General features: G+C 51.0%; 57 protein-coding genes (2 of these 57 cut by a window edge). 35 read left to right on the top strand and 22 right to left on the bottom strand.

Annotated features, from left to right (window positions below; genetic code table 11):
- Positions 1-670, bottom strand: the 5' portion of a protein-coding gene (gene rne, locus D6029_RS03285; protein WP_120063399.1) for a ribonuclease E. Its footprint begins 2684 nt before the window's first position; only the first 670 of its 3354 coding nucleotides appear in the window; it begins with the start codon at positions 668-670; its stop codon lies beyond the left edge, outside the window.
- Between the two features lie 571 nt (positions 671-1241).
- Between rne and rluC the strand changes: the two genes are divergently transcribed.
- On the top strand, positions 1242-2195 hold the full coding sequence (gene rluC / locus D6029_RS03295) for a 23S rRNA pseudouridine(955/2504/2580) synthase RluC (protein WP_167455971.1): 954 nt from the start codon (positions 1242-1244) through the stop codon (positions 2193-2195).
- A 36-nt stretch (positions 2196-2231) separates the two neighbouring features.
- On the opposite strand, the gene D6029_RS03300 is transcribed toward rluC, so the two are convergent.
- The gene (locus D6029_RS03300) at positions 2232-2816 is read right to left on the bottom strand and encodes a Maf family protein (RefSeq protein ID WP_120063401.1); all 585 of its coding nucleotides are present in this window, start codon (positions 2814-2816) and stop codon (positions 2232-2234) included.
- A gap of 141 nt (positions 2817-2957) precedes the next feature.
- On the opposite strand from D6029_RS03300, the gene yceD reads away from it, so the two are divergent.
- The 14 genes from yceD to ptsG all read left to right on the top strand — a co-directional run bounded on the left by yceD (position 2958) and on the right by ptsG (position 15208).
- A complete protein-coding gene (gene yceD / locus D6029_RS03305) occupies positions 2958-3479 on the top strand; it encodes a 23S rRNA accumulation protein YceD (protein ID WP_120063402.1) in 522 nt (173 codons plus the stop codon).
- A 16-nt stretch (positions 3480-3495) separates the two neighbouring features.
- Positions 3496-3666, top strand: coding sequence for a 50S ribosomal protein L32 (rpmF, locus tag D6029_RS03310; RefSeq protein ID WP_034456167.1), 171 nt, complete (start codon positions 3496-3498; stop codon positions 3664-3666).
- A gap of 11 nt (positions 3667-3677) precedes the next feature.
- Entirely contained in the window at positions 3678-4712 is a 1035-nt protein-coding gene (gene plsX, locus D6029_RS03315; RefSeq protein ID WP_120063403.1) for a phosphate acyltransferase PlsX, read from the top strand.
- Positions 4713-4717: 5 nt separating this feature from the next.
- Positions 4718-5671, top strand: coding sequence for a beta-ketoacyl-ACP synthase III (locus tag D6029_RS03320; RefSeq protein WP_120063404.1), 954 nt, complete (start codon positions 4718-4720; stop codon positions 5669-5671).
- Between the two features lie 17 nt (positions 5672-5688).
- Positions 5689-6618, top strand: a complete 930-nt coding sequence (gene fabD / locus D6029_RS03325) for an ACP S-malonyltransferase (protein ID WP_120063405.1) — start codon at positions 5689-5691, stop codon at positions 6616-6618.
- 14 nt (positions 6619-6632) lie between these two features.
- The gene (gene fabG, locus D6029_RS03330) at positions 6633-7367 is read left to right on the top strand and encodes a 3-oxoacyl-ACP reductase FabG (protein WP_034456162.1); all 735 of its coding nucleotides are present in this window, start codon (positions 6633-6635) and stop codon (positions 7365-7367) included.
- A 154-nt stretch (positions 7368-7521) separates the two neighbouring features.
- The gene (acpP, locus tag D6029_RS03335; protein WP_034456161.1) at positions 7522-7758 is read left to right on the top strand and encodes an acyl carrier protein; all 237 of its coding nucleotides are present in this window, start codon (positions 7522-7524) and stop codon (positions 7756-7758) included.
- Positions 7759-7845: 87 nt separating this feature from the next.
- Entirely contained in the window at positions 7846-9087 is a 1242-nt protein-coding gene (gene fabF / locus D6029_RS03340; protein ID WP_120063406.1) for a beta-ketoacyl-ACP synthase II, read from the top strand.
- 112 nt (positions 9088-9199) lie between these two features.
- Positions 9200-10000: an aminodeoxychorismate lyase gene (gene pabC / locus D6029_RS03345; RefSeq protein WP_120063407.1), complete on the top strand. Its 801-nt coding sequence runs from the start codon at positions 9200-9202 to the stop codon at positions 9998-10000.
- A 10-nt stretch (positions 10001-10010) separates the two neighbouring features.
- Complete coding sequence (yceG, locus tag D6029_RS03350; RefSeq protein WP_120063408.1) at positions 10011-11033, top strand: cell division protein YceG; 1023 nt, start codon at positions 10011-10013, stop codon at positions 11031-11033.
- Positions 11023-11661, top strand: coding sequence for a dTMP kinase (gene tmk / locus D6029_RS03355; protein ID WP_120063409.1), 639 nt, complete (start codon positions 11023-11025; stop codon positions 11659-11661). Before yceG ends, tmk begins: the two co-directional genes overlap by 11 nt.
- The gene (gene holB / locus D6029_RS03360; RefSeq protein ID WP_120063410.1) at positions 11661-12668 is read left to right on the top strand and encodes a DNA polymerase III subunit delta'; all 1008 of its coding nucleotides are present in this window, start codon (positions 11661-11663) and stop codon (positions 12666-12668) included. The genes tmk and holB overlap by 1 nt, the downstream gene beginning before the upstream one ends.
- A 10-nt stretch (positions 12669-12678) precedes the next feature.
- The gene (locus D6029_RS03365; RefSeq protein WP_120063411.1) at positions 12679-13473 is read left to right on the top strand and encodes a metal-dependent hydrolase; all 795 of its coding nucleotides are present in this window, start codon (positions 12679-12681) and stop codon (positions 13471-13473) included.
- Between the two features lie 301 nt (positions 13474-13774).
- The gene (gene ptsG / locus D6029_RS03370) at positions 13775-15208 is read left to right on the top strand and encodes a PTS glucose transporter subunit IIBC (RefSeq protein WP_120063412.1); all 1434 of its coding nucleotides are present in this window, start codon (positions 13775-13777) and stop codon (positions 15206-15208) included.
- 75 nt (positions 15209-15283) lie between these two features.
- Here the strand turns inward: ptsG and fhuE are convergent, their stop codons facing one another.
- Positions 15284-17476, bottom strand: a complete 2193-nt coding sequence (gene fhuE, locus D6029_RS03375) for a ferric-rhodotorulic acid/ferric-coprogen receptor FhuE (RefSeq protein ID WP_120063413.1) — start codon at positions 17474-17476, stop codon at positions 15284-15286.
- 323 nt (positions 17477-17799) lie between these two features.
- On the opposite strand from fhuE, the gene hinT reads away from it, so the two are divergent.
- The 8 genes from hinT (at position 17800) to D6029_RS03415 (ending at position 23905) form a co-directional block, all read left to right on the top strand.
- Positions 17800-18156: a purine nucleoside phosphoramidase gene (gene hinT, locus D6029_RS03380; RefSeq protein WP_120063414.1), complete on the top strand. Its 357-nt coding sequence runs from the start codon at positions 17800-17802 to the stop codon at positions 18154-18156.
- A gap of 4 nt (positions 18157-18160) precedes the next feature.
- On the top strand, positions 18161-18535 hold the full coding sequence (locus D6029_RS03385) for a YcfL family putative periplasmic lipoprotein (protein ID WP_120063415.1): 375 nt from the start codon (positions 18161-18163) through the stop codon (positions 18533-18535).
- Between the two features lie 55 nt (positions 18536-18590).
- Entirely contained in the window at positions 18591-19187 is a 597-nt protein-coding gene (lpoB, locus tag D6029_RS03390) for a penicillin-binding protein activator LpoB (RefSeq protein ID WP_418230242.1), read from the top strand.
- Complete coding sequence (gene thiK / locus D6029_RS03395) at positions 19165-19995, top strand: thiamine kinase (protein ID WP_120063417.1); 831 nt, start codon at positions 19165-19167, stop codon at positions 19993-19995. Before lpoB ends, thiK begins: the two co-directional genes overlap by 23 nt.
- 15 nt (positions 19996-20010) lie before the next feature.
- Complete coding sequence (gene nagZ / locus D6029_RS03400; protein WP_120063418.1) at positions 20011-21036, top strand: beta-N-acetylhexosaminidase; 1026 nt, start codon at positions 20011-20013, stop codon at positions 21034-21036.
- Between the two features lie 42 nt (positions 21037-21078).
- Complete coding sequence (gene ycfP / locus D6029_RS03405) at positions 21079-21621, top strand: alpha/beta hydrolase YcfP (RefSeq protein ID WP_120063419.1); 543 nt, start codon at positions 21079-21081, stop codon at positions 21619-21621.
- 226 nt (positions 21622-21847) lie between these two features.
- A complete protein-coding gene (locus D6029_RS03410; RefSeq protein ID WP_120063420.1) occupies positions 21848-23152 on the top strand; it encodes an NAD(P)/FAD-dependent oxidoreductase in 1305 nt (434 codons plus the stop codon).
- A gap of 216 nt (positions 23153-23368) precedes the next feature.
- On the top strand, positions 23369-23905 hold the full coding sequence (locus tag D6029_RS03415; protein ID WP_120063421.1) for a glycine zipper 2TM domain-containing protein: 537 nt from the start codon (positions 23369-23371) through the stop codon (positions 23903-23905).
- Positions 23906-23947: 42 nt separating this feature from the next.
- On the opposite strand, the gene D6029_RS03420 is transcribed toward D6029_RS03415, so the two are convergent.
- Positions 23948-24976, bottom strand: coding sequence for a Gfo/Idh/MocA family oxidoreductase (locus D6029_RS03420; protein WP_120063422.1), 1029 nt, complete (start codon positions 24974-24976; stop codon positions 23948-23950).
- A gap of 139 nt (positions 24977-25115) precedes the next feature.
- Entirely contained in the window at positions 25116-27305 is a 2190-nt protein-coding gene (locus D6029_RS03425; RefSeq protein ID WP_167455972.1) for a TonB-dependent siderophore receptor, read from the bottom strand.
- Between the two features lie 193 nt (positions 27306-27498).
- On the opposite strand from D6029_RS03425, the gene D6029_RS03430 reads away from it, so the two are divergent.
- Entirely contained in the window at positions 27499-28392 is an 894-nt protein-coding gene (locus tag D6029_RS03430; protein ID WP_120063424.1) for a siderophore-interacting protein, read from the top strand.
- 29 nt (positions 28393-28421) lie between these two features.
- Here D6029_RS03430 and D6029_RS03435 read toward each other — a convergent pair whose 3' ends face one another.
- The gene (locus D6029_RS03435) at positions 28422-29054 is read right to left on the bottom strand and encodes a TetR/AcrR family transcriptional regulator (protein ID WP_120063425.1); all 633 of its coding nucleotides are present in this window, start codon (positions 29052-29054) and stop codon (positions 28422-28424) included.
- A gap of 248 nt (positions 29055-29302) precedes the next feature.
- Here D6029_RS03435 and bhsA (D6029_RS03440) point away from each other — a divergent pair, with 248 nt between their 5' ends.
- Complete coding sequence (gene bhsA / locus D6029_RS03440; protein ID WP_120063426.1) at positions 29303-29560, top strand: multiple stress resistance protein BhsA; 258 nt, start codon at positions 29303-29305, stop codon at positions 29558-29560.
- A gap of 121 nt (positions 29561-29681) precedes the next feature.
- Here the strand turns inward: bhsA (D6029_RS03440) and D6029_RS03445 are convergent, their stop codons facing one another.
- Positions 29682-30314 (bottom strand): TetR/AcrR family transcriptional regulator, encoded by a 633-nt coding sequence (locus D6029_RS03445; RefSeq protein ID WP_120063427.1) that lies wholly within the window; start codon positions 30312-30314, stop codon positions 29682-29684.
- A 252-nt stretch (positions 30315-30566) separates the two neighbouring features.
- Here D6029_RS03445 and bhsA (D6029_RS03450) point away from each other — a divergent pair, with 252 nt between their 5' ends.
- Entirely contained in the window at positions 30567-30824 is a 258-nt protein-coding gene (gene bhsA / locus D6029_RS03450; protein ID WP_120063428.1) for a multiple stress resistance protein BhsA, read from the top strand.
- A gap of 71 nt (positions 30825-30895) precedes the next feature.
- Here the strand turns inward: bhsA (D6029_RS03450) and ldtC are convergent, their stop codons facing one another.
- The 3 genes from ldtC to D6029_RS03465 all read right to left on the bottom strand — a co-directional run bounded on the left by ldtC (position 30896) and on the right by D6029_RS03465 (position 36698).
- Positions 30896-31819, bottom strand: a complete 924-nt coding sequence (ldtC, locus tag D6029_RS03455; RefSeq protein ID WP_120063429.1) for a L,D-transpeptidase LdtC — start codon at positions 31817-31819, stop codon at positions 30896-30898.
- Between the two features lie 208 nt (positions 31820-32027).
- Positions 32028-35474: a transcription-repair coupling factor gene (gene mfd, locus D6029_RS03460; protein WP_120063430.1), complete on the bottom strand. Its 3447-nt coding sequence runs from the start codon at positions 35472-35474 to the stop codon at positions 32028-32030.
- A 150-nt stretch (positions 35475-35624) separates the two neighbouring features.
- Positions 35625-36698, bottom strand: a complete 1074-nt coding sequence (locus tag D6029_RS03465; protein ID WP_120063431.1) for an acyltransferase family protein — start codon at positions 36696-36698, stop codon at positions 35625-35627.
- Between the two features lie 300 nt (positions 36699-36998).
- On the opposite strand from D6029_RS03465, the gene lolC reads away from it, so the two are divergent.
- From lolC to cobB, 5 genes are read left to right on the top strand one after another with little or no spacing between them, the layout of a single operon-like run.
- Entirely contained in the window at positions 36999-38198 is a 1200-nt protein-coding gene (lolC, locus tag D6029_RS03470; RefSeq protein WP_167455962.1) for a lipoprotein-releasing ABC transporter permease subunit LolC, read from the top strand.
- Positions 38191-38895, top strand: coding sequence for a lipoprotein-releasing ABC transporter ATP-binding protein LolD (lolD, locus tag D6029_RS03475; protein WP_120063432.1), 705 nt, complete (start codon positions 38191-38193; stop codon positions 38893-38895). The genes lolC and lolD overlap by 8 nt, the downstream gene beginning before the upstream one ends.
- Complete coding sequence (gene lolE / locus D6029_RS03480; RefSeq protein WP_120063433.1) at positions 38895-40139, top strand: lipoprotein-releasing ABC transporter permease subunit LolE; 1245 nt, start codon at positions 38895-38897, stop codon at positions 40137-40139. The genes lolD and lolE overlap by 1 nt, the downstream gene beginning before the upstream one ends.
- Positions 40140-40168: 29 nt before the next feature.
- Positions 40169-41080, top strand: coding sequence for an N-acetylglucosamine kinase (nagK, locus tag D6029_RS03485; RefSeq protein ID WP_120063434.1), 912 nt, complete (start codon positions 40169-40171; stop codon positions 41078-41080).
- A 3-nt stretch (positions 41081-41083) separates the two neighbouring features.
- On the top strand, positions 41084-41908 hold the full coding sequence (gene cobB, locus D6029_RS03490; protein ID WP_120063435.1) for a Sir2 family NAD+-dependent deacetylase: 825 nt from the start codon (positions 41084-41086) through the stop codon (positions 41906-41908).
- A 141-nt stretch (positions 41909-42049) separates the two neighbouring features.
- On the opposite strand, the gene potD is transcribed toward cobB, so the two are convergent.
- From potD to potA, 4 genes are all read right to left on the bottom strand, one after another.
- Positions 42050-43096: a spermidine/putrescine ABC transporter substrate-binding protein PotD gene (gene potD / locus D6029_RS03495; RefSeq protein WP_120063436.1), complete on the bottom strand. Its 1047-nt coding sequence runs from the start codon at positions 43094-43096 to the stop codon at positions 42050-42052.
- 148 nt (positions 43097-43244) lie between these two features.
- The gene (gene potC, locus D6029_RS03500; RefSeq protein WP_120063437.1) at positions 43245-44030 is read right to left on the bottom strand and encodes a spermidine/putrescine ABC transporter permease PotC; all 786 of its coding nucleotides are present in this window, start codon (positions 44028-44030) and stop codon (positions 43245-43247) included.
- Entirely contained in the window at positions 44027-44884 is an 858-nt protein-coding gene (gene potB / locus D6029_RS03505) for a spermidine/putrescine ABC transporter permease PotB (RefSeq protein WP_120063438.1), read from the bottom strand. Before potB ends, potC begins: the two co-directional genes overlap by 4 nt.
- The gene (potA, locus tag D6029_RS03510; protein WP_120063749.1) at positions 44868-46004 is read right to left on the bottom strand and encodes a spermidine/putrescine ABC transporter ATP-binding protein PotA; all 1137 of its coding nucleotides are present in this window, start codon (positions 46002-46004) and stop codon (positions 44868-44870) included. Before potA ends, potB begins: the two co-directional genes overlap by 17 nt.
- A 266-nt stretch (positions 46005-46270) precedes the next feature.
- On the opposite strand from potA, the gene pepT reads away from it, so the two are divergent.
- Both pepT and D6029_RS03520 read left to right on the top strand, forming a co-directional pair.
- The gene (gene pepT, locus D6029_RS03515; protein ID WP_120063439.1) at positions 46271-47497 is read left to right on the top strand and encodes a peptidase T; all 1227 of its coding nucleotides are present in this window, start codon (positions 46271-46273) and stop codon (positions 47495-47497) included.
- A gap of 548 nt (positions 47498-48045) precedes the next feature.
- On the top strand, positions 48046-48576 hold the full coding sequence (locus D6029_RS03520) for a hypothetical protein (RefSeq protein WP_120063440.1): 531 nt from the start codon (positions 48046-48048) through the stop codon (positions 48574-48576).
- 55 nt (positions 48577-48631) lie between these two features.
- Here D6029_RS03520 and D6029_RS03525 read toward each other — a convergent pair whose 3' ends face one another.
- The 7 genes from D6029_RS03525 to D6029_RS03555 form a co-directional block, all read right to left on the bottom strand.
- Positions 48632-49753 carry a ribosomal protein uL16 3-hydroxylase gene (locus D6029_RS03525; protein WP_120063441.1) on the bottom strand — a complete coding sequence of 374 codons (1122 nt, stop codon included), beginning with the start codon at positions 49751-49753 and terminating at the stop codon, positions 48632-48634.
- Positions 49754-49823: 70 nt separating this feature from the next.
- Positions 49824-51284: a two-component system sensor histidine kinase PhoQ gene (phoQ, locus tag D6029_RS03530; RefSeq protein ID WP_120063442.1), complete on the bottom strand. Its 1461-nt coding sequence runs from the start codon at positions 51282-51284 to the stop codon at positions 49824-49826.
- A gap of 2 nt (positions 51285-51286) precedes the next feature.
- Complete coding sequence (gene phoP / locus D6029_RS03535) at positions 51287-51958, bottom strand: two-component system response regulator PhoP (RefSeq protein ID WP_120063443.1); 672 nt, start codon at positions 51956-51958, stop codon at positions 51287-51289.
- A gap of 124 nt (positions 51959-52082) precedes the next feature.
- A complete protein-coding gene (purB, locus tag D6029_RS03540; protein WP_120063444.1) occupies positions 52083-53453 on the bottom strand; it encodes an adenylosuccinate lyase in 1371 nt (456 codons plus the stop codon).
- A gap of 20 nt (positions 53454-53473) precedes the next feature.
- Positions 53474-54103 (bottom strand): high frequency lysogenization protein HflD, encoded by a 630-nt coding sequence (gene hflD, locus D6029_RS03545; protein WP_120063445.1) that lies wholly within the window; start codon positions 54101-54103, stop codon positions 53474-53476.
- A gap of 21 nt (positions 54104-54124) precedes the next feature.
- Positions 54125-55237, bottom strand: coding sequence for a tRNA 2-thiouridine(34) synthase MnmA (gene mnmA, locus D6029_RS03550; RefSeq protein WP_120063446.1), 1113 nt, complete (start codon positions 55235-55237; stop codon positions 54125-54127).
- Between the two features lie 66 nt (positions 55238-55303).
- Entirely contained in the window at positions 55304-55753 is a 450-nt protein-coding gene (locus D6029_RS03555; RefSeq protein ID WP_120063447.1) for an NUDIX hydrolase, read from the bottom strand.
- 115 nt (positions 55754-55868) lie between these two features.
- Between D6029_RS03555 and D6029_RS03560 the strand changes: the two genes are divergently transcribed.
- Complete coding sequence (locus D6029_RS03560) at positions 55869-56366, top strand: methylglyoxal synthase (RefSeq protein ID WP_120063448.1); 498 nt, start codon at positions 55869-55871, stop codon at positions 56364-56366.
- Here the strand turns inward: D6029_RS03560 and rluE are convergent.
- Positions 56361-56993 (bottom strand): 23S rRNA pseudouridine(2457) synthase RluE, encoded by a 633-nt coding sequence (gene rluE / locus D6029_RS03565; protein WP_120063449.1) that lies wholly within the window; start codon positions 56991-56993, stop codon positions 56361-56363. The two genes, D6029_RS03560 and rluE, sit on opposite strands and share 6 nt — an antisense overlap.
- Positions 56994-57126: 133 nt before the next feature.
- On the opposite strand from rluE, the gene icd reads away from it, so the two are divergent.
- Positions 57127-57671: the 5' portion of an NADP-dependent isocitrate dehydrogenase gene (icd, locus tag D6029_RS03570; RefSeq protein ID WP_064547705.1), read on the top strand. Its footprint extends 706 nt past the window's final position; only the first 545 of its 1251 coding nucleotides appear in the window; the start codon lies at positions 57127-57129; its stop codon lies off the right edge, out of view.

The raw sequence follows: 57671 nt of genomic DNA on the forward strand, positions 1-57671 counted from the left end.
GACGCAGGTAATCACGGAAAGCACGAACGATAACGTTGCTTTCCTGGTGAATCAGGAATGGCGCAGGGCGGTTTTCAGCCGCTTTTTGAATCGCTTCCCAATGCTTCAGACGGAAGCTTAGATCCCATTGCAGTGCTTCGGCGGATTTACCCACGCCAGCAGTGCGTACAATCAGACCCATGCCATCTGGCAGTTCCAGCGAGGAAAGTGCTTCTTTCAGTTCGGTACGATCGTCACCTTCGATGCGGCGGGAAATACCACCAGCACGAGGGTTGTTCGGCATCAATACCAAATAACTACCGGCCAGACTAATAAAGGTGGTCAAGGCTGCGCCTTTATTACCACGTTCTTCTTTATCAATCTGAACAATCACTTCCTGGCCTTCGCGCAAAACATCTTTGATGTTCGGACGACCATGTGATGAATAATTAGACGGGAAGTATTCGCGGGCAATTTCTTTAAGAGGAAGGAAACCATGACGTTCCGCGCCGTAATCTACAAATGCCGCTTCCAGACTTGGTTCAATTCGGGTGATTTTGCCTTTATAGATGTTAGCTTTTTTCTGTTCGTGTCCAGGACTTTCAATATCCAGATCGTACAGGCGTTGCCCATCTACAAGGGCGACACGCAACTCTTCTTGCTGAGTCGCGTTTATTAGCATTCTTTTCATCGTAACTTACTCATTATTCTTACATTGGTGACAAAGCTACGGGCATGGTGACGCTGACCGGGAGTGAACCGATGGCCTCGTGACTAAACGCTAAGTCGCCAACCTCACGGTTGTCGCTTGCTGAGAGGCGCAAAGTGTCGGTAGCCTGTATTTCATACGGAAATACAGCGCAATTATCGTGGGAATAACCTTAGAATATTTCTTAAGAGTTGATTCCAATTTACCGGTCAGGCTGCAACCCGCAGCCCGCTAACTGCCTGAAAGCACAATACGTCTTACGCCATTGCTGCGTGGATGGACGTTCAGGCAAAACTGGTAATTCCGCAAAATTCCTTGTTCTAACAAGTATCAACACGGAAAACCGCAACATTATTCCATTGCTAACCTTATTATAGCAAGATGACTTTTGCCTTTGATGCCTCGTTTCTTACAGTTTTTTAACTCACTTTTTCGCTGCAGGTCGCAGAAAGCTGAAAAAGGGGAGTCAGACGACTTAAAACCAGGCAGATTCTCAGTTAAGCACATAAAAATGAGTGGCGCTATGCGCGCACGCTATTTAGAATCGCCGACCATGAAAACTCCGACACCTTCAGTACAAATCGTTGCCATTTCTTCTGACGAAGCTGGGCAGCGTATCGATAACTTTTTGCTCTCCCGCTTAAAGGGCGTGCCGAAAAGCATGATTTATCGCATTTTGCGTAAAGGCGAAGTGCGCGTGAATAAAAAGCGCATCAAACCTGAATATAAGATTCAGGATGGCGATGAAATTCGTATTCCGCCGGTTCGCGTTGCAGAACGTGAAGAAGAGGCTGTTTCTCCGCATCTGCAAAAAGTGGCGGCGCTCACTGATGCGATCATCTTTGAAGACGATCACATTCTGGTGCTGAACAAGCCGTCAGGCACGGCGGTTCACGGCGGCAGTGGTTTGAGCTTTGGTGTGATTGAAGGCTTGCGTGCGTTGCGCCCGGAAGCGCGCTTCCTTGAGCTTGTGCATCGTCTTGACCGCGACACCTCCGGCATTTTACTGGTGGCGAAAAAGCGTTCTGCACTGCGTTCGTTGCATGAGCAACTGCGTGAAAAAGGGATGCAGAAAGACTACCTGGCGCTGGTTCGTGGCCAGTGGCAGTCGCACGTTAAAGCAGTGCAGGCTCCGTTGCTGAAAAATATTTTGCAAAGCGGCGAGCGCATTGTGCGAGTGAACAGCGAAGGCAAACCTTCTGAGACGCGTTTCAAAGTTGAAGAGCGTTACGCATTCGCCACGCTGGTGCGTTGTAGCCCGATTACCGGTCGAACTCACCAGATTCGTGTGCACACCTTGCACGCGGGGCATCCGATTGCGTTTGACGATCGCTATGGCGACCGCGAGTTTGATAAGCAACTGGCTGGAACCGGCCTCAATCGCTTGTTCTTACACGCCGCTGCATTGCGTTTCACGCATCCGAATACCGGTGAGATTATGCGTGTAGAAGCGCCACTGGATGAACAGTTGAAGCGTTGCCTTACGGTGTTACGTAACGCTCGCTAAGAGTTTGGGTGGATGCGGTCATCCACCCATTATTTATTACATCAGCAGCGGGTTAACGCCTTCGTTGCGCAGCATTTCACATAAGCTAATCAGCGGTAGCCCTACCAGGGCATTGGGATCTTTTCCTGAAAGCCGGTCAAATAACGTAATACCCAAACCTTCACATTTAAAACTTCCGGCGCACTGTAACGGCTGCTCTTTGCGCACGTAATTGCGGATTTCTTGTTCACTCAGATGACGGAAATGCACATCAAAAGGTTCGCAAACTACCTGCAAATGACCTGAAGCAGAGTGATAAAGCGCCAGTCCGGTATAAAAAGTCACAATGCTGTTGCGGGCAAGCAGCAATTGTTCCACCGCTTTTTCTTCGCTATGCGGTTTACCGGTTATTTTTCCCTCTAAAACACAAACTTGATCTGAGCCGATAATCAGGTGATTGGGATATTCAGCGCTCAATGCTTGCGCTTTGGCCTGCGCCAGACGCATCACAAGATGGCGAGCATCCTCACCAGAAATAGGGGTTTCATCCACCTGTGGAGCCGCGGTAATAAAGGGGATACCCAACTTTTCAAGTATCTCCCGGCGCCATGGGGACGTTGAGGCGAGAACAATTTGCGTCATATTTTTTTCATTAATGATAGCGATTCGGGGAAAGGCATTTTAAACTATGCCACCGCAATGTGTGCGAATAAGTAGAAAAGGCGCTGTTTCCAGGCCATTTTCTTTGACTCTATGACGTTACAAAGTTAATATGCGCGCCCTATGCAAAAAGTAAAATTACCCCTGACTCTCGACCCGGTTCGTACGGCTCAAAAACGCCTTGATTACCAGGGTGTTTACACCCCTATTCAGGTAGAGCGCGTCGCCGAGTTTGTGGTCAGTGTAGACAGTGATGTGGAATGCGATATGTCATTTGCCATCGACAACCAGCGCCTCGCGGTTCTTACCGGTGATGCGAAGGTTTCGTTGACGCTTGAATGTCAGCGTTGCGGAAAGCCATTTGCCCATCAGGTCTACACACAGTATTGTTTTAGCCCGATCGTCAAAGACGAGCAGGTTGAAGCACTCCCGGAAGGATATGAACCAGTTCAGGTCAACGAATTTGGTGAAATCGATCTTCTGGCGTTGGTTGAAGATGAAATTATCCTCTCCTTGCCAGTTGTTCCGGTGCATGAATCTGAACACTGTGAAGTGTCCGAGGCGGACATGGTCTTTGGCAAACTGCCTTCCGAGGCGGAGAAACCAAACCCATTTGCCGTATTAGCCAGTTTAAAGCGTAAGTAATTGAGGAGTAAGGTCCATGGCCGTACAACAGAATAAACCAACCCGTTCCAAACGTGGCATGCGTCGTTCCCATGACGCGCTGACCACAGCTGCAGTGTCCGTAGACAAAGTTTCTGGCGAAACTCATCTGCGTCACCACATCACCGCCGACGGTTTCTACCGCGGCCGCAAGGTTATCGCTAAGTAATTGGCGATACCTTGACACGTCTAACCCTTGCGTTAGATGCCATGGGTGGGGACTTCGGTCCTTCCGTGACAGTGCCTGCAGCATTGCAGGCACTGGACTCTAACTCTCAGCTAAACCTTCTATTAGTCGGCGACCCCGACACCATCACGCCATTACTTGCCAAAGCTGATTTTGAAAAACGCTCACGTGCGCAGATTGTGCCTGCGGAGTCGGTTATTGCCAGTGATGCAAGGCCATCGCAAGCGATCCGCAATAGTCGTGGATCTTCTATGCGAGTGGCGCTTGAGTTAGTGAAAGAAGGGCGAGCGCAGGCTTGCGTCAGTGCGGGAAATACCGGTGCGCTGATGGGGCTGGCTAAATTATTGCTCAAGCCGATTGAAGGCATTGAGCGCCCGGCGTTGATGACGGTGCTACCGCATCAGCAAAAAGGCAAAACTGTCGTGCTGGATCTCGGCGCGAATGTGGTTTGTGACAGTAATATGCTGGTGCAATTTGCGATCATGGGTTCTGTTATGGCGGAGGAACTACTCGGCATTAACTCCCCACGAGTCGCGCTGCTGAACATCGGTGAGGAAGAGACGAAAGGTCTTGATAGTATCCGCGATGCGTCAGCTTTATTAAAAACAATGCCTTCTATCAACTATATTGGTTATCTTGAAGCTAACGAGTTGTTGACGGGAAAAACCGACGTGCTGGTGTGTGATGGCTTTGTCGGTAACGTCACCCTTAAGACGATGGAAGGGGTTGCCAGAATGTTCCTTTCGCTTTTGAAATCTCAGGGCGAGGGGAAAAAAAGGTCGTGGTGGCTGATTATTTTGAAACATTGGTTACAAAAAAGCCTGAGCAGGCGATTCAGTCACCTCAACCCCGACCAGTATAATGGCGCCTGTCTGTTAGGATTGCGCGGCACAGTGATTAAGAGTCACGGAGCGGCCAATCAGCGCGCGTTTGTTGTCGCGATTGAACAGGCAGTGCAGGCGGTGGCGCGGCAAGTTCCAACCCGGATTGCTGCCCGCCTGGAATCTGTATTACCCAAGAGTGACTGACGTACATGTATACGAAGATTATTGGTACGGGCAGCTATCTGCCTGAACACGTGCGTACCAACGCCGACCTGGAAAAAATGGTGGATACTTCTGACGAGTGGATTGTCACCCGTACAGGTATTCGTGAACGTCGAATTGCTGCACCGAATGAAACCGTGGCAACAATGGGTTTTGCTGCGGCAACGCGCGCCCTGGAAATGGCGGGTGTTGATAAGTCTGAAATCGGGCTGATCATCGTTGCTACAACCTCTTCGACTCATGCATTCCCAAGTGCTGCCTGCCAGGTGCAGGGCATGTTGGGCATTAAAGGCTGCCCGGCATTTGATGTCGCTGCGGCTTGCGCAGGTTTTACCTACGCATTAAGCATTGCCGATCAATATATGAAAAATGGCGCGGTAGATTACGCACTGGTCATTGGTGCGGATGTCCTGGCGCGCACATTGGATCCAAACGATCGCGGCACAATTGTTATTTTTGGTGATGGTGCAGGTGCTGTGCTTCTCGGTAAAAGCGAAGAGCCAGGCATTATTTCAACGCATCTTCACGCTGACGGTAGCTACGGCGAATTGCTGACGTTACCAAACCAGGACCGCCTGAATCCTGAGAATCCTTCTTACCTGACCATGGCGGGTAACGAAGTCTTCAAAGTGGCAGTGACGGAACTTGCACACATTGTTGATGAAACCCTGGCGGCGAATAATCTGGATCGTTCCGATCTTGATTGGTTGGTCCCACATCAGGCTAACTTGCGTATTATCAGCGCGACAGCAAAGAAACTCGGTATGTCGCTTGATAACGTCGTGGTTACCCTTGATCGCCACGGTAACACCTCTGCGGCCTCTGTTCCGGCAGCGCTGGACGAAGCGGTTCGTGATGGACGCATTCAACGTGGTCAGTTGGTATTGCTCGAAGCCTTCGGCGGCGGCTTTACCTGGGGTTCAGCACTGGTTCGTTTTTGATTATTAGGGATTTAACCATGACTCAATTTGCTTTTGTTTTCCCAGGCCAGGGCTCGCAAGCAGTCGGTATGCTGGCAGAAATCGCAGCAGCTAACCCTGTTATTGAAGCGACCTTCCGTGAAGCTTCTGATGCTCTGGGCTATGATTTGTGGGCTTTGACTCAACAAGGGCCAGCAGAAGAATTGAACAAAACCTGGCAGACACAGCCTGCTTTGCTGACAGCTTCTGTCGCATTGTGGCGTGTATGGCAGCAGCAGGGCGGCAAAACCCCTGCGCTGATGGCCGGTCACAGTCTGGGCGAATATTCTGCTCTGGTATGTGCAGGCGTGATTGATTTTGCCGACGCGGTGCGTCTGGTTGAATTACGCGGCAAATTGATGCAAGAAGCGGTTCCTGCAGGTACTGGTGCAATGTATGCCATCATCGGTCTTGATGATGCGTCTATTGCAAAAGCCTGTGAAGAAGCGGCTCAGGGCGAAGTGGTTTCTCCGGTGAACTTTAACTCACCAGGCCAGGTTGTGATTGCGGGCAACAAAGACGCTGTAGAGCGTGCGGGTGCAGCTTGTAAAGCCGCCGGTGCAAAACGTGCTCTGCCATTGCCTGTCAGTGTGCCATCACACTGTGCGCTGATGAAACCCGCAGCGGATAAACTTGCCGTCGCACTGGAAAATATTACGTTCAACGCGCCAACGGTTCCGGTTGTGAATAACGTTGACGTTAAGTGCGAGACATCACCAGAAGCTATTCGTAGCGCGCTGGTACGCCAACTGTACAGCCCAGTACAGTGGACCAAATCTGTAGAATTTATGGCAGCGCAGGGTGTGACCCAGTTGCTGGAAGTGGGGCCTGGTAAGGTATTGACTGGCCTGACAAAACGTATTGTTGACACCCTGACCGCATCGGCGATTAACGAGCCGGTCGCATTGTCAGCGGCGCTAGAGCAATAAGACGAGGGAAACCCATGAGTTTTGAAGGAAAAATTGCGCTGGTAACCGGCGCAAGCCGCGGTATCGGCCGCGCCATCGCGGAAACCTTAGTGGCCCGTGGTGCGAAAGTTATCGGTACTGCGACCAGCGAAAGCGGTGCGCAGGCTATCAGTGATTATCTGGGCGATAACGGTAAAGGTTATATGCTGAATGTGACCGATCCGGCTTCAATCGAAGCTGTGTTAGGAAATATTCGTGCAGAATTTGGCGAAGTCGATATTCTGGTTAATAATGCCGGTATCACTCGTGATAACCTGTTAATGCGCATGAAAGATGACGAGTGGAACGATATCATCGAAACCAACCTGTCATCAGTATTCCGTCTGTCAAAAGCGGTAATGCGCGCTATGATGAAAAAGCGTCATGGTCGTATTATCACTATTGGTTCTGTGGTTGGTACCATGGGAAATGCTGGTCAGGCAAACTACGCTGCGGCGAAAGCGGGTCTGATCGGTTTCAGTAAATCACTGGCGCGTGAAGTTGCGTCACGTGGTATTACTGTAAACGTTGTTGCTCCGGGCTTTATTGAAACGGACATGACGCGTGCGCTTTCTGATGAACAGCGTGCGGGTATACTGGCGGAAGTTCCAGCGGGTCGTTTAGGCGACGCAAAAGAAATCGCCAGTGCTGTTGCATTTTTAGCCTCTGACGAGGCAGGTTACATCTCTGGTGAAACCCTGCACGTCAATGGCGGAATGTATATGGTTTAACCACGATACAAAATATTTGCGTTATTTGGGCGAATGCCCGCAAAATAGCGTAAAATCGTGGTATGACCTGCCGGGATTTAGTTGCATCTTTTTCAACATTTTATACACTACGAAAACCATCGCGAAAGCGAGTTTTGATAGGAAATTTAAGAGTATGAGCACTATCGAAGAACGCGTTAAGAAAATTATCGGCGAACAATTGGGCGTTAAGCAGGAAGAAGTTATCAACTCCGCTTCCTTCGTAGAGGACCTGGGCGCTGATTCTCTTGACACCGTTGAGCTGGTAATGGCTCTGGAAGAAGAGTTTGATACTGAGATTCCGGACGAAGAAGCTGAGAAAATCACCACCGTTCAGGCTGCCATTGATTACATCAACGGTCACCAGGCGTAAGTGAACATCTCCAGGCGGTCATTCGACCGCCTGAGTTTTATCTAATTGTCCCACTAGTAATATTTTTTCCCTCCCTGGAGGACAAACGTGTCTAAGCGTCGTGTAGTTGTGACCGGACTGGGCATGTTGTCTCCTGTCGGCAATACCGTAGAGTCTACCTGGAAAGCTCTCCTTGCCGGTCAGAGTGGCATCAGCCTAATCGACCATTTCGATACTACCGCCTATGCAACGAAATTTGCTGGCTTAGTAAAGGATTTTAACTGTGATGACATCATTTCGCGCAAAGAACAGCGCAAAATGGATGCCTTCATTCAATATGGAATTGTTGCTGGCCACCAGGCCATGCTGGATTCTGGTCTGGAAGTAACGGAAGAGAATGCAACCCGTATCGGCGCCGCTATCGGTTCTGGTATTGGTGGTCTGGGTCTTATCGAAGAGAACCACTCCTCGTTGGTCAACGGTGGTCCACGTAAGATCAGCCCATTCTTTGTGCCGTCGACTATCGTGAATATGGTGGCAGGTCACCTGACCATTATGTTCGGCCTGCGTGGTCCAAGCATTTCCATTGCTACAGCGTGTACTTCTGGTGTGCATAACATCGGTCAGGCAGCGCGTATGATCGCTTATGGCGATGCAGACGCGATGCTGGCAGGTGGTGCAGAAAAAGCCAGTACTCCGTTGGGCGTGGGTGGCTTTGGTGCTGCGCGTGCGCTTTCTACCCGTAATGAAAACCCACAAGCGGCGAGCCGTCCGTGGGACAAAGACCGTGATGGCTTTGTACTGGGTGATGGTGCTGGCATGATGGTACTCGAAGAGTACGAACATGCTAAAAAACGTGGCGCGAAAATCTACGCAGAAGTCGTTGGTTTTGGTATGAGCAGCGATGCTTATCACATGACTTCTCCGCCAGAAAACGGCGCGGGTGCGGCACTGGCCATGGAAAATGCTCTGCGTGATGCAGGTCTGACTCCGGGCATGGTGGGCTATGTGAATGCGCATGGCACCTCAACACCTGCTGGCGATAAAGCTGAAACGCAAGCGGTTAAGACTATTTTTGGTGAAGATGCCTACCGTGTTCTGGTGAGCTCAACCAAGTCTATGACCGGTCACCTGTTAGGGGCTGCTGGAGCGGTAGAGTCAATCTTCTCTGTTCTTGCACTGCGCGACCAGGCTATTCCGCCAACCATTAACCTCGATAATCCTGACGAAGGCTGCGATCTGGACTTTGTTCCACATGAAGCGCGCCAGGTGAAAGGAATGGAATACACTCTGTGTAATTCATTCGGGTTTGGTGGTACAAACGGCTCGTTGATCTTTAAAAAGGTCTAAGTCGTTATATAAAGGGCTCGCTTGCGGGCCCTTTATACATCTAAAGTTTCTCCCTCTTGCTGCAAATCCTTCGCACTGGCACTCTTAACTCACAGAACATTGAGGAATTGTTATGTATTTAATCAATGGTGAGTGGACGGAGAATTTACCCGCAAACGATCGTGCCGTGCAGTTTGGTGATGGTTGTTTTACGACTGCGCGTATCAGCAATGGCGAGGTCAAATTTTTAGACCAGCATCTTATCCGTTTACAGCAAGCCTGCGAAAAACTCCTTATTCCATTCGTCGAATGGTCATTGCTGAAAAGCGAGATGCTGCAATTAGCCGCGACGGAAAAGCTGGCCGTGCTGAAAGTTATCATTACGCGCGGCAGCGGCGGGCGAGGGTACAGTGCGGCGAATTGCCAGCAACCGACACGCCTGCTCACTGTTTCTGCTTATCCTTCTTTCTACCCACAATGGCGCGAACAGGGCATCACCCTGGTATTAAGTCCCATTCAACTGGGTATTAATCCGCAGCTTGCGGGCATTAAGCACCTCAATCGCCTCGAACAAGTGCTGATTCGTACGCATCTTGAACAGACGCTTGCGCAGGAAGCGCTGGTTCTTGACAGTGATGGGTGCCTTACGGAATGCTGTGCCGCGAATTTATTCTGGCGTAAAGGCACCCGGGTATTTACGCCCTATGTAGATAAATCTGGTGTGAATGGCACCATGCGCCAGCATATTATTGCCTGTCTTGCCGACTCACCGTGGCAAGTGACGCAAGTGCGAGAAAAATTAGACACGCTGGCACAGGCTGACGAAGTGCTAATTTGCAACGCATTAATGCCAGTTGTTCCTGTTAAACAAGCGGAAAACTGGCGATTTGAATCTCGTGAGCTTTATCAATTTTTAGCACCACTTTGTGAGTAACCGATTAACGATGAAAAAGATGCTCCGTTTCTTTCTGCTGCTGTTAGTGGTGTTGGGTATTGCGGCAGGCGTTGGCTTTTATAAAGTCCGCCAGCTTGCCAACAGCCATTTGACCATCCAACAAGAAACCATATTCACCCTTAAAGCAGGCACCGGCCGGCTGGCGTTAGGGAAGCAATTATATGAAGAAAAGCTGCTCAATCGCCCACGAGTCTTCCAGTGGTTGCTGAAAATTGAGCCGGATCTTGCCAGGTTTAAAGCGGGCACTTATCGCTTCACGCCGCAAATGACCGTGCGCGATATGCTCAAACTACTCGCCAGCGGTAAAGAAGCGCAGTTCCCAATCCGTTTTGTTGAAGGCACTCGTCTGAGCGACTGGTTGAAACAACTGCGCGAAGCACCATACATTCAGCACACGCTAAAAGATGACAGCTATGCCACCGTTGCCGAAGTTTTGAAATTCGAGCATCCGGAATGGGTCGAAGGCTGGTTCTTCCCGGATACCTGGTTGTACACCGCGAATACCACTGACGTTGCGTTGCTCAAACGCGCCCATGAGCGAATGGTCAAAGCGGTACAAACGGCGTGGGATAGCAAAAAAGACGGCCTGCCATACAAAACGCCAAACGATTTGGTCACCATGGCCTCGATCATCGAGAAAGAGACGGCGGTTGCTGCAGAACGTGACCAGGTGGCATCGGTGTTCATTAACCGTCTGCGTATCGGCATGCGTTTGCAAACCGATCCGACGGTAATTTACGGCATGGGCGAAAGCTATAATGGTAAGCTGTCGCGCAAAGATCTGGAAACCCCGACGCCGTACAACACCTATGTGATTAGCGGTATGCCACCGGGGCCAATTGCTATTCCTGGTGATGCGTCGTTAAAGGCGGCGGCTAATCCTGCAAAAACGCCTTATCTCTATTTCGTTGCGGATGGAAAGGGCGGACACACATTTAATACCAACCTTGCAGCCCACAATCAGGCTGTGCAGGTCTATATCAAAGCGTTGAAGGACAAGAATGGTCAGTAAATTTATCGTCATCGAAGGGCTCGAAGGAGCAGGGAAAACTAACGCGCATAACGTGGTGGTTGCGACCTTAAAAGAGCTGGGCGTCACCGATCTGGTGTTCACGCGTGAACCTGGCGGCACTCCGCTGGCAGAAAGATTGCGCGAACTGACGCTGAACAACAAAGGTATCGGTGATGAAATCGTAACCGATAAAGCCGAAGTGCTGATGTTCTACGCAGCACGTGTGCAGTTAGTGGAAACAGTCATCAAACCGGCGCTGGAACGCGGCGCGTGGGTGATTGGCGATCGTCATGACCTCTCGACTCAGGCCTATCAGGGCGGCGGTCGTTGTATCGATCAGCAATTACTGATGGCGCTGCGTAATACCGTGCTCGGTGATTTCTACCCGGACTTGACGATTTATCTCGATGTGACGCCGGAAGTTGGCCTGAAGCGCGCCCGTGCGCGTGGTGAACTTGACCGCATTGAGCAGGAATCTATCGACTTCTTTAACCGCACTCGTGCGCGTTACCTCGAACTTGCCGCCGCTGACAGCCGTATCCGCACGATTGATGCAACACAGACGCTGGATGCCGTTTCACAAGACGTGCGTAATGCCGTTCTGGAATGGGCTAAGGGGCTGGCGTAATGAAATGGTATCCATGGTTACGCGCACCTTTTGAGCAAATCCTCAGCCAGTATCAGGCTGGGCGCGGGCACCATGCGTTACTGCTTCACTCGTTATCCGGCATGGGAGATGACGCGCTAATTTACGCACTCACGCGCTGGATAATGTGCCAGACGCCGCAAGGTAATAAAAGCTGTGGTCAATGCCGTAGTTGCCAGTTAATGCAGGCTGGCACACATCCTGACAGCTATATCGTTGCGCCGGAAAAAGGTAAATCGAGCCTCGGCATTGATGCTATCCGCGAAATTACTGAGAAGCTTTACAGCCACGCCCAGCAGGGCGGGGCGAAAGTCGTCTGGCTGGAAGATGCAGGCTTGCTCACTGAAGCGGCGGCGAATGCTTTACTAAAAACGCTCGAAGAACCGCCAGCTAACACCTGGTTTTTCCTCGGTTGCCGCGAACCGGCGCGTTTACCCGCCACTTTACGCAGCCGTTGCCTGTACTGGTATTTAACGCCGCCTGACGAAACTTTTGCCCTGGCCTGGCTGGCCCGTGAAATATCGCTCGATAGCGCACAGCTTCGTGCGGCATTGCGCTTGAGTTCTGGCGCTCCGGCTGGCGCGTTGGCATTGTTGCAACCTGAGTCGTGGAAACATCGCCAACTGTTGTGCGACAAACTTAACGAAGCCTGCGCGACAAAAAATATGCTGGCGTTCCTGCCCGCATTAAATAGCGACGATGCCGCCGTTCGTGTCCATTGGTTATGTTCGCTGTTGGTTGATGCACTCAAATGGCAGCAAGGCGCGAAATCCTGGCTGACGAATGACGATCAACACGCTCTGGTGGCAAATCTGGCTAACAGCGCGACACCTGCCATGCTGCAAGCTATCCTTCATAATTGGTTTAATTGTCGCGAATCGCTGCTGAGTGTCGTGGGCGTGAACCGCGAATTATTGCTAACTGAACAATTACTCACCTGGGAGCGCGTTATGCAACCCGGTGCAGTCCTTCCGACCTTCCATCTTTAAGAGTATCTGTATGTTCCTCGTTGACTCACATTGCCATCTCGATGGTCTCGATTATCAATCCCTGCATAAAAGCGTGGATGACGTTCTGGAAAAAGCTGCCGCGCGTGATGTGAAATTCTGCCTTGCCGTTGCGACAACGCTTGAGGGTTATCGCAACATGCGCCAGTTGGTGGGTGAGCGTAATAACGTGGCGTATTCGTGCGGCGTCCATCCGCTCAATCAAGCCGAAGATTATGACGTTGAGGAACTTCGCCGTCTGGCCGCCGATCCGGGCGTGGTCGCGATGGGTGAAACAGGGTTGGATTACTTCTACACACCGGAAACCAAGCCGCGCCAGCAGGAATCGTTCCGCCATCACATCCAGATTGGTCGCGAACTCAACAAGCCCGTGATCGTACATACCCGTGATGCCCGCGCCGATACGCTGTCGATTCTGCAAGAAGAGAAAGTGACAGACTGTGGTGGGGTACTACACTGTTTTACTGAAGACACAGAAACTGCTGGAAAATTGCTCGATATGGGCTTTTATATCTCTTTCTCCGGCATTCTGACCTTCCGTAATGCGGATCAGTTACGGGATGCAGCGCGTTATGTGCCACTGGATCGCATATTGGTAGAGACAGATTCTCCCTATCTTGCGCCAGTGCCACACCGTGGTAAGGAAAACCAACCGGCAATGACGCGCGACGTAGCCGAATATATGGCGGTACTGAAAGGGGTTTCTCTTGAGGAATTGGCTGTCGCGACGACCAAAAACTTCGCCACTTTGTTCCATATTCCTGACTCCCGCTTGCAATCTGCCTGATAATTCAGACTTATTTTAAAGCTCGTAATTAATTATCGAAGCGAGTAAAGTGCACCGCCACAAAAAGGGCGGTGCAGGCTATTTTCGTAACATTTAGACACTCATAATGTAAACTTATGAAAGTTTTTCATATAGGCTTTGGATAAATGTGATAGCCGTCAAACAAACTTTTGTCGATTTATTTTACTCTGCGTAATAAATCAAAAGGCACTTAGATGCCTGTTAATGGACTGGATCTCCCCCCAGTCCGATGCGCATAACGCGTAAAAAAAAGCACAAATACTCAGGAGCACTCTCAATTATGTTTAAGAATGCATTTGCTAACCTGCAAAAGGTGGGTAAATCGCTGATGTTGCCAGTATCCGTACTGCCTATCGCAGGTATCCTGCTGGGCGTCGGTTCTGCAAACTTCAGCTGGCTGCCAGCAGTGGTTTCTCATGTTATGGCGGAGGCGGGCGGTTCAGTATTCGCCAACATGCCGCTGATCTTTGCTATCGGTGTGGCATTAGGCTTCACAAATAACGATGGCGTTTCTGCATTAGCCTCTGTGGTTGCCTACGGCATCATGGTTAAAACCATGGCAGTCGTTGCACCGCTGGTTCTGCATTTACCTGCTGAAGAGATCGCATCAAAACACCTGGCTGATACCGGTGTTCTGGGCGGTATTATCTCGGGTGCCATTGCAGCCTACATGTTTAACCGTTTCTACCGCATCAAGCTGCCAGAATACCTGGGCTTCTTCGCTGGTAAACGTTTCGTGCCGATCATCTCTGGTCTGGCTGCGATCTTCATGGGCGTTGTGCTGTCCTTCATCTGGCCTCCAATCGGTACGGCTATCCAGACCTTCTCACAGTGGGCTGCTTACCAGAACCCGGTTGTGGCATTCGGCATCTACGGTTTCGTAGAGCGCTGCCTGGTACCGTTCGGTCTGCACCACATCTGGAACGTTCCATTCCAGATGCAAATTGGTGAATACACCAACGCTGCAGGTCAGGTATTCCACGGCGATATCCCACGTTACATGGCAGGCGACCCAACTGCGGGCAAACTGTCTGGTGGCTTCCTGTTTAAAATGTACGGTCTGCCTGCTGCTGCTATCGCAATCTGGCACTCAGCGAAACCTGAGAACCGTGCAAAAGTCGGCGGTATCATGATCTCCGCTGCACTGACCTCGTTCCTGACCGGTATTACCGAGCCAATCGAGTTCTCCTTCATGTTCGTTGCTCCAATCCTGTACATCATCCACGCGGTGTTGGCAGGCCTGGCGTTCCCAATATGTATCCTTCTGGGTATGCGTGACGGTACTTCCTTCTCTCACGGTCTGATTGACTTCATCGTGTTGAGCGGAAACAGCAGCAAACTGTGGTTGTTCCCAATCGTAGGCCTGTGCTACGCAGCGATTTACTACACCGTGTTCCGCGTGCTGATTAAAGCACTTGACCTGAAAACTCCAGGTCGTGAAGACGCGACTTCAGAGACGACAACCACTTCCACAAGCGAAATGGCTCCAGCTCTGGTAAGCGCGTTCGGCGGTAAAGAAAACATCACTAACCTGGATGCGTGTATTACCCGTCTGCGTGTTAGCGTGGCCGACATTTCTAAAGTCGACCAGGCTGGCCTGAAGAAATTGGGTGCAGCAGGTGTAGTCGTAGCTGGTTCAGGTGTTCAGGCAATCTTCGGTACTAAATCCGATAACCTGAAAACTGAAATGGATGAGTGGATCCGTAACAGCTAAAAAGTAGTTGGGGAGAACTAAAGGAGGCCATTGGCCTCCTTTTTTTATTGCCGAAATTTAGGTTTTGTAGACGAGTTAGAAAGTATAATTCGCGCTAACAGAGAAGTTACGCGGTGCGCCGTAGACAATCCCGCGGCTATCGACGTTGGTGTCGTAGGATTTATCAAACAGGTTATCGACGTTGGCTTGTACTGAGAAGGCTTTCGTCACGTTATAACGGGCGAACAAATCAACCAGGGCGAAGCTGCCTTGCTCTGAACGATAAGTGCCGCCAGGAACAGGAACATCAGACCACACATGGTCTTGCCAGTTCACGCCACCGCCCACGGCAAGTGCCTGGAGCATTGGCAGACGATAGCTGGTAAACAGCTTGACGCTGGTACGCGGCAGGTTAGGGTTGACCGCATCACCTTCACTGTCTTCTGCAACGTAGCGCGTTGCACCAAACGTCATCTGCCAGTTATCCGTCAGCGCGCCATTCACTTCAAATTCAACGCCACGGCTTACCGTGCCGTTGGCTTCGCGATAAGCCGTTTCACCGTTAGTCCCCGGAATCACTTCACCGGTAGATTGCGCCAGATGATCCTGCTCGATGCGGAAAACGGCCATCGACGTGGTCAGCCTGCTGTTCATCCAGTCTGCCTTCAAACCGGCTTCGTAGTTATTGCCGGTAATAGGCGAAAGGTATTTCTGCTCCATATCGCGCTGAGTTTGCGGCTTGAAGACCGAGGTGTAACTGGCGTAAGTCGACCAGGTATCGTTGATATCAAACACCACGCCAGCGTATGGAGAAGTATTATTTTTCTCAAGTTGTTGGTTCAGCGTGTCCAGATTGTATTTAGTATATCGAGCGCCAACGATCAGGTGCAGCGGATCGGCAAGGGTAATGCGGGTCGCCATATAGGCCGATTTTTGATGAATGGTATCTTTCTGCGCCAGGCTTAACGGGCTCCAGTTGGTTTCAGGGAAATCACCGGTGTAGTCGTTGTAATTCCCCAGCTCCGTGTCGGCGATATTGGCCCATGAACTGTAGTAAGTATTGTTCTGGTGCGTGTAACTAGTGCCGATCATCAGTTCATGCTGGCGGCCAAACAGCTCATATGAACCGTTGGCAAAAGTATCTATCGCATCAACTTTACGCTTACCGGTGTTATAGCCGGTGCCGCCAACATACGGATACGACGGGCCATACGGGCTGACCAACATGCCGCTGGTTTTATCAACCAGGCCATCCAGGTAAAGCTGCTGGCTTTCCATCGTTGTTTCCGTATGAGTGGCGTTGAACGTGAGTTGCCAGTCATAACCCAGCTTTTGTTTGATGGTGGCGAAAGTACGCTTTGATTCTTTGTCGTTGTAGGCCCAGTCAGGCGCGGCACTGTAGCTGCGGTCAGGATCTGTTTTGCTGCCATCGGTGTACCAGCGTGGAATACCGCCCCAGGTTGGGCTATTCACATTGGTTTCCTGGTAGTCATATCCCACCGACAGGGTGGTCGCATCGCCCAGGTCGGCATCCACAACGCCATAAAAGAATTTTTTCTTCTGGTTATAACGGTCAACCCAACTGTCGTTGTCCTGATAACCCGCGACCATGCGCCCACGAACATTGCCGTTGTCCGTCAGCGGGGTGGACAAATCTGCCACATAACGTTGTTTATCCCAGCTTCCGTATTCCGCTGAAACGCTGGTGGTAAATTCGCGGCTGTCAGCGTGTTTACGCACCATGTTAATCGCCGCCGAAGGGTTGCCCGATCCCGTTGTCAGGCCGTTAGCCCCACGCACCACTTCAATGCGTTCATAAATGGCCGTATCAGAAATGGCGTCGCCGAGATTCCAGTTGGACTCAAACAACGTCGGGATGCCATCCACCATAAAGTTATCAATGGCAAAACCGCGCGCGTAGTAAGTGGCGCGGTCTGAATCGGCATAAGTTTCACTGATACCTACCGTATTACTCAGCACGTCGCCGATGGATTCCAGCTTCTGATCTTTCATTCGCTGTTCGCTGATAATGCTCACAGACTGAGGAATATCGCGCGGCACTAACAACATTTTGGTGCCGCTGGTCGTCGTTTTCACGCTGTAATCTTGTGCATCTTCAGCCGCGCTGGCGTTAGTCTGCGCGGCTTCAACCACCAGAGTTTCTTCACTATTCTTTTCTGCTGAAAACGCGGTGGAAGGGATAAGTGCGAAGGCGATACAGGAAGCCAGCGTAGAGAGTGTGCAGGCAGGCGCGTGCCGTCCATCCCTGGTAGAAATGGTGAAAGACATCATAAACCCTTAATCAATGTTGGAAGTTGTGTCCCAGTGCCAGTGAAATCCGGTCACTAAGTACATTGTGTTTTGCATATCTCATTTGAATGAAAATGCAAATGAGAAATATACGCATTCGTTCATGCGGTGTAAACATTTGTTACACGCCAAATGAAATGTTGTTTTGATAACGGATAAACGAGGGGAATTACGGCATCGGCGGTAATTTCATCGCCAAAGGGGAAATAAAGAAATAATGGGTTAAGGTTGAAAGAGGGTGAGTAACTCGCTCATACTCTTACGTTATGCCCGTCACACAATGAATAAATAAAGGTAACGTCATGGCCGAAGAAACTATTTTCAGCAAAATTATCCGCCGCGAAATTCCGGCAGATATCGTTTATCAAGATGAGCTAGTCACTGCATTCCGCGACATATCGCCCCAGGCTCCAACTCACATCCTGATTATTCCTAATATCCTGATACCAACGGTTAATGATGTCACCACAGAACATGAACTGGCTTTAGGGCGCATGTTGACTGTTGCGGCTAAAATTGCAGAGCAGGAAGGGATTGCCGAAGATGGCTATCGTTTGATCATGAACTGTAATCGCCATGGCGGGCAGGAAGTTTACCATATCCATATGCACCTGCTCGGTGGCCGCATACTGGGGCCTATGCTTGCGCACAAAGGATAAGTTAATGAAAACTCACTCGCTGTTATTACTTCTCACCGCCGTATTGATGGTGGGTTGTAGCTCAAAACCGGCCATTCCTGTCAACGATGGGCAATCGCTGGTGATGGAAGCCTCGGTGCTGGCAGCGGGGATCAGTGCTGAAAAACCAGATATTTCAAATGACAATGGTGCCACCGTTTCACGTAGTGAGTTGTATAATGAGCAGTCTAAGCCGGTTGTCATTACCTATCGTTTTTATTGGTATGACGCAAAGGGGTTGGAGATCCATCCTCTCGAACAACCGCGCACGATTACGCTACCAGCAAAATCCAGCGTTTCGGTGTCATCTATCGCCAGTTATCCAGACGCACGTAAAGTCCGTCTTTATCTCTCTTTATAAGGGGTGAATTTTGATTAAGGGAATCCATCGATATCTGGTCATTCTCGCTGCGGCGATGATTTTATCAGGGTGTATTAATCGTGGCGAAGCACCAGCACCTGTGGAAGAAGTTAAACCGACTCCGCAGCAGCCTGTAGAGCCAGTGCCGACCGTTCCAACGGTGCCGACTGTGCCGACTCAACCTGGCCCAATCGAGCAGCCGCAACCGACTATTCCAGCCACGCCAAAAGTCCGCAACTACGACTGGAGCAGCGCAATGCAACCGATGGTCGGGAAAATGCTGCAGGCCGATGGAGTGACCGCGGGTGGCGTACTGCTGGTGGACAGCGTTAATAACCATACCAATGGCTCGCTGCAAACCGGCAAAGCAACAGAATCTTTGCGCGGGGCGCTGGCGAACAACACTAAATTCACCCTGGTTTCTGCGCAGCAGCTTTCAATCGCGAAACAAGAGTTGGGTTTATCGCCACAAGACAGTCTCGGTTCGCGCAGCAAAGCTATCGGTATTGCCCGTAAAGTGGGCGCGCAATACGTTCTTTACAGCAATGCCAGCGGCAACGTGAATGCGCCAACGCTTAAAATGCAGTTGATGCTGGTGCAAACCGGCGAAATTATTTGGTCAGGTAACGGTGCAGTTCAACAAACCCAATAATTCAACGCTGCAAAGTGTGATTAAACAGTATCTTCCGGCGGCTCAGGCCGCCGGTTGCGTTTCTGCGCTTGAAGGATTGAGCGGCGGCAGTCTGCATTTCAGTCTCGGCGAGGATGAATATGTCGCCAGGGAACAGCCTGATTCCCCCATGCCGGGTGTTTCCCTCAAGCGGCAATATCGCGCCTTAATGCATTTGACTCCTGGCATCGGCCCGCGCCCCGTTTGCCAGGCCAAAGGCTGGTTAATCGTCGAATGGCTCAATGGCGAAGTGAAATCGGAACTCCCCTCACTGCAATCGCTAACTTCATTGTTGTATGATTTGCACCATCATGCCTGTTTTGGCTGGCGAATCAGTCTGTTGCCGGTGCTTGAACATTATTGGCTCAGTGCCGCGCCGGAAAGAAGAACGTTGCTCTGGCTACGGTTACTTAAAAAGATGAAGCGGCGGGGCGAGCCTAAACCGCTGCGTCTGGCTCCGTTGCATATGGATGTCCATCCGGGCAACCTGGTGCGCAGTCCAGCCGGTCTGAAATTGATCGACTGGGAATATGCCGGAGACGGTGATATCGCGCTGGAACTTGCCGCCATTATGGCTGCCAACAATATGGGTGATGATTCGCTGATTAAAGCCTACGCACAGTTGAGCCATATCTCGCTGGAAACGCTAACCCGTCAGGTTGCGCGCTGGCGGCCATGGGTCATTATACTGATGGCATCCTGGTATGAATGCCGCTGGCGGCAAACGCAGGACAGAATATTTATAACTCTTGCAGATGAGGCCTGGCGCCTGCTGCGGGACAAGAACTAATTAAGAGAGGTAGATGTGGGCCCGGTAATGTTAGATGTGGCAAGCTTTGAGCTGGATGCCGAAGAACGCGAAATCCTCAAACACCCGCTGGTCGGTGGGCTGATTCTGTTTACCCGCAACTATCACGATCCCGAGCAATTGCGTGAGCTGGTGCGCCAAATCCGCGAAGCCTCGCGTAATCGCCTGGTGGTGGCTGTCGACCAGGAAGGCGGGCGCGTTCAACGTTTCCGTGAAGGTTTTACACTCTTGCCAGCGGCACAATCTTTTGCCGCATTACACGGTCTGGAGCAGGGCGGCAAACTGGCTGAAGAAGCGGGCTGGTTGATGGCGAGTGAAATGATTGCCATGGATATCGACATCAGCTTTGCGCCGGTTCTGGATATCGGCCATATTAGTGCCGCGATTGGTGAGCGTTCATACCATGAAGATCCGCGCAAAGCGCTGGCGATGGCGACTCGATTCATCGACGGCATGCATGCGGCTGGCATGAAAACGACCGGCAAACATTTCCCGGGCCACGGTGCAGTGACCGCTGATTCGCACAAAGAAACCCCGCGTGACCCGCGTGAAGAAGCATTGATTCGTGAACACGATATGCAGATTTTCCGCACGCTGATTACTGATAACAAACTCGATGCGATTATGCCCGCGCACGTTATCTACACCGATGTTGACCCGCGCCCGGCCAGCGGTTCCACGCACTGGCTAAAAACTGTATTGCGTGGCGAACTCGGCTTTAACGGCGTGATCTTCTCTGACGATTTGTCGATGGAAGGGGCAGCGATTATGGGCAGTTATGCCGAGCGCGGACAGGCATCGCTGGATGCAGGTTGCGATATGATCCTGGTCTGCAATAATCGTAATGGTGCGGTTAGCGTGTTAGATAACCTGTCTCCGGTCAAAGCAGAGCGTGTTACAGGTTTGTATCATAAAGGTTCATTTACCCGCCAGGAGCTGATGTCGTCAGCGCGCTGGAAGGAAGCAAACCAGCAACTTGAGGCGCTGCATGAGCAGTGGCAAGCCCACAAGGCGGGTCTTTAACTCCTCGGGCCAACTGGCCTGAATTCGTGTGGTGAGGATGCAATGATTATCTATTTACACGGTTTCGACTCCAACAGTCCCGGTAACCATGAAAAAGTGCTGCAACTCCAGTTTATCGACCCGGACGTGCGGCTGATCAGTTACAGCACGCGGCATCCGAAACACGATATGCAGCATTTGCTTAAAGAAGTCGACAAAATGCTGCAACTCAGTGCCGATGAGCGCCCATTGATTTGTGGTGTGGGATTGGGCGGTTTTTGGGCCGAACGTATCGGTTTCTTGTGTGATATTCGCCAGGTGATCTTTAACCCGAATTTGTTCCCGCAAGAGAACATGGAAGGGAAAATCGACCGACCTGAGGAATACACCGATATCTCGACCAAGTGCGTGCAAAACTTCCGCGAGAAAAACCGCGATCGCTGCCTGGCAATTTTGTCGCATAATGATGAAGCGCTGGATAACGTGCGCGCCGCAGAGCTGTTGCATCACTATTATGAAATTGTATGGGATCAGGAACAGACCCATAAATTCAAAAATATCTCACCACATTTGCAACGTATAAAAGCCTTCAAAACGCTGGGCTAAAATACGTCTCAGACAGGGATTTTCGAAAGGGTCAGCCATGCGCTGGCCCTTTTTGTTTATCTTTTCGGCATAAAAATTTGATGCATATCAATTTTGGTATGACCAATACACCATCCATGTTATTCTTTGGTCACATTAGTGAGTTTGTTTAGGTAACTTGTTGTTAATTAAATGCTATTTACATAACCTTTAATTAACAATTGGTTAATATTTTAAGGGGGTCATTTTGACTACGCCATTAAGAAAAATTGTCATTGTCGGTGGTGGTGCTGGCGGACTTGAACTGGCCACTCAGTTAGGGAAGAAACTGGGTCGTGGTAAGAAAGCGAAAGTTACGCTTATCGACCGTAATCACAGCCATTTATGGAAACCATTGCTGCATGAAGTGGCAACCGGTTCACTGGATGAAGGTGTCGATGCGCTGAGCTACCTGGCTCATGCACGTAACCATCATTTCCAGTTCCAGTTGGGTTCTGTGGTTGATATCAACCGCGAAAGCAAAACGCTGACGCTGGCAGAACTGCGTGACGACAAAGGCGAATTGCTGGTTCCTGAGCGTAAGATCCCTTACGACACTTTGGTGATGGCGCTGGGCAGTACTTCCAACGACTTCAACACGCCGGGCGTGAAAGATAACTGTATCTTCCTCGATAACCCGCATCAGGCGCGTCGCTTCCACTCTGAAATGCTGAATCTGTTCCTCAAGTATTCTGCAAACCTCGGTGCCAGCGGCAAAGTTAACATCGCAATCGTCGGCGGTGGCGCAACTGGCGTTGAACTGTCTGCTGAACTGCATAACGCGGTCAAACAGCTGCACAGCTACGGCTATAAAGGTCTGACTAACGAAGCGCTGAACGTGACGTTAGTCGAAGCGGGTGAACGTATTCTTCCTGCGCTGCCGCCACGTATTTCTGCGGCCGCTCACAGCGAATTGACCAAACTCGGCGTGCGCGTTTTGACGCAAACCATGGTGACGTCTGCTGATGCTGGCGGCCTGAATACTAAAGATGGTGAATATATCGCTGCAGACCTGATGGTTTGGGCTGCGGGTATCAAAGCGCCAGACTTTATGAAAGATATTGGTGGTCTGGAAACTAACCGTATTAACCAGTTGGTGACCGAGCCTACGCTGCAAACCACGCGTGACTCGGACATTTACGCCATTGGTGACTGTGCATCTTGCGCTCGCCCGGAAGGCGGTTTTGTGCCTCCACGTGCGCAAGCCGCGCACCAGATGGCATCGCTGGTTCTGGCCAACATTCTGGCGCAGATGAAAGACAAACCGCTGAAATCTTATATTTACAAAGATCACGGCTCGCTGGTTTCGCTGTCTAAGTTCTCAACCGTCGGTAGCCTGATGGGCAACCTGATGCGCGGTTCGATGATGGTCGAAGGGCGTATGGCGCGTTTCGTGTACATCTCTTTGTACCGTATGCACCAGGTCGCACTTCACGGATATTTCAAAACCGGCCTGATGATGCTGGTGGGCAGTATTAACCGGGTGATTCGTCCGCGTTTAAAACTGCACTAATTCCGTTTCAGTACGCACTTCAAACCCGGCCTCGCGCCGGGTTTTTCACATTCAAAAGCAGCATAAAAATCCATAAATGAGCGATTCATGCTTAGGATTTCTCTCAAACACATAAGTTTTGCGTATGTTTCCGCACTTTTCATCCGTTGTCTGATTTGTCTAAAGCGGCCTCAGGCTGCAAAATTGTAAGCAATTGCACAGTCAGGAGGATGTCCTGTGAATAAATCAATGTTAGCGGGTATAGGTATCGGTGTGGCCGCAGCACTGGGTGTGGCGGCGGTTGCCAGCATGAATGTTTTTGACCGTGGCCCTCAGTACGCACAGGTGGTGTCAGCGACACCTATCAAGGAAACGGTAAAAACGCCACGTCAGGAATGTCGTAATGTGACAACCACACATCGCCGTCCCGTTCAGGATGAAAACCGTCTGCTCGGTTCAGCGCTAGGTGCGGTGGCAGGCGGCGTGATTGGCCATCAGTTTGGTGGCGGACGCGGTAAAGATGTGGCGACAGTTGCGGGTGCGCTGGGCGGTGGTTACGCGGGTAACCAGGTGCAGGGCGCGATGCAGGATAACGACACCTACACCCAGACGAATCAGAAATGTAAAACGGTCTACGACAAGTCAGAAAAAATGCTCGGCTATGACGTGACGTACCGCATTGGCGATCAGCAGGGCAAAATCCGTATGGATAAAGACCCTGGCACGCAGATCCCACTGGATGATAAAGGCCAGTTAGTATTAAGCAAAATTTAACGATTAAAACGATCAGGCCCATCTTGCGAGATGGGCTTTTGCTTAATGGTTACCGCGTAACTGTTGTTGCAGTTCCAGTAGGGCGGTGACTTCAGCTATCCGGCGCTGCGTGTAGGCCGGTACTTCATCTGGCGCTCGTAAAAACAGTCTTTGATCACCAAACACCACGTCCTGTAAACATCGATCGTATAACGGCCCCGCGACAAGTACGCGTTCGGTTCCCTTCTCAGAAATCCGCTCAACCACTTCATTCATTCCTTCACGGTCGATATTAATAATCTGCCCGTCATGAAGATGAATCCGCATCCCTTTTTGCCCGCCCGCAGGCCCGGCATATTTGTTGAGATGCAGCGTAAATGGAATGCCGCTCAGCGTCCCGGTTAACAGTGCTTCACCTTCCGCTGTCGTGAAGTCGCCTGTCGCAATCGCATTCCCCAGACGGTCGCGTGCGTAACTCAGCTTAACGGTGAGCTGGTCATCGCCACCTAATTGATGAACGGTCTCACGCATCATCGCGAGCGTATGAGTGCCGATATCAACAATGACGCCGTCAGGATGGCGCAACTGACGTGTATCTTCTTCTCCCGTCGCGAAGTTCAGCGCTATCGGTTCGCCCGCCGCATTAAATCCACTCGGTTCCAGTAAAAATCCTTCGATGCACTTTATTTCATTGATGTTGTGAATATGATTGCTCGCCTGAGTGCGAACCATCCAGTGATCCAAAGCCAGAACACGAGCCGCGTTTTGCTGATTTTTGAGTAAAACCTGAAGTATGCCCAGTTGCTCGAGCGTCGCCGTGACCGGTTTTTCAACCACTATCGCGGGAATATCACTTTGCAAGACGCGTTCGAGTACGGGGAGGTGTTGCAGAGATGACGTCGTGATTAGCACCACATCGAGCGGCTTTGCCAGCAGTTCATCAAGGGAATCACAACGAATGATGCCTTCAATCTGGCGCGTTGGGGTTGCGTCATAACCGTAGCATTCAAGAAGTGGAAGAGAGATGCGGCGCAGTGCCGGGAGATACGCTGTTTCGATGACCGAACCTAAACCGATGAAACCTGCCAACATAATCAAACCCTGCCAAATATAAACTACATCAATAATTAGAGTCCCTATGTTTTAAATGACTACTGGGTTTTGGTCGAGCAGGATTTTGTGTGCGAGCGTAAAAAACAGGCTGGTTTTTAGCCAGCCTGTTTTGCGGTTATTAGAATTGCAGTGAGTAGTTCACGCCGTAAGTGCGTCCACGGCCTTTGTATTCATACAGCGATGGGCTGCCGTAAGTTGGGCTGTAGAGCAGCGGTGCGCGCTGGCCCCAGACGGTGGTGTAATCTTTATCCAGCAAGTTTTCGATGCTAAAGCTGAGTTTACCCAGCGGCAGTGCGTAGCTCCCGATAAAGTCGACAGTGTTGTAGCCGTTGATTTTATTGTCGCTGGCATCGGTCAAATCAAACGTCTGTTGGCTCTGAACGCGCAGGCTCCACGGTTCTGGTGCCCAGCCTACGTAGGCAGTCGCTTTTGACGGGCTGGCGTAAATGACATCCCATTTCTGCCATTTGCCGTCTACTTTGGTTTCAGATTTCAACACATTGAAGTTAACGCCCGTGCTCCAGTCGGAGTCTGGAATAAAGTAATCCACAGCGCCTTCAACCCCGTAAATGCGGCGTTTGTCATCTTCCACGTTGATGGTCATATCTGCGCGGTTGATGGAGATAGATTTGTCCGACAGTGAATAGTACGCCGCAACCTGAGTGCGCAGACTGTCACCCGAATAGCGCCACCCCAACTCATAAGAATCGACCTTGATCCCCTGAAGTTTTGACTGGGCGACGTTCACACTGTTCACCAGTTGATAGTGGCCGTTGAGCAGGCGGTAAGTGCCGTTACCGTAATATTTGCCAGGGTCTGGCAACTCCACACCTTGCGAGAAATTAAACCAGGCCTGCTGGCGCTCGGTGATGTGCATGAGCACGCCAGCATTGAACAACGCATTGTCGTAATCGGTGGTGCCGCCAGGAATGGAATCCGCCGACTGAGCAATCCCATTGGCAATCCCTTGCTGCTGGGTAAAGCCAACAAAATCATCAACTTTGTTTTCAGTCCACTGGTAACGAACGCCGCCGCTTAATGTGAACAAGTCGCCGATGTCATAGCTGGTTTGCATGAATGGCGCGAGGTTAGTGATGCTGTAGCCCGGATAGCGGCCAGTAGTGTAAATGCTTTGGTTATTCAGGCCACCGGAGGCGTTGGCTTTTGCCAAATCAAAGAACATCTGGTTCGAGTTAAAGCTCTCGTGATCCGCATCCACGCCGTAAGTGATCTGCCAGCCATCGAGCGGTTGGCTGGTCAACGCCAGTTTTGCACCGTACTGATCGGTATCCTGCTGCGAGGCCGAGAAACTGGTCACGGCACCACGCGTAAGGGTGGGGAACGGATAGAACGTCAGGGACTCATCGCGATAATAAATCTGCCCAACCAGCTCCTGGCCGAGGAAATCGGTATTGGAATATTGCAGGCTAATCAGGTGGCGCTCGGTGCCGGGAATACGATCTGAATTAAGCTGATTGCTAACGAATGCGTCGCCGTTGCCGGTCACTGCTGAGAAATTCTCGCCAAGGTTTAGCCCGTAATCGTCATCGCCCTGGCTCTTATAATATTGCGTCACCAGCTGCAATTGCTGGGTTTCATCAATATTCAGCGTGCCGGTGCCCATCACATCTAAACGATCAGAATACTGCAAACCGGTTTGGGTATTATCGAGTAGCGTCTGGTCGCCATTGCCGTCAAACCAACCGCCAAATTTCTGATATGCCACGGACATTCGCCCGGATGCGTGCTCGTTACCACCAGAAACGGCAGCGGCAACGCGTTCATCATGATCTTTACTGCTGTTGAAACCAGACTTGATACCGGTTTCAAATTCCATCTGTGTTTCAGGCTGGCCTTTTTTGGTGACGATATTAATCAGGCCACCGGTGCTGCCGCCGCCGTACAAAGACGTCGCGCCGGAAATCACTTCAATGTGTTCGATATTGAACGGGTCGATGGAATCAAGCTGGCGGCTATCGGTACGGGATGAATTCAGACGAACCCCATCCACTAACACCACGATAGAACGACCACGCATGTTCATGCCGTAGTTGGTACGACTTTGGCTGCTGACATCAAGCCCTGGAATTAACTGTGCAAGCGCGTCTTTCAGCTCCTTGCCACCCTGGATTTGTTGTTCGAGTTCCGTGCCTTCGATCACCCAGGTCGTTTGCGCCATTTCTGCCACCGTGCGGTGCATGCGGTTGGCGGAAACCAGAATATTTTCTTCTGAAGTTTGCTGTGCGAAAGCCGGAGCCATCATCGCCAGAAGCAGCGGGTAAAGCACCCAGCGCGCATTTCTATGCATCATCATCATTCCTTAGATGGAAATAATTAACATTTGAAAATGTTTTGAAATATCTACGCGCTGAATTTTGCCGATAACAGTTCTCATTATCAATCGCAATTGCTAGTATTTCTTAAATAAATCTTATGAATAATCACATGATTACTGTGGTTTACGTTTTTGAATAAAGGCCTGACGCGGCAAAGGAGTAGAAATGGCAGGGGTGCAAGGGTATCGGTTGTTTAACGTTCAGTTAGTGCATAAAAACCAAATTTCGCCTTCGCTGCTGAGTCTGGTGTTCGGCGGCCCCGAAATCGCATATATGAAATCTGACTCGCCGGATCAGCGAATCAAAATGTTATTTCCATCAGAAGATGGTTCGATTCCAACGCTGCCGCAGCAAGGAGAGTGGTACTCGTTGCTGCAAGCATTGCCGAAGGAGAAACGGCCCGTGGTGCGCACTTATACCTTGCGCCATGTCGACCGCGAGCGACTGGAAGTCACGGTTGAATTTGTTAGCCACGGTACGGAAGGCCCTGCTTCAGCATGGGCGATTAACTCGCTACCGGGCGACAAAATTCAAATCGTTGCGCCTAATGCTGAATACTCCCAGGACAGCGGCGGTTACGAATGGACGCCACCAAAAGGGCTGCGTCACGGTCTAATTATCGCTGATGAAACCGCGTTGCCTGCGGCGAAAGGGATTCTTGAATTGCTGGCGGTGGAGCAAAATCCACCACAGATTCAGGTGTTCCTGGAAGTACCCGAGGAAGGTGATTGCGTCGATCTGAGCGAGTTTAGCTTTGCAAAAATCCACTGGTTGGCGCGTAAGCCGGTTAATGCCACGCATGGGGAATGCCTGCTAAAAGCCGTCAGAGAAAATGCGCAATTACCGAAACGAGCGGGCGTGGCGGAAGAGCTTAACGAAGAAGCGGAAGGCGAGTTGCTGTGGGATAAAGCGACCACGGCCAGCAATGATTTTTACGGCTGGGTGGCGGCAGAATCAACAGTGGTGAAACTGCTACGTCGCCATTTGATTGGTGAATGCGGCGTGAATCATGACGCCATCAATTTTATGGCGTACTGGAGCAAAGGGCGAGTGAGGTAAAAGAGAAGGGCGGCAAACGCCGCCCGGTATTAGATTTTCTTAAGTTCTGGCATTAGCCGCATCGTGGTATTCACGATTTGCATCAGCTCTTCATAGCTTGCGTTTTCACGCGCGCTAACCGACATCCCCTGAATAATACAGCACAGGTATTTAGCCAGTTTACGAATGCAGCTGGTCTGTGGAATTTCACCATTTTCCTGGCGTTTAGCCAGAAAACGCACCAGCGTTTCTTCCTGCATCGACTGGCGTGTTTTGATCACCGCTGCGATATCTTCAGAAGACGCCGCTAGCACCGAAGACGTACAGATAATAAAGCAGCCGGTCGGTGTGTCTTTCTCGGTAAAGAGCTTGGCGATTAACGACAAATAATCTTCCAGCGCTTGTTCAAGCGTGCGTTCTTCGCAGAACAGGCAATTCTCGCGCATTTGCGAAAAGCGCTCGATGTAGCGATCCAGAACGGCCTTGAATAACCCTTCTTTGTTGGTGAACTCTGCGTAAAGTGTCGGGGCTTTAGCACCCGTCGCTTCAACCAGATGTGCCAATGAAGTGGCCTCATAACCGTGTTGCCAGAACAAAGCCATGGCCTTGTCGAGTGCTGCTTCCCTGTCAAACACCTTCGGTCGGCCACGGCTTTTTTTAATGCAAGTCGTATCAGATGACATATGCGCCGTTTAACCTTTGTCTGTTTATTGAACGATCATTATAAAAATAATATCACGCAGTAGCTATAGGGCAGAGGGAAAAAATTAATTATTCCTATGCTTATGAAAATTATAACTTTTATAAAATAATTAATGATCGTTATAAAATAAGTTTGACGCGTGATGCAGATCACGCTTATTATTTAGTTATCGAACGTTAAGTAAATAAATTTAACGGCCTTATAAATAATTTTCTCAAGGTAACTATCATGAAAAACGTAAAAACTCTTATCGCCGCTGTGATTCTTAGCTCAGTTTCTTTTGCAAGTTTCGCGGCTGTAGAAGTGGCGGCCGCACCAGCAGGCCAGCATGAAATCGGCACAATAACTGCGACCGGTGGCACCAACCTGAGTTCTGTTGAATCCCAACTGGCAGCAAAAGCTCAAGAGATGGGAGCAAGTTCATTCCGTGTCACTTCCGCGAGTGGCTCAAATCATTTGCACGGGACTGCGGTGATTTATAAATAAGCTTTTACCCTCTAAGTTAAAGCGTTCTCCATAAGAAAGGCCCTGTTGAAAAACAGGGCCTTTTTGTTTGGCAGAAAAAGACTATTAGTGAATTAAGAAGGGCGAACAATGTCGCCCTCAATTAGATTTTTTTCAGTTCTGGTAACAGGCGCAAGGTGGTGTCGACAATCTGCATCAGATCTTCGTAACTGGCGTCTTCTCGGGCGCTGACCGACATTCCCTGGACAATACAACACAGGTATTTAGCCAAATTTCGAACGCAGGCGGTTAGCGGGATTTCCCCTTTCTGCCGATGCAGTTCGAGGAAATTAACCAGCGTTGCTTCGAGCATCGACTGGCGAGCCTTGATCATTTCCGAGATATCTGCCGATGAAACTGCCAGAACTGACGAGGTACAAATCATAAAGCAACCGGTTGGGGTTTCTTTATCAGTAAACAGTTTCGCTACCAGAGAAAGATAATCCTCAAGGGCTTCTTCAAGTGTTCGACTGTCGCAGCGCAGACAACTCGCTCGCAGCTTCGTTACTTGTGCGATGTAACGGTCTAGTACGGCCTTGAACAAGCCTTCTTTATTGGTGAACTCGGCGTAAAGCGTCGGCGCTTTTGCACCCGTCGCTTCCACCAGATGCGCCATTGAAGTCGCTTCGTAACCGTGTTGCCAGAACAACACCATGGCCTTATCGAGTGCGGCTTCCTTGTCGAACACTTTCGGTCGGCCACGGCTTCTTTTGATGTGACTGATGTCGGTAGACATGATTAGCCGTTTTAACCTTCTCTGATTTTATGAGTGATCATTATAAAAATAATGAAAGAGAGGTTCCAGCGGTAGTTTGTCTAAAAATAAATGCCATGTATTAGGATGAAAAATAACAGTTTTATAAAATAGTTAACGGTCATTATAAAAATAATTTGACGTGTGATGCAGATCACGTTTATTATTTACTTATCGAACGTTAAGTAAATAACTTTAACGGTCTTACAAATCATCTGCTTAAGGTCAAAAATCATGAAAAACGTAAAAACTCTTATCGCTGCTGCTGTTCTTAGTTCAATCTCTTTCGCAAGTTTTGCGGCTGTTGAAGTTCAGGCCACTCCAAATGGTCAGCAGAAAGTCGGTACTATCACCGCCACTGCCGGGACTAACTTGAGTTCTCTGGAAGACCAACTGGCGCAAAAAGCAGAAGAAATGGGTGCAAGCTCATACCGTATTACCTCAGTGACTGGCCCGAATACTCTGCACGGTACTGCGGTAATCTATAAATAAGATTTACTGTAAAATCAGTTTCATAAAAAAGGCCCTGCTATTTTTAGCAGGGCCTTTTTCTATTCGAATAATTAAATTTTGTTATTAGCTTCGGTATGCGTATTCACTTCAATTGGCATTCCGGAGCGGTGCTGCATCGCTTGTTCCATCACGGCGGCATCTGTTTCTGGTGCGGACTGGAACTGTTTCATCTGTTCAGTCAGCACAATCGGCAGCACTTTCGGATCGTCATCAATATGTTTAGACAGTGGCTGATGCACTTCAACCAGGCGTCTGCCATCTGGCTCAATGGAAGTTTTAATTGCGGTGTTAATAATGCGTACTTGTGTGCCAACCGGCATCTCTTTGTACAGCGCTTTAATATCGTCATCGCGCAGACGAATACAGCCGGAACTCACGCGCATACCAATGCCAAAATCAGCGTTGGTGCCATGCAGCAGGTAAACCCCGCCGTAGGCCGCAAGGCGAATCGCATGGTGGCCCATCGGGTTCTCTGGCCCGGCAGGAACCACTGCCGGGAGTTTAATGCCGTTCGCCAGATAGCGAGCGCGAATATTGGCCGTTGGCGTCCAGGTCGGGTTAGCGCGTTTATCCGAGACGCTAGTAACCATTGTTGGCGTTACGGTGTCGCCACCCAACTGGCCGATACCAATCGGGTAAACGGTGACGCTGTTTTTCCCGGCCGGGTAATAATAAACCCGTAGCTCTGCAAGATTCATCACCAAACCCTGGCGTGGCGCATCGGGCAGCAACATTTGGCGCGGAATAGTCAGCACGCTACCGGCGCGTGGAACATATGGGTCAACGCCTGGGTTTGCCTGCAAAAGCGCCAGGAAACCGACATTGTATTTCTTAGCGATAGCTTCCAGCGAACCGCCATCATCGGCGACAACATGGAAAATATTCTTACCGATTAGGCGGCTGCCTTCCGGCGGCAAAGGGTAGGAGTTAGCGGCAGCCTGGAAAGAGGCAAGTGCTGCGCCAACCAGCATCATCGATGCCAGCCAACGCCCGACGCGAATCTTGCGGGATGTTAAGACGCTCAAAGAGGTAATCACGATAAACCCTACATTTATTAATGTTATAAAAAAGTTAATCGATGATTATGGCAGGGGCAGGTGTCGGGAAATCCTGGCGGATTGAAAGGATGTGTAAATGTTTCAGAATCGGTGCCTTAGAAACATCCAAGGCACCGCTAACTGATTACGCCACTGCGTTCTGGGCTAACTGATGCATAAAGTTACGCACCCACTCCATACGCACTTTTCGGTCGGCAAGATCTTCAATGAATTTAAGACGGGTTGGACCATCCAGACGATAATGCTGCGGCTGTTTTTGCAATAAGCCAATCAACCACACCGGGTTAACGTGGTTCTTCTCGGCAAATTCAATTACGCCACCTTTTTCATTACCTTCGATTTTCCGCACGCCCAGTTTTTGCGCCTGCTGGCGCAACGCGGCGATATCTAACAGATTACGCGCTGGATCAGGCAACAGGCCAAAGCGGTCAATCAGTTCGACTTTCAGCTCGTCAAGCTCATGTGCCGTTTTGGCACTGGCAATACGCTTATAGAACGAAAGGCGCGTATTCACGTCCGGAATGAAATCATCCGGAAGCAGGGCTGGCATACGCAGTTCGACTTCCGTCTGGCTGCTGGTCAAATCTTCAAGTGACGGCTCGCGGCCCTCTTTGAGCGCATCGACAGCGTTTTCCAGCATTTCCATATACAGCGAGAAACCGATGGTTTCCATCGAACCGCTCTGGCCCTCGCCGAGTAATTCCCCGGCACCACGAATTTCCAGGTCATGCGTTGCCAGCGCGAATCCTGCCCCCAAATCTTCGAGCGAGGCGATAGCTTCCAGACGTTTTTGCGCGTCGGTGGTCATCGCTTTTGGATGTGGCGTCAGCAGCCAGGCGTAGGCCTGATGGTGCGAACGCCCGACGCGGCCACGTAACTGGTGCAACTGCGCGAGGCCGAAGTGGTCGGCACGTTCAATGATAATGGTGTTGGCGGTGGGAATATCGATACCGGTTTCGATAATCGTGGTGCAGACCAGCACGTTGAAACGCTGGTGGTGGAAATCGTTCATCACCCGTTCCAGCTCACGTTCACGCATCTGGCCGTGGCCGATGGTGATACGCGCTTCCGGCACTAAGGCCGCGAGGCGGTCTGCGGCTTTCTGAATGTTTTCAACGTCGTTGTAGAGGTAGTAAACCTGGCCGCCACGCAGCACTTCACGCAGGATAGCTTCGCGCACGACTAACTCATCGTACTGGCGAACGAAAGTTTTCACCGCCAGGCGGCGGGCGGGTGGCGTAGCGATAATCGACAAATCGCGCATTCCGCTCATCGCCATATTCAGCGTGCGCGGAATCGGCGTTGCGGTCAGCGTCAGAATGTCCACGTCGGCACGCATCGCTTTAATACGCTCTTTATGGCGCACACCAAAGCGGTGCTCTTCATCGACGATTAGCAGACCGAGGTCTTTCATCTTCACGTCATTTTGCAGCAGCTTGTGGGTGCCGATAAGAATGTCGACTTTCCCTTCACGCGCCTCTTCCAGAATTTGCGTCTGCTCTTTGGCGGTACGGAAACGCGACAGCATTTCAATGCGCACCGGCCAGTTGGCGAAACGGTCGCGGAAGTTATCGAGGTGTTGCTGAGCGAGCAGGGTGGTTGGCACCAGCACGGCAACTTGTTTGTTGTTTTCCACCGCGAGGAATGCGGCACGCATCGCAACTTCAGTTTTACCAAAGCCGACGTCACCACACACCAGGCGATCCATCGCCAGCGGCTGGCACATATCGCTTAACACAGCGTTAATGGCTTGAGCCTGATCTGGCGTGGTTTCAAACGGGAAAGCATCGCAGAACATTTGGTACTGTTCGCGGTCGTGCTTAAACGCGAAGCCCTGTTTGGCGGCGCGTTGGGCGTAAATATCTAGCAGTTCGGCGGCAACATCACGCACTTTCTCTGCCGCTTTCTGGCGCGCGCGCGACCAGGCATCGCTACCGAGTTTATGCAGCGGCGCGTTTTCTTCGGCACCGCCCGCATAACGGCTAATTAAATGCAGCGATGAAACAGGAACATAAAGTTTGGCGTCACCGGCATACGTCAACATCAGGTATTCAGCCGTGATGCCGCCCGCTTCAAGCGTGGTTAAACCCGCGTAACGCCCGACGCCATGCTCCAGATGCACTACCGGCTGCCCGGTATGCAACTCGGCAAGGTTGCGAATCAGCGTATCCGGGTTAATGGTGCGGCGGCTGTCCTGACGGCGGCGGCTCACGCGCTCGCCCAGCAGGTCACTTTCACAAATCAACGCACGGTTACGCAGCGTGTCGATAAACCCATGCTCGCTGGAGCCGAGCATTAAGTAGCGGCCTTTATCCGCCACTTCATCGAGACGGTAAATACGTTTCGGTGCCACTTTAATACGCGCTAGCAGCTCGCCCAGCGCTTCACGGCGGCCTTCACTTTCGACGGAAAACACCACCGGGCCATCAAAGGATTCGAGGAATTTACGCAGATTGTCGAGCGGCGCTTTTTGCTGCGCCTGAACGGAAAGGTCGGGTAGGGCGCGGTAACCCAAATTAGTAAATGCCGCTTTATCCGCTAACGATTCGGTTTTGAGCTGAATGCGCGGCCAGGATTTGAGTTCGCTAAACAGTTCATCGACGCGCAACCACAGGCTTTCTGGTGGTAACAGCGGGCGCATCGGATCAACGCCACGATTTTCGAAACGGGCGAAAGTGTCTTGCCAGAAACGCTCGGCGCTGGTTTCGATATCACCGGTATTTATCAGCAGCGTATTTTTTGGGAAATAGCTAAACAGCGGCGGAAGAGGCTCGCTAAAGAACAGCGGCTGCCAGTATTCGATCCCCGCCGGGAGCATGCCTTTACTGACTTGCTGATAAATATGCTCAGGCTCGCGCTTCACATCAAACTTGTCGCGCCACTGGCTGCGGAACAGTTCGATGGCGGTTTTATCCGTCGGGAATTCATGCGCGGGCAGCAGGTTAATCGCATCCACTTCTTCAAGTGTGCGCTGCGTATCCACGTCAAACACGCGCAGGCTGTCGATTTCATCATCGAAAAAGTCGATGCGATACGGCTGCTCGCTGCCCATTGGATATAAATCTAATAACGCGCCACGCGTCGCAAATTCACCGTGTTCCATCACCTGATCAACGCTGCGATAACCGGCCTGTTCAAGCTGGCTACGCAAGTCGTCACGCGATAAACGCTGGCCTTTTTTCATCACCAGCGCGTGGCCGTGCAAATAACTGTGCGGGCAAACGCGCTGCATCAGCGTATTCACCGGTAGGATCAACACGCCGCGCTGCATGGTTGGCAGCTGATAAAGCGTGGATAAACGCGAAGAGATGATTTCCTGATGCGGCGAAAAACTGTCGTACGGCAGGGTTTCCCAGTCGGCAAGATTCACCACCAGGCTTTCCGTAAACTGGCTGATTTCGTCATGCAGACGCAAAGCATTCTGCATATCCGGGGCAATCAGCACCACCGGGCCATTATGGCGCTCGACGATTTCGGCCACTTCGGTCGCACAAGCAGAACCGGTGAGTTCACCAAGCTGGCGTTGATCGCCCGCTTTAACAGGTAAGGAGTAGCGATAATTTTCAGGCATAAATGCGTCAGAATCTCTCAGGTTGCGCCGTGTTGTGTGGGCTGATAGCCACCAGACGCGTCAAGAAGTTGCTTATTATTATCCGCGATCGTTTTGTATTAGCAACACAATCGCAACGCAACCTGGGATTTGTCCTGCGCTGAAACGGACTTAACGCGCCTCGGTAGCGGTCACCAATTTGGCTGGCGGTGAAAAGAACATGTCGCCAAACAGTGCGCGCGATAATTTCCGGAAACCTAAGCCTAAACATGTGCAAATCGCCAGGCTGGCAAACGGGTAAACCAGCAACACGGCGAGCAAAGCGTTATCGGAAATTCGCCCGGCGCTAATCTGCCCAAGGGTAAACAAACTCAATGCTTCAATGACGATGCGATGCGTGGTGTAAATCGCAATCGTGTTGGTGCCGACGATATTAAGGAATGCATCGGTACGGCTTTCGCGCCAGTTATCGAGCAGGTAAAACAGTTTCATAATGACAAAAATCGAGACCAGCGAAATGACCAAAGGCACATTAACCAGATACAGCGCCACGGAAATCACGGCTGCGGCGGCACACAACAGCGGATGCTGGCGAAGGTTAAATTCCTTCATCGCCGTCATTAATTGTGGCCCGAACCACGCGCCCAGCCCGTAATAACACATATTGCGCACCACACTGTTCATGCCCCACCACGGCAGCGGCATAAAGCTAATCACCACGTTGATTGCTAACAATAGCAAAATGACCGGGACCCGGTATTGGCGCAGGCTTTTGAACACCAGGAAATAAAGCACCAGCGCGTAGAGATACCAAAGGCTGGTGCTGGCTTTTGCCATGCTGACGGCGAATTGCAGCAGGGTTTCCGAATAGGCCGCGTTGGAAGTCGGGTTGCGCACCAGATCCGGCGCCAGCCATTGATTAATTAACGAAATCCCCAGCCACTGCAAGACGCCCCACAACAGCAGAACATAAAAGATATTCCACAGGCGCTTATCAACGCAGTCGCGCCATTTCACCGCGTCGATATAACGGGTGATCAAAAAGCCGGAAATAAAGAAGAACACCGGCATACGGAAAGGGGCTAAATAGAGATTCAGGTAAATCCAGCTCTTAGCGACGTACTCCGGGAACCCGGTTTGGAACTGCACCAGATGGGGATAAAAGGTGATCACCGAGTGGTAAATAACGACCAGGCAAATGCACAGCCCTTTGATATGGTTTATCCACAATTGTTTGTTTTTCATGCGCCAGTTAAATCTTCTGTTGGTCTGAATTTGCCTTCAGGGTGGAAGATCGCCGGGATTTTTATTACCTGATTTGTCTGTTTTTGTAAGAATCAGGCGTAATTCGGAAATTCTTTATGGTCAGTTAATCACCGTTTTAGCGTGGCTTCGCTGCGAAAACAATGCGTTATGGCGTTGATTTATCAGCGATTACTCATGTTCTTAAAAATCAAAAAAACGTTACGTTTCATTTACTTGATGCGGTATCGCTTATATACTTCTTGCCAACTTTGCATCCGCAACTGCAACAAGACGGAATACATGTATCAACCTGTCGCGTTATTTATAGGCCTGCGCTACATGCGTGGGCGAGCATCTGACCGTTTCGGTCGCTTCGTCTCATGGCTGTCGACTATCGGCATTACGCTTGGCGTAATGGCGCTGGTGACGGTGCTTTCGGTGATGAACGGCTTCGAGCGTGAGTTGCAAAACAACATTCTTGGGCTGATGCCACAAGCGATCATTACCTCGCCTGGCGGCTCGATTAATCCTGAAACTCTCCCAGCCAAAGATCTCAAACTCGAAGGTGTCACGCGTATCGCGCCAATTACCACGGGCGATGTGGTGCTGCAAAGCGCGCGCAGCGTGGCTGTCGGCGTGATGCTCGGCGTGAAGCCGGAAGAGAAAGATCCGCTTTCCCCGTTCCTGGTGAACGTGAAGCAAACTGATTTGGTTGCCGGGCAATACAACATCATTCTTGGTGAACAACTTGCCGGGCAACTGGGCATTAAACGCGGTGACAGTATCCGTGTGATGGTGCCATCTGCCAGCCAGTTCACGCCGATGGGCCGTTTGCCAAGCCAGCGTCTGTTTACGGTCATCGGGACTTTCGCGGCGAGCAGCGAAGTCGACGGTTATCAGATGCTGGTGAACCAGCAAGATGCCTCGCGTTTGATGCGCTACCCGGCAGGCAATATTACCGGTTGGCGTCTGTGGTTGGCAGAACCGCTAAAAGTTGACGTATTAAGCCAACAAACGTTGCCGCAGGGCACCGAATGGAAAGACTGGCGCGAACGCAAAGGCGAGCTGTTCCAGGCGGTGCGCATGGAAAAAAACATGATGGGGCTGTTGCTCAGCCTGATTGTGGCGGTTGCCGCGTTTAACATCATTACTTCTCTTGGCTTGCTGGTGATGGAAAAGCAGGGCGAAGTCGCCATTCTCCAGACCCAGGGGTTAACACGTCGCCAAATCATGGCGGTGTTTATGGTGCAAGGGGCGAGTGCGGGCGTTATTGGCGCTCTGCTCGGCGCATTGTTAGGCGCGTTGCTGGCCAGCCAACTGAACAACTTAATGCCGATTATTGGCGCATTGCTGGATGGTGCGGCGCTGCCTGTCGCCATCGACCCCGTGCAAGTCATTGTGATTGCGCTTATCGCTATGGCGGTCGCGCTGTTATCCACGCTTTATCCATCGTGGCGTGCTGCCGCGACTCTTCCCGCTGAGGCTTTACGTTATGAGTAATTCTGTCCTGTTGCAGTGTGACAAGCTGTGCAAACGCTATCAGGAAGGCAAAGTGCAAACGGACGTGTTGCACGATGTCAGCTTCAGCATCAATACCGGCGAGTTAATGGCGATTGTCGGCAGCTCCGGTTCCGGCAAAAGTACTTTGCTGCATCTGTTGGGCGGGCTGGATACGCCAACTTCTGGCGACGTGATTTTCAACGGCAAGGCGATGAGTGCTATGTCGTCTGCCGCGAAAGCTGAACTGCGTAACCGTGAACTGGGCTTTATCTACCAGTTCCACCATTTGCTGCCAGATTTCACCGCGATGGAAAACGTCGCGATGCCGCTGCTCATCGGTAAAAATAATACTGACGATACTAAACAACGTGCGCTGGAAATGCTCAAAGCGGTTGGACTTGATCACCGCAGTAATCACCGCCCGTCAGAGCTTTCCGGCGGCGAGCGCCAGCGCGTAGCCATCGCCCGTGCGCTGGTGAATAACCCGCGTCTGGTGCTGGCGGATGAACCGACTGGTAACCTTGATGCGCGTAATGCCGATAGCATTTTCGAACTGCTTGGCGAGCTGAACGTGCGCCAGGGCACCGCATTCCTGGTGGTAACCCATGACCTGAAACTGGCTAAACGTATGTCTCGCCAGCTTGAAATGCATGATGGTCGCCTGACCAGCGAACTGACTTTGATGGGAGCCGATTAATGGCTTCGCCACTGTCCCTGCTGATTGGTTTACGTTTTAGCCGCGGGCGTCGCCGCAGCGGCATGGTGTCACTGATTTCTATCATTTCTACCTTAGGCATCGCACTGGGTGTGGCGGTGCTAATTGTCGGCCTGAGCGCGATGAACGGTTTTGAGCGCGAGCTTAACAATCGCATTCTGGCGGTGGTTCCCCACGGCGAAATCGAACCGGTTAATCAGCCATTCCACGACTGGAGCGGCGTTTTACAGCGCGTAGAGAAAGTAAAAGGCATTGCGGCAGCAGCACCATATATCAACTTTACCGGGCTGGTGGAAAGCGGGCCAAATCTGCGTGCAATTCAGGTTAAAGGCGTTGATCCGGCGCAGGAAGTTCGCCTTAGCGCGTTGCCGCAGTATGTGCAAAGCAACGCATGGCAAAATTTCAAAGCCGGGCAACAGCAAATCATTATTGGCAAAGGCGTTGCCGATGCGCTGAAGGTGAAGCAGGGCGACTGGATTTCCATCATGATCCCCAACAGCAGCGCTGACCACAAACTGCTGCAACCTAAGCGTGTGCGCCTGCAAGTTGAAGGTATTCTGGCACTTAGCGGGCAACTCGATCACAGCTTTGCAATGGTGCCAATGGCCGATGCGCAGAGCTATTTAGACATGGGTGACAGTGTCACAGGCATTGCTATTAAAGTGAATGACGTCTTTAACGCCAACCAACTGGTGCGCGATGCGGGCGAAGTCACCAACGCTTACGTCTACATCAAAAGCTGGATTGGCACTTACGGCTACATGTATCGCGACATTCAAATGATTCGCGCCATCATGTATCTGGCGATGGTGCTGGTGATTGGCGTGGCCTGTTTCAATATCGTCTCCACGCTGGTAATGGCGGTGAAAGACAAGAGCAGCGACATTGCTGTGTTACGTACCCTCGGCGCGAAAGACGGTTTGATCCGTGCGATTTTCGTCTGGTACGGCCTGCTGGCGGGCTTATTAGGCAGCGTCAGCGGCGTAGTGGTCGGTGTGCTGGCTTCGTGGCAATTGACCAATATTATCCGCGTGATTGAGAAACTCATCGGCCACCAGTTCCTGTCGGGCGACATCTACTTTATCGACTTCCTGCCATCTGAGCTTCACTGGCTGGACGTATTTTATGTACTGATCACAGCTTTGTTACTGAGTTTGCTCGCCAGTTGGTATCCGGCGCGTCGGGCCAGTAATATCGATCCAGCAAGAGTATTAAGCGGGCAATAAATTCTAAAAAATTTGGGAGCAGCGAAGCGATGTATTACGGATTCGACATTGGCGGCACGAAAATGGCTCTTGGGGTTTATGACAAGGAACGTAAGTTGCAGTGGGAAACCCGCGTTCCCACGCCACACGACAGTTACGAGAACTTCCTGGCGGCGATTGTTTCCCTGGTAGAGCAGGCCGATAGCCGCTTCGGGACTAAAGGTTCGGTCGGCATCGGTATTCCTGGTATGCCAGTGACGGACGACGGCACGCTATATGCCGCCAATGTTCCCGCAGCCAGCGGCAAACCTGTGCAGGCTGATCTGAGCGCGATGCTCGACCGTGAAGTGCGTATGGACAACGACGCCAACTGCTTTGCACTCTCCGAAGCCTGGGATGATGAATTCCGTAATTACCCTGTTGTGATGGGGCTGATCCTCGGCACGGGTGTTGGAGGCGGGATTATCGTCAACGGCAAACCGATTACCGGGCGTAATTACATCACTGGCGAATTTGGTCATACCCGCCTGCCGGTTGATGCGCTTGATGTGTTGGGCCGTGATGTTCCCCTGACGCGTTGCGGTTGCGGCCAGCATGGGTGTATCGAAAACTACCTCTCCGGGCGCGGATTTGCATGGGTTTATCAACACTTCTACGCTGAACCACTGGACTCGAAAGAAATTGTTGCCCGCTATCGCGCAGGTGATGAAAAAGCCGTGGCGCACGTTAATCGTTTTGTTGAGCTGTTGGCCTGTTGCCTGGGCAGCCTGTTAACGGCGATTGACGCGCATCTGGTGGTGATTGGCGGTGGGTTATCGAACTTCACCGAGATGTATCAACAATTGCCCGAACGTTTGCCTAAATATCTGCTGCCAGTGGCGAAAGTGCCGCGCATCGAACCTGCACGGCACGGTGATGCCGGAGGCATGCGTGGTGCAGCTTTCCTCCATCTTACGGAGTAAATTATGCTATCGCGTCGTCAACATCGGCTGAGCCGATTTCGTAAAACCAAACGTTTACTCAGGCAGCGTCTGCGTCAGAGAGCCTTCTTTAGAGATATTCCAGGGCCTGAAGCGATGGAAAAACCCAGAGTCGTGGTGCTGACCGGCGCGGGGATCTCCGCCGAGTCTGGCATTCGTACCTTCCGTGCAACCGACGGTTTGTGGGAAGAGCATCGTGTTGAAGATGTAGCGACCCCCGAAGGTTTTGCCCGCGACCCGGATCTAGTGCAGGCCTTTTATAATGCCCGCCGCCGCCAGCTTCAGCAGGCAGAAATTCAGCCTAACGCCGCTCATCTGGCGCTGGCTCGTCTGGAAGAAGAACTGGGCGATCACTTCCTGCTGATCACGCAAAATATCGATAACCTGCACGAACGCGCCGGAAACAAAAATGTTATCCATATGCACGGTGAACTGCTGAAAGTGCGCTGCGCGCAAAGCGGGCAGGTCATTGAATGGAAAGGCGATATTACTCCGCAAGACCGCTGCCATTGCTGCCAGCTTTCTGCCCCGTTACGCCCACATGTAGTGTGGTTTGGCGAAATGCCACTGGGTATGGATGATATTTACCAGGCGCTGGCAACGGCAGATTACTTTATTGCGATTGGCACCTCAGGCCACGTTTATCCGGCCGCCGGATTTGTCCACGAAGCCCGTTTGCAAGGTGCGCATACCGTTGAACTGAATCTCGAGCCAAGCCAGGTTGGCAGTGAGTTTGAAGAGAAATTCTACGGTTTAGCCAGCGAAGTGGTGCCGGAGTATGTGGAGCGGTTGTTGAAGGGTCTTTCGTAGAACCATCCTCACCCTAACCCTCTCCTTGAAGGAGAGGGAATAGTGCGGTTTTCTCCCTCCCCTCCGGGAGAGGGGATTGCAAGGTGTTCTCCCTCTCCTTTGGGAGAGGGCCGGGGTGAGGGGGAGAAGCTAACGCTAAACTTAACGTCCAGCCTTCAATTTCTGATAATAATTCTCATAAATCGTACTCGCATCACCAACATCGTTCTGCCACTCGCCGTTTTTCAGCACCGCTTCATCCGGATACAGCGTCTTATCGCCTGAAACCTCTTTTGGCAGCAACTTACGCGCTTCAAGATTTGGCGTCGGGTAACCGATAGTTTCTGCGACCTGTTTTGCCACATCCGGGCGCAACAGGAAGTTAATCAGCTTCAGCGCACCATCAACATTCTTCGCATTTGCCGGAATCGACAAGTTATCCATCCAGAAAATCCCGCCTTCTTTCGGCCAGACGATTTCCAGTGGCGTACCCGCCTGGCGGGCGACGTACGCCGAGCCATTCCACACCATACCCACATTCACTTCGCCTTCCATATACGGGTTGGCTGGGTTATCGGAGTTGAATGCGGCGACGTTTGGCATCAGCTTTTGCAGTTCGTGATACGCCGCTTCAATCTCTTTTGGATTGGTGGTGTTGCCGGAATAACCCAATTTCATTAGCGCGACCTGGAACACTTCGCGGGCATCATCGGTCATCAACAGACTTTGCTTGTATTCAGGTTTCCATAAATCAGCCCAACTGGTGACCGTTTTCGGATCGATAGAATCACTGTTCACACCGATGGCTGTCGCACCCCAGATATACGGAATCGAGTAATCATTATTCGGGTCAAACGGCTTATTCAGCATCTCCGGGTCGAGATTTTTGAAGTTCGTCAGTTTGCTTTTGTCGATCTTCTGAATCATGCCTTCTTTGCGCATCTTCGCCACAAAGTAGGTCGACGGCACCACTAAATCATAGGCACCGTCTTTATAGGTTTTCAGCTTGGCGTACATGGTTTCATTCGACTCGTAGGTCGAATAAATCACTTTGATGCCGGTTTCTTTAGTGAACTGCTCAAGTAGGCCAGGCGGCACATATTCAGTCCAGTTATAGAAATACAGCGTCTTGCTATCGTCGGCATGTGCAGCGCCCATACCCAGTACCAGAGCGCCAGCAGCGAGCAGGTGGCGTGGCCATTTGATCATTTTAACGTCCCCTGAATTTAGAGCCTGTCCCATTAGGCTATTTTATTGGCTAGTTTGAACCTGGGCTGTGCTCAAAATCCTCACGTACTACGTGTACGTTCCGGTTTTTCCGCGCAGTCCGAGTCCAAACTATCTGCAACAATAACGCCTACTGGGACACGCTCTTAGTTTTATCACGAAGAATAAGCTGACTGGCAACCACCAGGACCAGCGAGAGTACCAACAGAATGGTGGCAAGTGCGTTCACCTCGGGTGAAACACCTACCTTCACCATCGAATAAATCTTCAATGGTAAAATTTCATAACTTGGCCCGGTCACAAAAGACGAAACTACTACATCGTCCATCGACAAGGTAAAACTTAGCAGCCAGCCCGCCGCAACCGCAGGCATGGCAAGCGGCAGCAGGATTTTGCGCAAAATAGTCAGCTCGCTGGCACCCAGATCTTTCGCCGCTTCTAACATTCGCACATCAAACCCTTTGAGTCGCGAGTAAACCGTGACGACCACAAAAGGCAGGCAGAAGGTGATGTGCGAGAACAGCAGCGACCAGAAACCGAGCGACACGCCGAGCAGCATAAACAGCACCAGCAGCGAAATCGCCATCACAATATCGGGCGACATCATCACCACAAATAACATACCGCTGACAAACGGCTTGCCGCGAAAACGGTAGCGATACAGTGCCACGGCGGCTAACGAGCCAATCAGCGTTGCGGCGGTGGCAGAAAACACCGCCATGGTCAGCGAGTGTTGCGCGGCTTGCAACAGGCTGTCGTTGTTCATCAGCAGGCTGTACCACTTGCCGGTAAAGCCCTGCCAGTTAATCCCAAAGCGCGAACTGTTAAACGAGTTAACGATCAAAATGATAATCGGGATATACAGATACGCGTAGACGGCGGTCATAAAGCCGCCACGAAGCAGGCGACCGATCATTCTAATTCCACCTTCTTATTGAGCAAACTGGCGGCGCGCCAGTAAATCAGCAGCATCAGACCCATCACCAGCGTCAATGTAATACTGGTGGCTGCGCCAAACGGCCAGTCGCGAATGTTCAGGAACTGGCTCTTAATCACGTTGCCAATTAGCAAATTTTTCGCGCCGCCCATCAGGTCGGAAACGTAAAACAGCCCCATCGCGGGCAGCATCACCAGCAGGCAACCGGCGATAATCCCCGGCATGGTGAGCGGAATAATGATGCGGATAAAGGTCTGAAGTTTGCTGGCACCCAAATCACGCGCCGCTTCCAGCAACGGCTTATCCAGTTTCTCAATGCTCGAATAAAGCGGCATCACCATAAATGGCAGCAGGATATAAACCAGGCCGATGATCACCGCGTTTGGCGTGTACATCAGGCGAATCGGGGTATCAATCACGCCGAGCCAGAGCAATAACTCATTCATATAGCCTTTGGTACTGAGGAAGATTTTCAGCCCATAGATACGAATTAAAGAGTTAGTCCAGAACGGAACAATCAGCAAAAACAGCAGCAGTGGGCGCACGCGTTCGGGTAAACGTGCGAGGAACCACGCAAACGGATAACCCAAAACCAGGCAGGCGAGGGTGGCTATCACCGCCATATTCAGCGAATGCAGCAGCACTTGCGCATAAAGAGGGTCGAGCAGGCGAGTGTAATTATCCAGCGTGAACACCATGCTGACAAAATTGGCGTCATCACGCGTCAGGAAACTGGTGGCGATAATCATCAGGTTGGGCAAGAAAACAAACAGCAGCAGCCAACCGACAATCATCGCAATCACTGCATTCTGGAATTTACGTGAGCTCTTCATCTGCCAGCACAACCTCCCAGCTTTCAACCCAATTTATCGACATTTTCTGGTCGAGCGTGTGGTCAAAATCAGGGTCATCTTCATTAAAGAATTCGCTGACCATCACCATTTTGCCATTTTCCAGCTCGACGTTAGATTCAAGCGTCATGCCTTTATAGTTGCGCTCGCGCACGTAGCCGACCAGGCCGTCAGCGACGTGAGTATCGTTGATCTCTTCGACGCGCAAATCTTCCGGGCGCAATAGCACTTTTAAGTGCTGCCCAGCGGTAACGGGCATGGTGGCGTAGATATGGCATTCGCGGCCTTCGACGCTCGCCAGCACGCGCTGTTCATCAACACGTTCGATAACGATCGCATCAAAGATGTTGATTTCGCCAATGAAGCTCGCCACGAACAGGTTTTTTGGCTCTTCGTAAATTTCACGCGGCGTGCCGTCTTGCTCAATTCGTCCATCGCGCATCACCACAATCCGGTCGGACATGGTCAACGCTTCTTCTTGATCGTGGGTGACGAAAACAAACGTGATGCCGAGTTTACGTTGCAGCGCTTTGAGTTCGTTCTGCATCTGCTTGCGCAATTTATAATCGAGCGCCGAAAGCGACTCATCAAGCAGTAACAGACGCGGTTTGTTCACCACCGCCCGGGCAATCGCCACTCGCTGCTGCTGGCCGCCTGAAAGCTGATGTGGTTTACGTTGGGCAAACTCTTCTAATTGCACCATTTTTAACGCTTCGGTGACGCGAGGCGCAATGTCTGCGGCAGGCGTTTTCTGCATTCTTAAGCCGAAAGCGACGTTTTCAAAAACGGTCATGTGGGGGAAAAGAGCATAGCTCTGAAACACGGTATTGACGTGGCGATGCTCGGCGGGAAGGTGCGTAATGTCCTGGCTATCAAGAACGATAGCGCCAGAATCCACGCTTTCCAGACCGGCAATTAAGCGCAGCACGGTGGTTTTCCCGCAGCCAGAAGGGCCAAGGAGTGTCAGGAATTCACCATGATTGATGGTGAGAGATAAATCAGAAATAACGGTTTTGCCATCAAAGCTCTTGCCTACTCCCGCCAGTTCTACCAGCGGTGAAAGCGAACATTGCTGTTTATTCAATTTTTTACGCTGTCCCATATAAGACGCATCAAATTGCGGGCTGATGCGGGGTTTGTGATTAACCACCTTGCGGTTGTGCACGTTAAGTAAGGGCAGGCATTCTACGGCAAACCATTGAAATCGCCAATCCTTCATCCTTTAGTGTGGCCTGGAATTAATACCATTGGGGCAGCGGTTCGCCAATTCACGACTATTTTTAATTCTACCGGGCTAAAAGTGACCTGACGCAATATTTGCATTTGCGGCTTACTGATAATGAAGTCACAAAAATTGAGGGTAGCGACATGGATAAATTACTTGAACGTTTCTTGCAGTATGTCTCTTTGGACACGCAATCCAAACCGGGCGTAAAACAAGTTCCGAGCACAGAAGGGCAGTGGAAGCTGCTGCGGTTGCTGAAAGAGCAAATGGAAGAGATGGGTTTGGTGAATGTGACGCTGGGCGATCATGGCACAGTGATGGGCACGCTGCCGTCTACCGTCGATAAAAAAGTCCCGGCCATTGGTTTTATTTCCCACGTCGATACCGCACCTGATTTTACAGGTAAAAATGTTAGCCCGCAGATTGTCGAAAACTACCGTGGTGGCGACATTGCGCTGGGCATTGGCGATGAAGTGCTTTCGCCGGTGATGTTCCCGGTTCTGCACCAGTTACTGGGGCAAACGCTGATTACCACCGACGGCAAAACGCTGCTTGGCGCAGATGATAAAGCGGGTATCGCTGAAATTATGACGGCGATGGCGGTGCTTAAAGAGAAGAACATCCCGCACGGCGATATTCGTGTGGCCTTCACTCCAGATGAAGAAGTGGGTAAAGGCGCAAAACATTTTGACGTCGAAGCGTTCGATGCCCGTTGGGCATATACCGTTGACGGCGGTGGCGTGGGCGAACTGGAATGCGAAAACTTCAACGCCGCGTCGGTGATGATTAAAATTGTCGGCAACAACGTTCACCCTGGTTCGGCAAAAGGCGTGATGGTTAACGCGCTTTCACTCGCCGCGCGCATCCACGCCGAAGTCCCAGCCAGCGAAAGCCCGGAAACCACCGAAGGCTACGAAGGTTTCTATCACCTCAACAGCATGAAAGGCACGGTCGACCGCGCTGAAATGCAATACATCATCCGTGACTTTGACCGCGAGCAGTTCGAAGCGCGTAAACGCAAAATGATGGATATCGCCAAAAAAGTCGGTAAAGGTCTGCACCCGGATTGTTATATTGAGCTGATCATCGACGATAGCTATTACAACATGCGCGAGAAAGTCGCCGAGCATCCATACATTGTGGAAGTCGCGCAACAGGCGATGCGTGATTGCGAGATAGAACCGATAATGAAACCAATTCGCGGCGGCACTGACGGAGCGCAATTATCATTTAAAGGCTTACCGTGCCCGAATATCTTCACCGGCGGCTATAACTACCACGGCAAACACGAGTTTGTGACGCTGGAAGGAATGGAAAAAGCGGTATCGGTGATTGTAAGGATTGCAGAGTTGGTGGCGAAGCGGGGTTGATTTTTTAGTTGGGTGCTGGCTGCGGCCAGCATTTTATTATAATTATTTTTGGATGTTGACGAATTCAGAGAGTTCTATTTTTTTACCATTTTATAAATATATGCAAATGTTTTTGTATTACACTTTGTGGACATATTCAACCGTATTTAAATATCCCGCCTGATTCCTCTGGTTTTATATGGCAATAAATAACAAATAACTACTTCTCTGTAATTCCATTTTTTGTTTTCATCTTAATTGTGAGCCACGCCGAAGATTTTCGGTTTCCAATAATTAAGTGAGGTTGTACTGTTGACTTATACAGTGCTATTAGCAGAGAGTGGTTGATAGGCAACATTGTTGTCTTTTATCCAAATAATCCGAGTTGCATCGCGGCGGCAAGAGAGTGAATCCCGCTGAGCTTACTCAAGTAAGTGATGCGGATGAGTTAGCGCAGCCAACAAAGATGCAGCTTGAAGTATGCTGGATAAAAAAAGAATCGCCCCCGAAAGGTGCGGAAACACCAGACGAGGGCTAACCATTAACGTTCACAATTAAGGAACAACGCTATGGCTGTTGCCAATAGTAACACAATTCTTCACCCTAAAATCCCTGCGGCTCAATCGGTTATTGCTGGGAATATCGCAGATCTACTAAAAATACCGTTAGGTACTAACCATGATTTATTTCAGGTGGTGGATATTTGCCAACGCTACGCTGATGAATTAATCGAAGCTAATAACCACGCTGAATATATTGCGCTTTGCGGGCGTTTACTGGCGGGGTTGAATGTATTGAAGGCGGTTTTAAAATTACCGTTGCCAGATTATCTGATTGAGAGATTAACGCTGGACGAGAATAACCCTGATGAATATCACCGTTCACTGCCAACGGATTCAGAGACGACTTGTGAGTATTGTTTCTCATTAACTATGGTGTTACTGAATCAACAGGCCACGATGGATCAGCAGGAACACATAGCAGAGTTATTGTTTGAATTACTAACCACGCTGGCCGAAGATTTAAAAGCACCGCGCTTTATCCGCACGGAAAACGGGTTGGCAATGATTGGTGGTGAAGTCATTCCAGCCATTCACTAAACGCCGTGTTACCGCCTTCTCAGCCAGTCTGCGGCTGAGAAGGTGGAAGACAATATCAGTCCTCGAAATACCAGTAACCGCTGTTAACCAGCGCGGCCAGCATGGCCAGGAACGACGGATCCTCTAATGCATCACCAAACATTTCGGCTTTTAGCGTGATGTTGCTCGCCAGGGCTTCAAGCGCCGGGCGGTGCGGGCTGTCAATTTTCTCGCCGTTGACGTAAATCTCATCGGCAATGCGCAGCACACGTAAACCCCCTAAACGGGTAATCGCGTCACCCTGTTTCAGGGCGTCGTAAATTTCGTCGGGCTGATACGGTGGCTCCGGCGGTGCAACATCCAGTTCATGGCGCGATTGGGAAACAAACTCGCCAAACCAGGTTTTAAAATGCTCAGGCTGGTTAATCAGCTCCAGCATCATTTCGCGCAGTGCATCCATTTCTTGCGGCAGGACATCCGCCGGGTGCTGGCGCGCAGGCACGTCTGGATCGGTATAACGTTTACTGCCCAACTCGCGCTGCAACACGTAATCGGCAAAACCGCTGATTAACTCGCGGCCGCTTGGCGCACGGAAACCGACGGAGTAGTTCATCGAGTTTTCCAGCGAGTAACCTTCGTGCGGGAAACCTGGCGGAATATAGACAATATCGCCCGGCTCCAGCTCTTCGTCGATGATGGCGTCGAACGGTTCAACTTGCAGCAAATCAGGATGCGGGCAGTGTTGTTTGAGGGCGACTTTTTCCCCCACGCGCCAGCGACGGCGGCCAACGCCCTGAATGATAAACACATCGTACTGGTCATAATGCGGGCCAACGCCGCCGCCAGGGACGGAGAATGAGATCATCAGATCGTCGATTCGCCAGTCAGGAAGGGCGCGGAACGGGCGCATTAAACGCGCACTTTGTTCGTGCCAGTGGTTCACGGCCTGAACCAGTAAAGACCAGTTGTTTTCGCCCAGGTGATCGTAGCTCTGGAAAGGGCCGTGGCTCACTTTCCATTTGCCGTCGTTATGACTGACCAGGCGGCTGTCCACCTCGTTTTCCATGGCAAGGCCTGCGAGTTCATCCGGGGAAATTGGGTCGATGAAGTTTTTGAAGCCGCGTTTTAAAACCACCGGGCGTTTTTGCCAGTAGTTCGCGATAAAATCGGGCCAGTTTAGGTCGAGTTGATAGTCCATATTATTATCCGGCAGGTGAAGGAGCCTGCCAGGATTATAACGGATGGAGCCAGACGTTACGGGAGTATTTTCAATCTTCTTCGCGGTCTGGACGCTGGCGCGCAAAAATCACTTCCATGCGTGCGCCGCCGAGTTCGCTGGTCGAGGTTTCAATCTCGCCGTCGTACTGTTCCACGATTTCACGGGCGACGGACAAACCCACTCCTTGCCCCGGTCGTAAGGTGTCTGCGCGTTGCCCACGGTCAAATACCATCGCTCGTTTGCTTTCAGGAATGCCGGGGCCGTCGTCATCCACGTAAATATGCAGCGTGTCATCCAATTGGCGGCCAGAGATCTCAACAAATTCGAGGCAGTATTTGCAGGCGTTATCCAACACGTTGCCCATTACTTCCATAAAGTCATTTTTCTCGCCCACAAAAGTGATTTCAGGGGAGATATCCAGCGTGATGTTCACGCCTTTGCGTTGATAAACTTTATTGAGTGCGGAGCAAAGGCTATCAAGCAGCGGCGCAACGGGATGAAGCTCGCGGCTGATTAGCGTGCTGTCGCCACGCATGCTGGCGCGATGAAGGTAATAGCCAATTTGCTGGGAAATACGGCTGATTTGTTCGAGCATCAGCGGTTCTGCCGTTTCAATATCCAGCTTATCGGTGCGCAGTGAGCGCAGTGTGCTCTGTAAAACTGCCAGCGGTGTTTTCAGGCTGTGGGTTAAGTCAGTTAATGTGGTGCGGTATTTATCGTTGCGGTCACGCTCGGTGCGCAGCAGGCGGTTTAGATTTCGCACAAGGCTTGTTAGCTCGCGCGTGGTTTCCGGGTTCAGACTGTCACGATCGTGTTTTTCTAGTTCCCGCACCTCTTTGGCAAGCTCCTCGATGGGGCGCAAACTCCAGCGTGCGGCGAGCCAAAGAAGGGGCACAACTAATAACAGGTTGGCAATGAAAACGCAGGCGAACATACTCAGTACGGTGTACTGGCGTTTTAATTCAAGTGGAATTGTGTCTACTACCACAATGGTTAAGGCTGGCATTTTCCCCGCTGCGGGGTATTTATTAACGGCGACAGAGTGGGTGACATCCTCGCTATAGTCGTCGCTATAAAAATTCTTTAGTTCGGTTTGCAGCTTTTCATTGTTCGCCAGCAAAGCGTGGCTGGTATCAAAATTGGTGTCCAGATCATGGAAACCATTCGAGGTGAGCCACTCGGGTTTAATTTGCCGCACGATTTGCGGTACATCGTGTTGAGACCACAATAGCTTGCCGTGATCGTCATAGATCAGCGCCATAGTAGGCGTTTTCAGATTCAGGTTGTCAGGCAGGGTGACATTAATGTGGCCATCATCAACGGTTGCAAAAGTATAAAAAAGATTGCTTTCGCCACGTAATAATCGGAAAGAAGTCTTATCAAAACTGATGCTGTAACCAATCAACGCCACCACACCGTAGGCCAATGACAGCACCAGAACCACGAGGGCTGTCGCCAGCAAAAAGCGGACGCGCAGCGATAGCGGTAAAAAATGACGGATGAATTTCATGGTTAGCGCAGATCGAAGCGGTAGCCCTGACCACGCACGGTGGTGATAGCTTCGTGAGGATATTCCGCCTGAATCTTTTTACGCAAACGGCCCATTAACACATCGATGGTGTGACTTTCACGTAATTCAGCATCTGGATAAAGCTGCAGCATTAACGAGTCTTTGCTCACCACTTTGCCATTATTGCGGATCAGCGTTTCCATAATGGTGTATTCAAACGCGGTGAGTTTGATCAGGCTTTCGTTGATCAGCAGCTCGCGGCGCGACAAATCTACCTGGAATGGGGGCAATGAAATCACCTGCGAAGCCAGGCCGCTGTTACGGCGCAACAACACCTGCATGCGGGCAATCACTTCTTCGAGGTGGAACGGTTTAGTGACGTAATCATCGGCACCGGCTCCCAGCACTTCGACTTTATCCTGCCAGCCTTCGCGCGCGGTCAGTACCAGAATAGGGATCGTCACGTCGTGACTGCGCCAGCGGCGAATCAGGCTGGTGCCGTCTTCGTCAGGCAAACCTAAATCGACAATCGCAATATCAGGGGTATGTTCACTCAGGAAATAGTCTGCTTCTTTGGCGTCTTCAGCAGCATCAACCTGATGGCCTGCTTCGCGCAACTGAACGGTAAGGTGGTGACGCAACAGGGCATTATCTTCGACGACCAGAACGCGCATCGTATTTCCTCAGTGTATAAATGGCATTGATAGTTTAACGCTAATTATCGGATAGAGGGCATAAACCTTGAGTAAACAGGGGGGATGAAGAAACGCCACCGCGAAGGGTGGCGTTTTGGGGGGATTACTTCAGTTCGTCAACCATGGTGATGGCGCGGCCAATATAGTTAGCCGGGGTCATTGCTTTCAGGCGCGTTTTTTCGTCTTCCGGCAGCTCGAGGCTGTCGATGAACTGTTTCATGCCTTCAGCATCGACACGCTTGCCGCGCGTCAGCTCTTTCAGCTTCTCGTATGGCTTCTCAATGCCGTAACGGCGCATCACGGTCTGGATTGGCTCAGCCAATACTTCCCAGTTGAGATCCAGTTCCGCCAGCAGACGGTCGCGGTTCACTTCCAGTTTGCTCACGCCTTTCAGAGTGGATTGATAGGCGATTAACGCATAACCAATACCCACGCCCAGGTTGCGCAGCACGGTGGAGTCTGTCAGGTCACGCTGCCAGCGGGAAACTGGCAGTTTGCTCGCCAGGTGTTGCAGCATCGCGTTAGACAAGCCCAGGTTGCCTTCGGAGTTTTCGAAGTCAATTGGGTTCACTTTATGCGGCATGGTTGAAGAACCGATTTCGCCCGCAATGGTTTTCTGCTTGAAGTGGTTCAGCGCGATGTAACCCCAGACGTCACGATCGAAGTCGATCAGGATGGTGTTGAAGCGCGCGATGCAATCGAACAATTCTGCGATGTAATCGTGCGGCTCGATTTGCGTGGTGTACGGGTTCCACTGAATGCCTAAAGAAGTCACGAACTCTTCGCTGAACTGGTGCCAGTCAACTTCCGGGTATGCCACCATGTGCGCGTTATAGTTACCGACCGCGCCGTTGATTTTGCCCAGGATGTCCACTTTTTCTAACTGACGGAACTGGCGTTCCATACGGTAGGCCACGTTCGCCATCTCTTTACCCATGGTTGATGGGGTCGCAGGCTGGCCGTGGGTACGAGAAAGCAGTGGGATATCGCGATACTGAACCGACAGGTCTTTTACCGCGTCGATAACTTTGCGCCAGTACGGTAGCACCACGTCTTTGCGCGCGGTTTGCAGCATCAGCGCGTGAGACAGGTTGTTGATATCTTCTGAAGTACAGGCGAAGTGAATAAATTCAGACACCGCGTGCAGGGCAGGGATCGCCTCGACTTTCTCTTTCAGGAAGTATTCAACGGCTTTTACGTCGTGATTGGTGGTGCGTTCAATGGTCTTGATGCGTGCTGCATCTTCTTCACTAAATTCAGCAACAATTTTATCAAGGTAACCGATTGCGTCTGCGTCAAAAGCAGGAACTTCCTTGATCGCTGTGTGCGTGGCCAGTTTTTGTAGCCAACGTACTTCGACTTGTACGCGGAATTTCAGCAAACCAAATTCGCTGAAAATAGCGCGCAGAGCGCTGACTTTGTCGCCGTAACGTCCATCAATTGGGGAAACGGCGGTCAGTGAGGATAATTCCATAAGTTACAACTCCAGAGAGGTTAACATTGAGCAAGAATTTGTTTGGCCTGAGCACACAGGCGACTACGAGAAAACATTAACTGCAAGCGGCCACCGCCAACCTGGTGCCACAACACGGCGGCACGAATGCCAGCCAGCAACGAGGCGCGGACTTTGCTTTGAACCTGCGGGCTTTGCAGCACGGCAGGGGAGCCAGTGACCTGAATACGTGGGCCAAGCGGGCTTATCACATCAACATAAATCCCGGCCATCGCGCTGAGCAGCGTTTCTGACTCGAGGTCAAAATGCTCCAGTTGGCGCTGTAAACCCGCGATGCTTGAGCCGAGTTTGTCCATCGCGCCTTTGCTGCCGTGAAGCTTACGCTCCAGCACCATCAGGCTCAGGGTATAACGCGTTAATTCAGCGTTTAAACCCTGACGATTACTGGCGTTCAGCACGCCCAGCAGCGTTTCAAGACCCAGTTTCAGATTGGCTTCATTGCCACCAAAAACGTCCAGCGTGGAACCTGGGTTTTGATCGATAACGCTATTTAGCGAAACATGCAGCGCATCGTTATCGCAATGCCCCTGATGCGCCAATTGCTGAACCAGACGGGCAGACTGGCAAATCCCTGCCAGCGCGATAGTAATGTCATAGTAATTTTTGGCCACGGGGGTATTCGTCCTTGTTTGTTATAAATTGACGAGCGGAATACGTTGTTCAATCACACCACCGCCGAGGCACACTTCACCGAGATAAAACACGGCTGACTGGCCTGGAGTGACGGCGGCAACGGGTTCATCAAAACGCACTTCGATGCGATCCGCGTCTAAAGGCGTGATGGTGCAAGGAAGGTCTGTCTGGCGATAACGGGTTTTCACCGTGCATTTCAGCGGTTCGGTCAGCGTTTCACGATCCACCCAATGCAGCTGCTGGGCAATCAAACCCACAGACATTAAACGCGGATGGTCATGGCCTTGCGCGACCACCAGAATATTGTTTTCAACGTCTTTATCGACCACGTACCACGGATCTTCGCTGCCATCTTTGGTGCCGCCGATGCCTAAACCTTTACGCTGGCCCAACGTGTGGTACATCAAACCCTGATGTTCGCCGATGCTTTCACCATCAACGGTGAGGATTTTACCCGGCTGTGCAGGCAGGTAACGGCCAAGGAATTCGCGGAATTTGCGCTCGCCGATAAAACAAATACCGGTGGAGTCTTTTTTCTTCGCGGTGATCAAATCTAATTCTTCGGCGATGCGGCGCACTTCTGGCTTTTCGAGTTCGCCAACCGGGAACAGGCTTTGCGCGATTTGCTCGTGGCCGAGCGTATAGAGGAAGTAGCTTTGATCTTTGTTGCTGTCTAAGCCACGCAGCAGGCGGCTTTTACCGTCCACATCTTCGCGGCGCACGTAGTGACCGGTGGCGATGTAATCGGCACCTAAATCTTCGGCGGCAAATTCGAGGAAGGCTTTAAATTTGATTTCTTTGTTGCACAGAATATCCGGGTTCGGTGTGCGCCCGGCTTTGTACTCTTCCAGGAAGTGTTCAAACACGTTATCCCAGTATTCTGCGGCAAAGTTTACGGTGTGCAGTTCAATGCCGAGCTTATCGCAAACGGCTTGTGCATCAGCTAAATCAGCGGCTGCGGTGCAATACTCCTCGCCATCGTCCTCTTCCCAGTTCTTCATGAACAGGCCTTCCACCTTGTAACCTTGTTGTTGCAACAGGTAAGCGGAAACGGAGGAATCGACACCGCCGGACATCCCGACGATCACTTTTTTCTGGCTGTTATCAGACATGGAGTAACTCACGACATTGAACTTAAAGGCGGCGTATTCTATCACGCATCACCGACCCTGGCACCCCTAACTCATAGGCCAGTTGAATGCACCGACCATACTGAGCGGATAACGTTCAGCCCGTTGATAGCAGCGAATACTTTCGGCGACTAATGGCGAGCGTAAATTCGTAGCGTTAACAATTTGTTGCGCATCCAGCCATAAACAGCGATCGATGTCGCTATCGTGCGGTGTCGTAGGCAGTTCTTCTTCCAAATCAATGCAGAATAAAAAACGCAGGAACGGCGTGTTATCTGGCGCTATCCATTGGTGCAGGCGGATGAACGTTTGGGGTTCGGCGCAAATTCCTGTTTCTTCATATAATTCGCGCTTTGCTGCTTCAACCAAAGTTTCGTTGGCTTCCAGATGCCCGGCGGGTTGGTTCCACAAGGCTTTGCCGTTGATCGTTTCTTCGACAACTAAAAATTTCCCCTGTGCCTGAACCACGCAGGCCACGGTAACGTGCGGTTTAAACATCGTTATTAATCCTGTTTAAAATTCGTTAGTTCGATCATTATAAAGTGATCTGGATCACATTTTTCTCTGTGACCTATACTCTGCTGGATTTCAAAAATCCCACGAGGGCACCATCATGCAGCTTACCACGCGTATTATGCCGCAACAGAAACGTATCGCTTTAGTGGCTCACGATCCTTGTAAACCCGAACTGCTGAACTGGGCGGTTGATAACCAGGCAGCACTCAGCCATCACACGATTTACGCCACAGGCACCACCGGAAACTTGTTGCAGGCTCACACCCGTTTATCCGTTCTGGCGTTGATGAGTGGCTCGATAGGGGGCGACCAACAGTTAGGGTATTTGATTGCTTCGGGGCAGATTGACGTGCTGATTTTCTTCTGGGACCCGCTGAGCGCGGTGCCCCATCATTCAGATGTTAAAGCGCTGATGCGGCTGGCAACGGCATGGAACATTCCCATTGCCAGCAACGCCTGTAGCGCTAACTTCTTGATTCATTCATCGCTATTTGAGGAAGCGCTGGAGATTGTTGTCCCGGATAGCGACGCTTTCCTCAGCAGCCGCGTTTCCCACGTTACGCAAAACGGCGTGAATACTCAGCACCTTTTATAGCGAATCAATGGGGATTTCGCGCCATTCACCCGGCGCTAAATCCGCCAGTTCCAGAGTTCCCATGGCATAACGAACCAGGCGCAGCGTTGGATAACCCACATGCGCCGTCATTCGCCGCACCTGGCGATTACGCCCTTCATATAATGTGATTTTCAGCCAGCTGGTGGGTATCGCTTTGCGCTCGCGAATAGGCGGGTTACGCGCCCAAATCCACTCAGGCTCTTCTACTAATTCCGCGCCCGCAGGCAGAGTAGGGCCGTCGTTTAACGTCACGCCGTTACGCAGTAATTCCAGCGCTTCTTGCGTTGGTTCACCTTCAACTTGCACGAAATAAATCTTCCCGGTGCGTTTGCCTGGCTGGGTGAGTTTGGCCTGTAACGCGCCGTCATTGGTTAATACCAACAAACCTTCGCTATCGCGGTCCAGACGTCCCGCCGCGTAAATTCCTTGTAACGGTATGTAATCTTTCAGCGTGCTGCGGCCTGCTTCGTCGGTAAATTGCGGTAGCACATCGTAGGGTTTATTGAAGATAACCAGCCGCTTCGGTCCGTCGGTATGCTTTTTTTTGGCAGTGCGTCGCGTGCTGAATCGTTCAACTTGGTGATTTCTAAAAGAAGTTTTATTCATAGTGTTTTCAGACGTTAGGTATTAACGCATTATAACGGAAATCACCAGTGATTGGCGCGGGCCTGATATTCAAGTAGTATTGACACGCACATTACAAATCATTAACAAAAAGAAGCGCTCGAAGGAGAGGTTAATGGAAAGCAAAGTAGTAGTTCCGGCGGAAGGTAAGAAGATCACCCTGCAAGATGGCAAACTGAATGTTCCTCACAACCCAATCATTCCTTTCATTGAAGGTGATGGTATCGGTGTGGACGTGACGCCAGCTATGATTAAAGTGGTTGATGCCGCCGTGCAGAAGGCCTACAAAGGCGAGCGGAAAATTTCCTGGATGGAAATCTATACCGGCGAAAAATCTACCCAACTTTACGGCCAGGATGTCTGGCTGCCAGAAGAAACTCTGGACCTGATTCGTGATTACCGCGTGGCGATTAAAGGGCCACTGACCACTCCAGTTGGCGGCGGTATTCGTTCCCTGAACGTTGCTCTGCGTCAGCAACTTGACCTGTACGTGTGCCTGCGTCCGGTGCGTTACTACCAGGGCACGCCAAGCCCGGTTAAACACCCTGAACTGACCAACATGGTTATCTTCCGTGAAAACTCAGAAGATATTTATGCGGGCATCGAGTGGAAGGCTGACAGCGCGGAAGCTGAAAAAGTCATCAAATTCCTGCGTGATGA

The sequence above is a fragment of the Buttiauxella izardii genome (assembly GCF_003601925.1).
GTDB lineage: Bacteria > Pseudomonadota > Gammaproteobacteria > Enterobacterales > Enterobacteriaceae > Buttiauxella > Buttiauxella izardii.

Bases quoted from the DNA above. Each gene is read 5' to 3' on its own strand.
- rluC (WP_167455971.1), top strand. From the start codon at position 1,242: ATGAAAACTCCGACACCTTCAGTACAAATCGTTGCCATTTCTTCTGAC.
- D6029_RS03300 (WP_120063401.1), bottom strand. From the start codon at position 2,816: ATGACGCAAATTGTTCTCGCCTCAACGTCCCCATGGCGCCGGGAGATA.
- yceD (WP_120063402.1), top strand. From the start codon at position 2,958: ATGCAAAAAGTAAAATTACCCCTGACTCTCGACCCGGTTCGTACGGCT.
- rpmF (WP_034456167.1), top strand. From the start codon at position 3,496: ATGGCCGTACAACAGAATAAACCAACCCGTTCCAAACGTGGCATGCGT.
- D6029_RS03320 (WP_120063404.1), top strand. From the start codon at position 4,718: ATGTATACGAAGATTATTGGTACGGGCAGCTATCTGCCTGAACACGTG.
- fabD (WP_120063405.1), top strand. From the start codon at position 5,689: ATGACTCAATTTGCTTTTGTTTTCCCAGGCCAGGGCTCGCAAGCAGTC.
- fabG (WP_034456162.1), top strand. From the start codon at position 6,633: ATGAGTTTTGAAGGAAAAATTGCGCTGGTAACCGGCGCAAGCCGCGGT.
- acpP (WP_034456161.1), top strand. From the start codon at position 7,522: ATGAGCACTATCGAAGAACGCGTTAAGAAAATTATCGGCGAACAATTG.
- pabC (WP_120063407.1), top strand. From the start codon at position 9,200: ATGTATTTAATCAATGGTGAGTGGACGGAGAATTTACCCGCAAACGAT.
- yceG (WP_120063408.1), top strand. From the start codon at position 10,011: ATGAAAAAGATGCTCCGTTTCTTTCTGCTGCTGTTAGTGGTGTTGGGT.
- tmk (WP_120063409.1), top strand. From the start codon at position 11,023: ATGGTCAGTAAATTTATCGTCATCGAAGGGCTCGAAGGAGCAGGGAAA.
- holB (WP_120063410.1), top strand. From the start codon at position 11,661: ATGAAATGGTATCCATGGTTACGCGCACCTTTTGAGCAAATCCTCAGC.
- D6029_RS03365 (WP_120063411.1), top strand. From the start codon at position 12,679: ATGTTCCTCGTTGACTCACATTGCCATCTCGATGGTCTCGATTATCAA.
- ptsG (WP_120063412.1), top strand. From the start codon at position 13,775: ATGTTTAAGAATGCATTTGCTAACCTGCAAAAGGTGGGTAAATCGCTG.
- fhuE (WP_120063413.1), bottom strand. From the start codon at position 17,476: ATGTCTTTCACCATTTCTACCAGGGATGGACGGCACGCGCCTGCCTGC.
- hinT (WP_120063414.1), top strand. From the start codon at position 17,800: ATGGCCGAAGAAACTATTTTCAGCAAAATTATCCGCCGCGAAATTCCG.
- D6029_RS03385 (WP_120063415.1), top strand. From the start codon at position 18,161: ATGAAAACTCACTCGCTGTTATTACTTCTCACCGCCGTATTGATGGTG.
- lpoB (WP_418230242.1), top strand. From the start codon at position 18,591: ATGATTTTATCAGGGTGTATTAATCGTGGCGAAGCACCAGCACCTGTG.
- ycfP (WP_120063419.1), top strand. From the start codon at position 21,079: ATGATTATCTATTTACACGGTTTCGACTCCAACAGTCCCGGTAACCAT.
- D6029_RS03420 (WP_120063422.1), bottom strand. From the start codon at position 24,976: ATGTTGGCAGGTTTCATCGGTTTAGGTTCGGTCATCGAAACAGCGTAT.
- D6029_RS03425 (WP_167455972.1), bottom strand. From the start codon at position 27,305: ATGCATAGAAATGCGCGCTGGGTGCTTTACCCGCTGCTTCTGGCGATG.
- D6029_RS03430 (WP_120063424.1), top strand. From the start codon at position 27,499: ATGGCAGGGGTGCAAGGGTATCGGTTGTTTAACGTTCAGTTAGTGCAT.
- D6029_RS03435 (WP_120063425.1), bottom strand. From the start codon at position 29,054: ATGTCATCTGATACGACTTGCATTAAAAAAAGCCGTGGCCGACCGAAG.
- bhsA (WP_120063426.1), top strand. From the start codon at position 29,303: ATGAAAAACGTAAAAACTCTTATCGCCGCTGTGATTCTTAGCTCAGTT.
- D6029_RS03445 (WP_120063427.1), bottom strand. From the start codon at position 30,314: ATGTCTACCGACATCAGTCACATCAAAAGAAGCCGTGGCCGACCGAAA.
- bhsA (WP_120063428.1), top strand. From the start codon at position 30,567: ATGAAAAACGTAAAAACTCTTATCGCTGCTGCTGTTCTTAGTTCAATC.
- ldtC (WP_120063429.1), bottom strand. From the start codon at position 31,819: ATGATGCTGGTTGGCGCAGCACTTGCCTCTTTCCAGGCTGCCGCTAAC.
- mfd (WP_120063430.1), bottom strand. From the start codon at position 35,474: ATGCCTGAAAATTATCGCTACTCCTTACCTGTTAAAGCGGGCGATCAA.
- D6029_RS03465 (WP_120063431.1), bottom strand. From the start codon at position 36,698: ATGAAAAACAAACAATTGTGGATAAACCATATCAAAGGGCTGTGCATT.
- lolC (WP_167455962.1), top strand. From the start codon at position 36,999: ATGTATCAACCTGTCGCGTTATTTATAGGCCTGCGCTACATGCGTGGG.
- lolD (WP_120063432.1), top strand. From the start codon at position 38,191: ATGAGTAATTCTGTCCTGTTGCAGTGTGACAAGCTGTGCAAACGCTAT.
- lolE (WP_120063433.1), top strand. From the start codon at position 38,895: ATGGCTTCGCCACTGTCCCTGCTGATTGGTTTACGTTTTAGCCGCGGG.
- nagK (WP_120063434.1), top strand. From the start codon at position 40,169: ATGTATTACGGATTCGACATTGGCGGCACGAAAATGGCTCTTGGGGTT.
- cobB (WP_120063435.1), top strand. From the start codon at position 41,084: ATGCTATCGCGTCGTCAACATCGGCTGAGCCGATTTCGTAAAACCAAA.
- potD (WP_120063436.1), bottom strand. From the start codon at position 43,096: ATGATCAAATGGCCACGCCACCTGCTCGCTGCTGGCGCTCTGGTACTG.
- potC (WP_120063437.1), bottom strand. From the start codon at position 44,030: ATGATCGGTCGCCTGCTTCGTGGCGGCTTTATGACCGCCGTCTACGCG.
- potB (WP_120063438.1), bottom strand. From the start codon at position 44,884: ATGAAGAGCTCACGTAAATTCCAGAATGCAGTGATTGCGATGATTGTC.
- potA (WP_120063749.1), bottom strand. From the start codon at position 46,004: ATGGGACAGCGTAAAAAATTGAATAAACAGCAATGTTCGCTTTCACCG.
- pepT (WP_120063439.1), top strand. From the start codon at position 46,271: ATGGATAAATTACTTGAACGTTTCTTGCAGTATGTCTCTTTGGACACG.
- D6029_RS03520 (WP_120063440.1), top strand. From the start codon at position 48,046: ATGGCTGTTGCCAATAGTAACACAATTCTTCACCCTAAAATCCCTGCG.
- D6029_RS03525 (WP_120063441.1), bottom strand. From the start codon at position 49,753: ATGGACTATCAACTCGACCTAAACTGGCCCGATTTTATCGCGAACTAC.
- phoQ (WP_120063442.1), bottom strand. From the start codon at position 51,284: ATGAAATTCATCCGTCATTTTTTACCGCTATCGCTGCGCGTCCGCTTT.
- phoP (WP_120063443.1), bottom strand. From the start codon at position 51,958: ATGCGCGTTCTGGTCGTCGAAGATAATGCCCTGTTGCGTCACCACCTT.
- purB (WP_120063444.1), bottom strand. From the start codon at position 53,453: ATGGAATTATCCTCACTGACCGCCGTTTCCCCAATTGATGGACGTTAC.
- mnmA (WP_120063446.1), bottom strand. From the start codon at position 55,237: ATGTCTGATAACAGCCAGAAAAAAGTGATCGTCGGGATGTCCGGCGGT.
- D6029_RS03555 (WP_120063447.1), bottom strand. From the start codon at position 55,753: ATGTTTAAACCGCACGTTACCGTGGCCTGCGTGGTTCAGGCACAGGGG.
- D6029_RS03560 (WP_120063448.1), top strand. From the start codon at position 55,869: ATGCAGCTTACCACGCGTATTATGCCGCAACAGAAACGTATCGCTTTA.
- rluE (WP_120063449.1), bottom strand. From the start codon at position 56,993: ATGAATAAAACTTCTTTTAGAAATCACCAAGTTGAACGATTCAGCACG.